This is a genomic window from Henriciella sp. AS95 (genome assembly GCF_038900055.1).
Taxonomy (GTDB): Bacteria; Pseudomonadota; Alphaproteobacteria; order Caulobacterales; family Hyphomonadaceae; genus Henriciella.
The window spans coordinates 3,676,928-3,732,891 of record NZ_JBBMQM010000001.1 but is presented as its reverse complement, the minus strand read 5'-3'; the positions used below and the strand labels follow the sequence as shown (position 1 = coordinate 3,732,891).

Genomic DNA, 55,964 nt, shown 5'->3' with positions numbered 1-55,964 from the left:
CGATCACGGCGTCCAGCAATCTGCCACAGTCAACCGGCGAAGGGGCTGGCAATTCGAGCACGATGAAGAACTCGACCGAAAGTGTCGCCTATGAGTTCAACGAGAAGCGCACCGAAGTCGAAATGCTGCCGGGCGAAATCCAGCGCATTTCCGTGGCGGTCCTGCTGAACCGCGACGCGCTTGGCATCACCGACGGCACCGGCGACATCGAAGCGGCCTCTCAGCAGGTCATCTCGAACTTTGAAAACCTCATCCTGACGGGCGCAGGCCTGGACGAAACGCGCGGCGATTCCCTCACCGTTGAACTGATGCCGTTCCAGCTTGCCCCGGCGCAGGAACTGGTGACCGCGCCGAGCATGATGGAAAACCTCATCTCGAACTATTTCTGGTCCGGGCTTCAGGCGGTTCTGCTCGGCATCGTCATTATCGTGCTGGCGCTTGGCGTTGTGCGCCCGATGCTGAACCCCAAACCCGCCCAGCCTGTCGCCATGCAGGCTGGCGCAGGAAACGAGACGCTTGCCATTGGCGGACCGGCCCAGGCCGACCCGTTCAACTACCTCTCCGACTATACGCGAGAGCGTCAGGATGACACCGCCGCGCTTCTCCAGTCATGGCTGGAAGAAGATATGAAGGGGGCGGTGAATGAGTGACACCATCTTTGCCAACCTGCCGAGCTTTGATGGCCTCGCCGAAGGCCAGCCATCCGGTCGGCTGCTGACCCGCAATGCGCGGGAGGCTGAAACCCTCGCGCAGGAATTGCAGGCCAAGGAAGCAAGTTTCGAGCGTCAGGTAACGGCGGTCGAGGCCACGCTGAACTCGCTTGCCGACAAGATTACCGCCGTCGAGGCGGAGGCCCGTCGCCAGACAAACGAGACCATCGTGGCCATGGCGTCTCGCCTGTTCCCGGAGTTGTCCAAACGTTTCCTGGCCGATGAGATCGCGCTGCATCTGGAGAAGTTCATTCCGCCAAGCGCGGTGGAAGTCGTGATCACCGCCGAGCCAGACCTCGCCGAGCGGCTTCAGGCTGTCGTCAAGAAATCCGAGCGCCTCGCCAGTGTCTGCTCACTAAAATCCGAGCCGTCGCCGAAGGGTGACCGGGTCGACGTCTCCTGGAAATCGGGCGGCCTGAGCTTTGATTTCGACAGCCTGCTTGAATCCTGCCTCGAACACATCGACACAACGCATGCAGCAATGGGAGCTACATCCTGATGGCTAATCCGGAACCCGCACAAGCCAGTCCTGACGCGGTTGAACGCCGCGACCCGTCGGCGGAGAACAAGTTCCGCCGCGCCATTTATGGTGTGCCGGTGACGCTGACCGTTTCGATCGGTGAGCGCCGCATGAGCGTAACGGAAGTGCTTCAGCTCGCGCCTGAATCGATCGTGGCGCTGAACACCAAGATTGAAGATCCGGTCAGCCTGATGGTTGACGACAGGCTCATCGCCAAGGGCGAACTGATCGAAACGGAAGACGGCGGTATCGGTGTCAAAATCACCGAAATCGCGGAAGATGCCGATGACGCGACTGGCTCATAGCCATGCGAACTACCTGCGCTGGGCCTGCCTGCTTGTCCTTGCCCTTGTGCTCGGTCTCGCAGCGTCCGCGCAGGATGCGCCAGCTGATGCAGCCGGCAACGCTCTAAATGGACTGCTAGGCCAGCAGGGCGAAGGCGGCGGCCTCAGCGGCTCCGTCATTATCCTTTTCCTGACGGTGACGGTGCTGAGCCTGGTGCCAGGCCTTGCCATGATGGTCACCTGTCTGCCCTTCATGGTGATCGTCTTTTCCTTTGTGCGCCAGGCGCTTGGCGTTCAGCAGGCGCCGCCAAACATGATGATCATGGCGCTCGCCATGTTCCTCACCTTCTTCATCATGGAGCCCACTTTCACGGAGGCCTGGGCCAATGGTCTTGGGCCTTACACGCAAGGCACGATCGATGAACAGGCCGCGTGGACGGGCACAACCGAGCCGTTCCGCGAATTCATGAGCCTGCGGGTCGACCCTGAAACCGTTCCGGTCCTCGGTGATGCGCTGAACCGCCCAGTCCTCGACGGTGAAGAGCCATCCTTTTCCCTGCTGTCGACCGCCTTCATGCTGTCGGAGATCAAACAGGCCTTCCAGATCGGCTTTGTGATCTTCCTGCCATTCCTCGTGATCGACCTCGTCGTCGCCTCCGTCCTTATGGCGGTCGGCATGATGATGGTGCCGCCCACAGTCGTCTCACTGCCATTCAAGGTCGGCTTCTTCGTGCTGGCTGATGGATGGCTGAAAATCACAGAAGCCCTCATCAGAGGATATGCCGGATGAGTAGTAGCGTTTCCAAACAACCCGCCTCCAACAATGTCGCGCGGCTCAAGCCACGCGCGGCCAGCCAGTCGGCGGTGGTCAACTCCATTTCACCGTCGCAGCGCGCTGCGGTAATCATCGCCGTGCTTGGCGAGGCGGCCGCCAAGCCAATTGTCGAAAAGCTCGATGACACCGCCATGGCCCGCATCGCGGCGGGGCTGGAAACGGTTCAGTATCTTGAGCGCGATGAGCTTGCAGAGATCGTCATGGATTTCCTGCAGCACCTGCGCCAATCGAGCGGCGCCTTTCGGGGCGGCAAGGCACGCGCCCGTGAGATCGTTGAGACCCTGCTGGACGAAAACCGTCTGGACCAGGTGTTCGGTGGCGGCTCGTCTTTGGCCTACGAAGAAGCGCCAGTCGTCGATGACAGCGATGTTTGGGGGCGGCTCGAGCAGAAGGACCCGGTCGCCATTGCCGGATATCTCGACGGCCTGACGCCAAACATTGCCGCGCTTATCCTGCGCAAGCTCGACGTTTCCATCGCTTCAGAGGTCGTCAGCAACCTGTCAGACGAGACACTCGATCCGACCATCGGTTTCCTCGTCGATGTCGAGCGGCCTGATCCTGAAATCGATGCCGTCATCGCACGGATGATCGAGCTTGAATTCCTCAACACCGATGAGGGTAATGAGGAAGAGGGCACCGATAGCAATTTGGAGGCGGTCGGCGAAATCCTGAGCCTCATCCCCGGCGCCAAGCGTGAGCGCCTGCTGGCCTTTCTGAAAAGCCAGCATGAAGGCAAACTTGAGAGCATTGAGAAAGTGCTGTTCACGATTGAAGGCCTGCCGGACATGCTGCCTCGAAATTCGGTGCCGGTCGTGTTTCGCGAGCTTGGCGAGGATGGCGTTGTGCCGGTCCTGTCGACATTGACCGGCCCGCTGCAGCCTGTCGCGGACTATCTCCTCAGCAATATTTCCTCGCGCCTGGCCGACCAGTTCCGTGACGCTGTCGCAGACCCGAACCGCAAACCGGTTGAAGACGCAGAGACATGCCAGCGCGAATTCCTGACAGCGCTCATGTCCCTGAAGCGCCGCGGCGCCATCACCATGGAAAAATCCGCCGCCAAGGCCTGATAAGCCAAGGCGTAACAAGAAAGCGGCGAGGTTTTACCCTCGCCGCAATCATGATTTCCGAAAGATGTTTGCGGTCCTACCGCACGATCAGGTCGGCGTGGATCGCGCCGGCTGTTTTCATCGTGCGGATGATGTCGGCCATTTCCTGAGGGCTCACCCCGAGCGCGTTGAGCCCTGCAATCAGCTGCGACAGTGTCACATTCGAGTTGAGCGTCGCGATATTGTTGCTGCCTGTCTGGCCAATTGAGATCTGTGAGCGCGGCAGGACAATCGACTCGCCGTCGGAGAAGGGATTGGGCTGCGACACGACGGGCGTCTCAACCACCTTGATAGAGATATTGCCCTGCGCGATCGCGACTTTCGAAATGGTCACATCCTCGCCAAGCACGATCGTTCCCGATTGCTCATCGATGACGATGCGGGCCGGAACGGCCACCGCGATGGGGAGGTTCTCGATATTGGCCAGCACCCGCGCCGGTGAGCTGTCGAAGGCCCGCAGGTCGAGGTCCACCGTGCCCGGGTCGCGCATATAAGCGACAGGCGCGCCGAAGGCCTCATTGATGGTGTCTTCGATGCGGGCCGCCGTCGTGAAATCCGGGTCACGAAGGGCAAGCGTCAGGGACTGGCGCTGATTGAAGTCATAGCCAATCTCGCGCTCGACGCGCGCACCATTCGGGATAGCGCCCGTTGTCGGCGTCCCGCGCCGTTCGCGGGCACCCTGGGCCTGAACATCGATGCCGGAGACGACAATGCTGCCCTGCGCCACGGCATACACTTCATTGTCTGCGCCCTTCAGGGGCGTGAGGATCAGCGTACCCCCTTCGAGGCTCTCGGCATCACCAATCGATGCCACAGAGACGTCCAGCGATGAGCCGTTGCGCGCAAATGCCGGCAGCGTTGCTGTCACGAGAACGGCGGCCACATTGTCCGGTTTGATATCCTCGCCCTGTACGTTCACACCGAGACGTTCGAGCATGTACGTCAGGGAATCCTCGGTAAATGGCGAATTGCGAACCGTATCGCCGGTGCCATTGAGGCCGACCACAATACCGTATCCGATAAGGTCATTCTGGCGCACGCCTTCCACGTCCACGACATCACGAATCCGGGTCTGCGCGTCTGCGGCAGGGGCCGGAAGCGTCGTGATGACGAGACTTGCGAGGGCGATCAGCCATGCGAACGTTTTCATCGGACTACCTCAGGAAATTCATGAGCGAGAGATTGGAGAGCCGGGCGGTCAGCGCATACGAGGTCTCAAGATTGGCCTCGAGCACTTTCAGCTCGGCCGCAGCGTCATACTGGTCCCGCGCGGTCATCTGGTTGAAGGTTTCTGTAAGAATGGTCTTTTCGCGGTCGAGGTCGCTCAGCCGGTCGCTCAGGCGCCGCTGATCGATACCGACGTCGGCACGCATATTGGTAAGCGCCGTCTGACCCGCTGCCAGCGTGTTTGCCGCAGTCATGCGAGCTGTGTCGGCATCGGGGATCGCGTCAATCGCGCCGCCCGGCCCGCTGATCGCCATCACGGCAAGTCCTCGGGCAAGTTCGGTAATCGCCGGGTCGATCGCGGTTTTTGCCTCGCTGTCCGAAGCCGTTGCCGTTCCCCGGTAAATCGTCTGCTGCCAGCCGCCGGCCGGATCGGTGAAATAGGCGTCGAGCTGTGCTTCGAAGTCTGCCGCATCGGTGGCGGCGCCTGCGAGGGCTTCAATATCTGCGATCAGCTGGTCGGCGCCAGCAAAGGGCGGGGTAGAAGTTGCGTCGCCAGCAAAGAGATAACGCTCGCCATGGCGCGCATTCAGCCGCGACAGCATATTGCCAAGTTCCAGTTCTGCATCCCTCGTGACATTCACCAGGTCGACTTCGCTGGAAAAACCGACCGCATCGAGCATCCGGGCTGACAGGCCATCCATGCCCGACTGGATCTTTTCCAGGCTGTTCTGCACGACGTCCAGCCGGCTGGCGCGCAGATGCAACTGGCTCTTCTCGGTGGCCAGGTCATCAAGGGCTTTCTGGCCCAGCATGGCGCTGCCAATCCGCCCGTTCAGATGCTTTGTCACATCGCTCACGCGGCCGGTGACCGCTTCGGTCGAGACGCTCTGCATGCGCGCCTTCAAATCGGTGACATTCTGTTGGAGATTGCCGATCATCAGGCTCATCGGAAGGGTGTTACGGATCATATCAGAGCTCCATCAGTCGCTGGATCATCTGGTTGGCGGCTTCGATCACCCGGGCGTTTGCGGCATAGGCCTGCTCGATCAACAAAAGCTGCTGCATCTGATCATCGATATCGACGCCCGTTTTCGACATTTCAGCGTTCATCATGATCGTGTGCTGGGCAGATGTGGACGTCAGGATGGTTTCCTTGCTGATCCGCGACCGGCCCGTCTGGGAGGCAAGGTCGGCGGCAAGGTCTGCCACCGAAAACATGCCCTGAAGACCGTTGGCGTTGATCGCGTTCGTGGCCGTCGTCGCCTCATACAGCGCTGACAGGATCGTGTTGTCGCCGGTCGGGCCTGTCGTGACCGCTCCGAGACCATCTCGCAGTCGGGAAATCTCGCCGCCCTGCGACGGATCAACAAGCGGGTTGACCCGGATGCGCCCGGCAATGCCCGCGCCGCCGGCAGGGTTCGCGTCAACGAAGAGGCCGAATTCGCCGGGTGTCTTGGTCGGATCAATGGCATCGTCGGACAGCCGCGTGATGAGATCGTTCGCCACCGTATCGAGTTGCGCCGAGACTTTCGGCAGGTCGTTGTCGCGCAGGGTGAAAAGCGCGCTGAACAAGCCGCTGGAGACAGCAGAATAGGTCGAGGCACCAGGCGTCAGCTCAACGCCGTCCACGGTCATTCCCGACAATTGTCCGCCGGTGATCGTCTGGTTGGCCCCAAACGCGCTGGATGGTGAGAATTCGATCTCACGCGGTGTCCCGGCGAGCAGGTAAACGCCTTCCCGGGTCACAAGATCAACCGCGCCGTTCGGGCGATCGGCGGCTTCGACGGGCAAATATTCCGCAATCGTGTCGATGGCGCGCTGGCGTTCATCCATCAGCGCTGCTGCTTCGGACGAGCTGCGGTCAACCGAGCCAAGTTTCACATTGAGGGTATGGACCCGGTTGATCGCCTCATTCACCGTCTGAACGCCGTTGGCGATTTCAAGATCGGCCTCGGCGCGCTGGTTCTGGACGTAAAAGGAAAGATCGTTGAATTCCCGCGAAATGGCGTTTGCCGCGTCAATGACGGCCGCTGCACTGGCGGGGGACTCAGGCGATGTGGCGGCTGTCGAAAGCGCCGATTCAAAGTCTGAGAGGAGGCTGAACAGACCAATACCATCCGTGGAATCGCCGAGGCGCGCCGACAGGGCGCCCCAGGTCGATGACATGACGCTGGCTTGTGCGAGATCGCTTGAAAGCGACATGCGCTGATTGGTCAGCGCGGAATCTGCGGAGCGGGCGATACCGCTGACATGAGCGCCGGCGGTGGACCCGCCAGCCAGGGTTTCGCCCAGAAGGACAGAACGCCGGACATAGCCCGGCGTTGATGCGTTGGCGACATTCGTAGCCGCGATATCGGCCCTCAGACTGGTTGTCTGAAGGCCGGTTCGCGCTGAATTGATGGCGTGAGATAGGCTCAAGGAATTGAGGCCCTTTCAGCTGGCCGCTTATTACCGTTTGAGGTTCGTGGTTTCCTGAAGCATCTCGTCCACGGTCTGGACGATTTTTGCGTTCGAGGAATAAGCACGCTGGGTCTCAATGAGATCGGTGAGCTCGGATGCGATGTCCGTGGTGGACTCCATCAGCGAGTAGCCTGAAACCGATCCAACCGGCCCCGTACCAGCATCCCAGAGATAGAGATTGCCGCTATCGGCGGAGACCGAGTAAGCTTGGCTGTCGAGCGCCTTGAGGCCGTTGACGTTCGGGACGTCACCAACCGGGATCTGATACAGCGTCCGGCGGAATCCCGTATTGTAAATCGCCTGCAGGAAGCCGGATTCGTCAATCTCAACCGACTGAAGATCGCCGATTGGAGCACCGTCCTTGGTCACAGCGGTCGGCGAGAAGGGTGCCGAAAGCTGCGTGATGCCTGCGCTGTCGCCAGGGCGGCCGATGAACACGTCCACGTTTCCATGCGGCAGGTTCAGTGTGACCTGGCCAGTGGTTTCGCTATAGGTGGCACCGTTTGTGGCCGAGACCGTATCAATCCGTCCGCCATTCGTCGTGCTGTCATCGAAGTTGATGTTCAGGTCGCCGATCGACGTTGCAGGATTGCCCGCGCTATCAAAGATTTCGACGGTCCAGTTATTGGAGTAGCCGGATCCAGGGACCACAGGAGAGAACTCCAGTGTCAGCGTGTGGGCGCGGCCAAGATTGTCGAAATATTCGATTGGCAGCGGGTACACATCGCCGGGCGCATCGAACTCGGTGGCATCAACAGGCAGGTTGATACCGAGATCGATCTGTTCGGTGGGCGATGCTGTGTATTGCGACGCGGAGATGTTTACCGGCTCGAGGCTGATGCCGCTATTGCGGCTGACATTGCCGACCTGGCCATCGCCATCCGCCGGGAAGCCGAGGAGGAAGAGACCGCTCTGTGTGCGGAGGTTGCCGTTTGAGTCGGCGTAGAAGGAGCCGGTTGGGGTCAGCATCAGCTCGCGCTCGGAGGAGAGCTCATTGATGCCGGAACCGTCAGTGACCGGAAGCAGGCCGCGGCCTCCCACGGCCATGTCCGTGGCGTTGCCAGTGGAGATCAGCGATCCCGTTGCCGAAATATCCTTGAAGGTGCTGACGCGAACGCCGCCAGCGGAATAGGCAGCCGTCTTCTGCTCGAGGACCATGCTGGCAAACTCCACCTGGCTACGTTTGTAGCCGTAGGTCGATGAGTTCGCGATATTGTCGGAAATGGTAGACAGGCGGGTGGCGTTGGAATTCAACCCCATCACACCTGCATTCAGGGATGATGATATAGTCACTGGACAACTCCTTTGTCAGATTTCTCTGAAAGTGGAGTCGATTCCTTAATAAGCGGATAACCCTTAGCTGGCCGGGGAATCCTCATTCGTGACGATGGTGATTGAGATGCGCCGGTTCTGTGCTGCGCCCGGGTCTTCCTTCACCAGAGGATCGGTGTCGGCGCGGCCGGAAACCTCCCGCAGACGGCCGGCAACAAGTCCGTCGCCGATCAGCAGCTGGCGAGCTGTGTTCGCGCGGTCCGCTGACAGGTTCCAGTTATCGTAAGCGCCATTGCCGCGATACGGTCGATTGTCTGTATGGCCCACAATCTTGACGTCATTGTCGAAGGAATTGAGGGATCCGGAAATACGGTCCAGCAGATTGATCAGCAACGGCGTTGGCTCGCTCTGGCCGACTTCAAAGAGCGGCCGGCTGTCTGAATCGATGATTTCGAGCACAATGCCATCCGTCGTCATCTTCACGAGGAGGTGCTCCGACAGCTGCATCGGATCCTTGCTCAGTTCCTCGCGTAGATTTTTGAGATCGGACGCGATTTCATCGTCATCCTTCTTTTTCTTTTGTTGGTTCGCATCGACCGATTTTTCTCGCGTCGCGCCGGTTCCCATCTGGGCATAGGTCTCTTCCGTGAAGATAGAGCTGCCATTGAGACCATCAGAGCCACCCCCGGATATCCGGCTGACCGGAATTGTCGGGTTGAAGTAGTCAGCGATGCCCTTGCGCTGTTCTTCCGTCGTGGCGTTGAGCAGCCACATCAGAAGGAAGAAGGCCATCATGGCAGTCACAAAGTCCGCATAGGCCACTTTCCAGGCACCGCCATGGTGCCCGTCAGCCTTTACGACCTTCTTTCGTTTAATGATGGTGACGTGCGTCACCCCTGCTGGCTGTTCTGCCATGACCTGCTCGCAATTCGATTTCAGCGGTCGGTATAACAGAAGCTTCCCAAGCAAGACTGTAGATCGGTCAAGCGATTGTCTTGGTTCCAATAACGCTTCGTTTACCAAATCTATCCAGAAGTTAACCGGAGAATTGGTTAATGTATCTGCAGGTTTCGTTTGTCTTCTGTCCTCCTCCAGAAAATCCGGTCGGCCGGTGGGATTTCCCCGGTACTGCAGCAGTGCGCGCCGCTCTGGTCTGCGCTGGAGACGGCTGGAGAGAGATGGGCAAAAGCCATTTTCGATCATGAACTCTCCGCCGAGGTCGTCCAGAAGACCCCATTGAGCGGTAAGGACGCTGAACAGCGGATTTCTGAACGTTTCGGCTATATCTGTTTACCATACTCCACGACCGGCCTGAGGGCGGTCGCGCTCGATAGCACGACGGCGAAACGGTATGCGGCCATCAAGCTGAAACAGGGCAGCGATGCTCTCGGGCAATCGCCGCGCCTGTTCCTGCGCCTGATGTGTGACCAGCCCGCCCGGGCCCTCTGGAAGGAGCTCACAAAGGCTATTCCGGTTGGTCCAGAGCTGCCTTCTGACTTTTCAGTCGTCGATCCGGCCGGTCTTCCAGACAGTTTCGACCCGGAAGAAAAACTTCTCAGAGTGGTCGTGACCCTGTCTGAGGCAGGCGGCGGTGAAGACGGATGGCTGCTGGAGGGCGGCGAGGAAAGCCCTGAGCTTCACCTGTATTACGAAACCGCGTCGCTGATGCGTTACGCCGCCAATCTGCAATCCAAAGCGTCGAAAATGAAATCGACGGCAGGGGCAGCAGGGCAGGAAAACCTGCGCAAGCAGATGCGCACATCGTCCATCAAGCTGGATGCCGTGCTTGAGCGCTTGCAGCTGTCGCTGGCGGACTGTTCGCGATTTGAAGTCGGTCAGGTCCTGGCGCTTCCGGACGTAGAGCCGGGCATTCTCTCGCTATGCGCTGAGACGATGCATGGCAGCGTCGCAATCAGTCAGGCGGAGTTAGGCACTTGGAAAGGCAAGCGTGCTCTAAAGCTGACCTCACCAATACTAGAGAGTTTCGCCCAGGAGATAGCCGAGATCTGATCTGGCTTGACGGGGTCTGCGCTGAGGGGCGCGAAGGAGGTAGTAAGTGAACGCAATACTTGGTCTGGTCGTCACCGTCGTCATGGTGTTCGGTGGCTACATGCTGGCCGGCGGCCACCTGGAAATCATCATGCACGCCTTGCCGTTTGAGGGGATGATGATTGGTGGCGCCGCCCTCGGTGCGCTTCTGGCCGCCAATGATTTCACCACGATCAAGCACACGATGGGGGACGTGGTTGCGGCCTTCACCGGTGCCAAATGGAAGAAGTCCGACTATCAGGACCTGCTCTGCCTCATGTCAGAGCTGCTCAGCGTGCTTCGCCAGAATCCGGTCGACATCGAAGCCCACATCGAAGACCCACAACAGTCTTCCATCTTCCAGCGCTACCCGAAGATCCTCAAGGATCACGATGCGGTCGAGATGATCTGCGACACGATCCGCTCCATGCTGATGAACTTCGACAATGTCCACCAGGTCGAAGAGCTTCTCGAAAAGCATCTGGAAAGCCTGCAGGAAGAAAAGCTGCACGGCTCGCATGCCCTCCAGAACATGGCTGATGCGCTACCGGCCCTCGGCATCGTTGCGGCCGTCCTCGGTGTGATCAAGACGATGGCCTCGATCGACAAGCCGCCGGAAATTCTCGGCGGCATGATCGGCGGCGCGCTCGTCGGGACCTTCCTCGGCGTGTTCCTCGCCTATGGCGTGGTCGGCCCTTTCGCCTCCCGCGTGAAAGCCATCCGGCTGGAAGAGCATTTCTTCTATGGAATGATCGGCGAAGTGCTGGTCTCAAATCTTCACAAGAACCCCGTCAATATCTGCGTTGAAGTGGCTCGTCGTCATGCGCCTGCGCGCGTGCGCCCGTCATTCAATGAGATGGAGAGTGCCCTGAAAGGATTGAAGCAGGCCGCGTGACGCATCGTCTGTCCATATGTCTCTTCGCGCTTGCCTTTCCTCTGGCGCAGACGGCTGTTTCCCAACAGCCGTCTGAAGGCGTTGTGGGGACAGGCGGTGATGAAATGGACAGGCTGCCCGCCGAGCTCGATACTTTCGTTCAGGAAGCGATCGATCAGGGCCTGCTGAAACGCTCAGCCCCCGTTGGCACCGGGCCCAGTGACACGTCCGGACCGCGTGTGTTGACGCCGAGCCCTGCGCAGGCTGCGCCTGCCGAAACACCCGTGCCAGAGCACGTTTCCCTCCGCCCGCGCCAGGACACTGAAGTCCAGACAGGGTGCGCGATCACCTCCGCCTACGATTTCTCCGATTTCGAACACTTCGAGACATATGCCGACCTGATGAGCTGGCGCGGCGTCATCGAAGCCGAAGAGACAGCGACGTCGAAAACGCTGCTTGCCAAGGCCTATCTCGTTCTCGGCATGAATGAAGAAGCGCGCATGCAGCTGGTCGGCAAGACCGACAAGACGGCAACGGCCCTGCGGGAACTTGCCTGGCTTATGGAAGGCCGCGCCTTTCCCAACATTTCCTATTTTACCGAAATGACGGACTGTGATGAGCAGGCCCGGATCTGGCTCGCCCTGGCGAAACTTCGCGCCGGTGACCCGGCCGGCGCTGACATCCTGTCGACGCAGATCAATGCCTATCGTCACATGCCTCTTCGGCTTCGCGTCAACTATACAGCGCTGGCGATGCCGGCCCTGGATCGCATGAAAGAGCGCACACTCAACGAGAAGCTGCTCGCCACCTTCACGAACGACGAGATCGAGTACTATTCGCGTCTCAAATTCACCAAGGCGATGTTTGATTTCTCGCGCCGCGCTCCCGGTTCTGAACAGACAATGCGTGACTATTTCAACCATTTGGAATACCGCGATGAGGCGGGCGCGGCCCTGCGGCGGGCCGGCCTCGACGTCGATTCAGACTATGAGACGGAATTCGTCTCGCGCCTCGTCGACGATTACGGAAAGCTACCTGAGGACATTCCGGTTGAAGCCAGCCTCGATGTCTTGCTGCGGGATCTCAACCAGGCTGCCGACTACAAGATGACCTTGCAGCTGGCGTCGGTGCCAGCGGCCCAGTCACCGGAAGCGCGCGCCCGTCTTGCCGATCACTATTCCGGCCTTGTCGCAGCAGACCTCGCCAGCGCAAAGACGCTCTGGAATATCCGCGGCATGGACGCGCTGCTCAACAGCGAAGGCTTGCTTGAAGGTCGCGAAGACCTTGATGCCAAGCTCGGACAAGCCGCAGCGCTTGCCGCCCATCTCGGCTTGCGGACCATGTCCGAGAAACTCTCTGCGCGCCTTGAGTCTGATGAAGCGCTTGCCGTCGCCCAGGCTGACCTTGCTTACCGTCTGGCCGACAGCGACCAGCTGATGAAGCTGGTCGAGCGCAATGCTGGAAACCAGCATATTATTGAGCTGGCCGCCCTCGACGCCGTGCGCACCGGAAATGCGCGCCGCTTTGCCGTGCTGAGCGGGAAACTGCCGGACGATGCGGCCTTCGCATTGCGGCTTGTCGAGACGGATGCTGCCAGCGGCCACCAGATCGTTCCAGACAGGTTTTATCAGCGGGCCCGCAATATTGAAGACGAGGCCGATGCCCGCACGCTTGAGCAGATCATGACGGCGCGCAAGGCGCTCGCCGATGCCAGCAAGCAACCAACATCAATTGCGCTTGCCGATGTGCCGACCAGCCTTACCCGTGTCGGGGCATCGCTTCAGGCCAGCCAGACGGAGATGCGCTAATGTCAAACGCCGTCTATGCCGCCCTCGCCAGACAGACTGGCCTGATGAACGAGATGCAGGTCGTTGCCAACAATCTCGCGAATGCCAGCACGACCGGGTACAAATCGGACCGCGCCATTTTTGCCGAGTTCGTGTCCCGCGCCGGCCAGAACATGCCAGAGCTGTCCATGGGCGGTCTCGCCGGTCACGCCTTTGATCTTGAGCAGGGTGGATTGCGCTTCACGGGTGGCAAGTTCGACCTGGCCATTCAGGGCGACGGCTATTTTCTCGTCGAAACGCCCAAAGGACAGATGCTGAGCCGCGCCGGTCACTTCCAGCTCAATGAGCAAGCCGAACTGATCGATAGCGCCGGCAACAAGGTTCTGAATGCAGGCGGCGGTGCGATCACGGTTCCTGAGGATGCGCGGATCATTTCCATCGCGGGTGACGGCACGATTTCCGCCGACGGGCTGATCGTCGATCAGGTCGGCGTCGTTGTCCCGAATGGTGAGCTGATGCGTGAGAGCAATACGATGTTCAGCGCCGCGGGCGGGTTCGCGCAAGCTGAGGAGCCGATCGTCGTTCAGGGCGCGCTAGAGCAGTCGAATGTCGAGCCCGTGCTTGAGGTTGCGCGCATGATCGAAGTGCAACGCGCCTATGAGGCAGGCCAGGCTTTGATTGAACGGGAAGACGAAAGAATAGCGAAGTTTATCAGTACGTTACGCCAACTTTAACACTGGACGTGAATTTAGGGAGGACCCTATGAAGTCACTGCAGATTGCAGCCACCGGCATGGCCGCGCAACAATTGCGCGTCGATGTCATCTCGAACAATATTGCCAATATGAGCACCAATGCGTACCGGCCCCGAACGGCCGAGTTCGCAGACCTCATGTACCAGCAATACATGACTCCCGGCACCATCACCTCGCAGACCGGTACGATCGTGCCAGCTGGCGTGCAGATGGGGACGGGGGTGAAACCCGCCTCTGTGTCCATGGAAATCACGCAGGGCGCGCTTCGGCCGACGGGGGCGGAACTCGACCTCGCCATCGACGGGGCTGGTTTCCTCGAAATCACGCTACCCTCTGGCGAGTCCGCCTATACGCGTGACGGTAACCTGAACCGCAGCGCGGACGGCCAGCTTGTCACCAAGGACGGCTTTGAGCTGACAGACGGGATCGTCATTCCTGAAGATGCCCGCAGCGTCTCGATCAGTCCGGACGGCGAAGTCGTTGCCTATTTCGACAGCGAGGCAGCCGGACAGCCGATCGGCAATATCTCTCTCGTTCGCTTCGTGAATGAGAAGGGCCTCGAAGCGATGGGCGACAATTTGTTCCGCGAAACCGAAGCCTCCGGCGCCCCAAACCGGCTTGTCCCGGCGACCGAAGGCGTTGGCCAGCTTCGCCAGGGCCATCTTGAAGAGTCCGGCGTCGACGTGGTTCAGGAAATTTCCGAACTCATCGAAGCCCAGCGCGGCTATGAGCTCAATTCCAAGGTCATCACGGCAGCAGACGAAATGCTCGCCGCGACGACAAGGCTGCGTTGATCATGGCGATGTTCACATCCCTTGTTTCGGGCGCTGTGCTGGCCTTTGCCGGCGCACAGTCCGTGGTCGCAACCGATGTCATCCGGGCCGGCGATGTCGTCATGCCGGAAATGGTGTCCACCGAGGATGGCGGCATGGTTGCCGACAGTCCGGTTATCGGACGCGAAGTCCGCCGCACGGTCTATGCCGGTCAGGAAATTCGCCTCGACAATACGCAGGCGCCGCGCCTTGTGACGCGCAATCAGCTCGTCACCGTAAAGTATATCCGCGGCGGGCTCGAAATCACCACGACAGGCCGCGCCATGAGTGAAGGCGCCCAGAATGACGCTGTGACCGTGCTCAACCTGCAATCACGCAAAATGGTCAATGGGGTCGTCCAGGCCGAAGGATGGGTGCTCGCACAATGAAACCCTTAATCTCAACCTCAATCGCCGCGCTCGGCCTGGCGGCCTGCGCGTCCTCTCCCGGCCAGCAGCAGGCGGCCCAGATGCCGCCGCCGCCGCAACTGGTCTCTGTCGCCAGCGAAGTGCGAACCACTGCGCCGGCCACTGAGACCAACTCGCTGTGGACGACCAATTCGGACTCCCTGCTCAGCATGCGCCGCGCCAAGGCCGTTGGTGACCTGTTGACCGTCATCGTTGAAATGGACGACCGCGCCAGCATGCAGAACTCCCTGCAGCGCAATCGCGGCACCAATGCTGACTTCAACGTAAACGCCCTGTTTGGCCTGCCTGAGTGGGCCAATGGCGTGCTTCCTGGCGGCGCCTCTGTCTCGCCGGGCATTGACTACGCGCGCAACCAGGCGCTGACCGGCAATGGCGCGATCAACCGGGCCGAAAAAGTCACGTTCACGCTCGCCGCCCGCGTCATCGGCCTGGAGCCGAACGGAAACCTGATCATCCAGGGCTATCAGCAGACCCGCGTCAGCAATGAAGTCCGTGTGCTGACGGTTCAGGGCGTGATCCGCTCGCAGGACATCACGCGCACCAACACCGTCACTTACGACAAGATCGCCGATGCGCAGCTGGCTTATGTCAGCTCTGGCGAAGCGACTGCCGCCATCGAGAGCGGCGCCGTCCCGAAGCTTCTTGAAACGATTGTGCCTTTCTAGGAAACGCCATGAACAAGATCATCCCGGCCATCATCGCTGCCCTCTTCATTGTCATTGGAGGGGCTGCAGGATTTTTTCTGAAGAGTTCCGGCTCGGCAGACGCCTCGGCGTCTGCGGCATCGGGCCATGAGGAAAAATCCTCTGGCCACGGAGAGAAAAAGGATGACGGCCACGGCGCCGAAAAGAAGGAAAAGGGCGGTCATGGCGAAGAGGCCAAGGGCGGATCAGGAGACGTCACATATTACCGGTTCACACGCGAATTCGTCGTCCCGATCATCTCCGATGAGCGAGTGGACAGCCTCGTCATCCTGAACCTGAACCTTGAAGTCGATAGTGCGGTTTCGGACAAGCTGTTCTCAATGGAGCCAAAGCTGCGCGACAACATCATGACGACGCTGATCAAGCTGTCCAATGATGGCCATACGCTGCATTCACTGACAGATGTCGAGAATTATGAATCAATCCGTTCACTGATCCTCGCCAACCTTCAGGACGTCATCTCGGACGGCATCAGGAACGTGCTTATTCTGGATATGGCAAAGCAGGATCTTTAGGCCGGTCCAGGCAGCGCGAAGGCGCTATTCGTCGCCCACCTTCTGAACCTTGTCGACGCTTGCCGACAGGTTGGAGGAGGTGCCAACGCGCATCGTTCCGTTCTCATTACCGACATTCGTGACCGTGGTTTTCACCTGCGGCGCAGCGGTGCCGACAAAGTTGGTGCCGGAATAGAGATCGATTCCGAATTCGAAGATCTGGTCTCGTTCGACATCGATGCCGCTCAGCGTTTCGCCGTCCCAGCTATGGGTCTCATCGGACAGGTCGAGTGCTTTGGTCCAGATCGTCTCGCCCGCGGAGTCCTTGATGTTCAGGATGGCGCTGTCGACCCCATCAGGGGGGCTGACCTTGAAATCTACAGGCTCGCCGGAATAGGGCACCCAGGAGGATTCCACGGTGACGGTCTGGCCAATCCACTCGCTCGCAAACATCGCATGGATGTCGCCGATCATGGTCGCCATGCTCTCAAGGCTCTCATTGCCGCGCACTTGCTGTTCGAGTGCGGAGAAGGTCGCAAGCTGTTCCACGAACTGGGTCGAGTCGAGCGGTGATAGCGGGTCCTGATTGCGAAGCTGGGCGGTGAGCAGTTTGAGGAAGTTGTCAAACTCCTCGCCCATTTGCGGCTGCGTGGACGCGGCCGTCTGCTGCTGTGAGGCGGCGTTCGTCTGCGTATTGGTCGCTGGATTGACAGTGCTCATGATTGAGCCTCTCAGAGTTTGAGGTTGATGCCGGACGTTGTGATCACATTGGACCGTCCGCGTTGTTCTACAATTTGCTGCACAACCACGTCGCTTTCAGTCCCTGATGAGCTGGAAAAGGCATGCTGGAAGCCGTCCGGCCAATGCGGATTGCGCTGTGGTGTATTCTGATTGAACGACATGTTGCCGCTGGAGAGGCCATGCTGCTCAAGCGATTGGACGAGTTGCGAATGCATCTGACGGAGCTTCGTCATCGCTTCTGGCGTATCGCCCGTCACCACGACCTGTTGCAGGCCCTGGGAGTCAAACTTGAACTCGATCGACACGCGGCCAAGCTCCGGTGGATCAAGCTGGATCGCTATCTTTTCGGGTCTGTCACTGCCGGTAAGGCGCGAGGTGACGATGTCGGTAATCTCTTCCGGTGCCGCGACCAGCGCGGCGTTGGCCGGTGCCTGGGCAGGATTGGAAAGGGCCGCCGATGTCAGGATTGGCGCGGGCGTATTCGGGGCCGGGGCTGTCTGGATCAGGCTCTGGAATGGAGCGGGCGCGCTTTGAGCATTGCCTGTCGCGGTGTGCGCGGTCTTTTCGAGGCCGGCCAGGGGTTCGCCGTCCCGGGCAACCGCCGCGAACTGGGCCGCATCTGCACCCTTCGCATCCGCGACCTTGCCATCTGCGACCTTGCCATCTGCCACCTTCGCATCTGCGACCTTCGGAGCAGGGCCTTTCGGCGTTTCGACGGCGTCCATGGACTGCGGGGCAGCGGCTTTTATGTCAGTCGCCTCGGCCGTTGCCGCGGCTGTCATGGTGGTGCCCGTGCTCTTTGACTTTGTGTCATCCGCCTGCGCGGCTTTCACGTGCTGCGCGGGGGCGCTCTCAGCAACCACTTTCGCTTCCACGTCAGCGGGCACTTTCGTGTCGGTCTCGGCGACTTCAATAATCTGACGGCCCGGCTTTGCAGGCTCGGTCTGCGCATCGCCAGGCTCGCCAGCCTTGGGCGCCGTGACAAGCGCCGGATCGTTGTCGTCAGAGGCGGTCTTCGGTGTTGCAGCCTCCAGGGCGGAGTCTTCAACTTCGGCTTCGATTGCGGCGATCTCTTCGCTAACAGGAAGAGGCTGGCGCGGCGTTTCATCCGCTGGGGGCGGCGTTTCTGGCGACGCTTCGACCGTCTCTGTTTCAGTGCCCGGTACCGTCTGCCAGTCTACGGTCAGATTGTAAGGCGCGGCAGCCTGGGCGGTGCCCGTCTCTTCCGTTTTGACGTCGTCACTTGAATGTTTCGCGAACGCCCTTGCGCCATCCAGAGCGGTGGCAAACTCGCTGCCATTCTCGGTGCTGATTGCGTCAGGCCGCCCGCGGGGTGTGGGGCGTCCGGCGTCTGCAAGGGTCAGCAAATCGCTGGGAAATGGGGCGGGCATCCTGCCTCCCTATTAGGGCTCTCTTAACCAAACCTGCACCAACACTGGTTAAATGTGATTTAACGGCCACCCGGAAATTCAAGGTGGCGAGCAAACCAAACGATAGGAATCGCGTCGCCATGGGCCCTGTCGATCTGACACTTTCGAATGCCAGCGCGAAGACGCCGGCAACCGGGCCGAGCGCGCCGGCGAAAGAGGACGCGCACGCCGACATCTCAAAGCGGTTCGAGCAGATGCTGTGGGCCGAGATGCTGAGGCACACCGGCCTTGAAGACGCCCTGACCAAATCGGGAGGGCAGGGCACTGAGGCGTTCACACAGTTTGTCATCGAGGCCATCGCCGAGGATATGGCCGAACAGCACCCGCTTGGCCTCAATCCGATTCCCGAAGCGGCCGAGGCCTATGCGCGGCTGGATGCACAAGGAAAGAAATGATGAGCACGCCGGAAACTGCAGGAAACATTCTGAATCATCTCCAGGGCATTCTCGAAGCTGAACATCAGGCCCTGCTCGCCGGACAAGCCGGAACAGCTGCCAGTTTGCTTGAGCAGAAGATGACGGCGATGGGAGAGTTTGAGCAACTGCTTCAGCAACCCGAACTCATACGCGCGCTGCCCAATTATAATGTCCGCATGGAGCGGATCGTTTCACTGGCCAGTGAGAATGCCAGTCACTTCAATGCAGTCCGCAATGGCGTGAACAGCGCCATCTCTCGTTTAGACACCTCGAGCGGCAATTCCTATGTCGGTGCCTATCAGGCAAACGGCGCGAAAACAGCGTTTGCGAATGCGGTCGGGGCCTACGAGAAAAAAGCCTGACACGGTTAACGGATTGTCCATTTGTGTCGGTTAACACTCACCCTCAAGACCAAGATTGGTTCGGGAGTTTTCCCGCTGTCAGGAAGACAAGAAAATTTTGGAAACGTGGGGTCGTCGAGGGGCGATCACCTGACATTAGAGGGGCTGACACATGTCAAGCATTCTTACCAATACAAGTTCAATGGTTGCGCTCGAAACGCTGCGCAACATCAACCGCAATCTCGAAACCGTCCAGTCGGAAATCTCGACCGGTAAAAAGGTTTCTTCCGCCAAGGATAACTCGTCGATCTGGGCCATCTCCACGGTCATGTCGACTGACGTCCAGAGCTTCAAGCAAATCACCGACACGCTGAACAAAGGGTCTTCGGTCGTTGGCGTTGCACGGACTGCTTCCGAGCAGGTCACCGGTCTCCTGCAGGAGATGAAAGAGCTGATCGTTTCGGCTCAGGAAGACCTGAACACCGATGACCGCGCCAAGATCCAGACCGATATCGATGCCAAGCGCACAGCGATCGGCAACATCGTCAGCGCGGCCCAGTTCGGCGGTCAGAACCTGCTGAAGGGTACAGACAGCATCAACGTGCTGGCTTCGCTCGACCGCGCTTCTGATGGTACCGTTTCGGCGACCAACATCTCGGTGTCCCGCAACGACCTTCAGACCAACGCTGCTGCTGACGCGGCTGCCAAGACTGACGGTGAAGCCGGTTACATCTCGACTGACGACACGCCGACCGAAAACGATGTCACCATCGGTTCGGGCGAAGCAGGCTATGTCGCTGTAACAGGCCTTACCTCTGATGTAACGGCCACGGACGGTTCGGCAGTACTGACATTTACGGACGGTGAACTGTCCGTTGGCGATGTCTTTACGCTAGATGTCTCCGGCACGACCTTCAGCGTCGAAGTTACGGATGCGGATACCACGGTCGCCGAGGTTGTCGCCAAGTTGGCCGATGACATCACTGCTTCGCACGGAACCACGCCGCTTACGAACTTCGACAGCGCCGTAGCTGGCACGTCCGGTAGCGACTCCACGCTGACTTTGGCAGCTTCGTCAGGTAATGCCCTTACGGTTGAGAATATCGATACCACGCGTGTCGACTCTGTCATCGAGGACACCGACTCGGTTGAAATTACAGTTGACGGCGGCTCGATCTCGACCGGCGACACCTTCTCGATCACGGTCGGCGGCTCTACCGTTAATTACACCGCGCTTGAAGGCGACACTGCCAACGAAGTTGCAAAAGGCCTGGCAGATGCCATCGGCCTGCTGAACTCTGGCTCAGGCATCACGAACCTGGACGTCGATTACACGGAAGCTTCCGATCCGACGTCTGAAGCTGCCACGATCACCTTCACGGCAGACGGCGGTGACGTCGATTTCGCAACCGCTGGTCTCGTGTCGAACAACGTCGCAGTCGCCGCTGGTGGCCTTGGTGCCCTGGCAGACCTCAGCGTCTCGACCTCGACAGAGGCCACAACGGCTCTGAACACGATCGAAGACCTGCTCTCGACGGCTATCGACGCAGCGACCTCTTTCGGTTCTGCCCAGAAGCAGATCGAAGGCCAGTCCGCATTCGTCCAGTCGCTCATCGACTCGATGACGTCCGGTATCGGCACGATGGTCGACGCCGACATCGAAGCGGCGTCTGCAAAACTGCAAGCACTTCAGGTTCAGCAACAGCTCGGCATCCAGGCGCTCTCGATCGCCAATGGTCAGCCGCAGACACTCCTGGCGCTGTTCCGCTAAGAATGACACCAATCGAGCCGGGCGCTTCGCGCGCCCGGTTCACCTAATTACACTATGTGAGGGTACATGCATAATCTGGCGCGCAAGGCGTATGGCGATGTCACCAGCCGCACGGCAACCGACAAGCAAATCGAATATGCCCTGTTTAGTGAGATCACGAATGCTCTTAAGGATGTGGCGGCACAGGACATGCCGCCTCCGGCTATTTGGGCAGAAGCAATTGATCGCAATCTCCAGCTATGGCTTGCCCTTTCCATCGACCTCCTGAACCCTTCGAACCAGTTCGATCCGCAATTGCGCATCGGACTGATCAATCTCGGCGAGACGGTCCGGCGGATCAGTCACCGCGTGCTCGCAGGCGAAGCTGAGCTCGATGAGCTTATCGACATAAACGAAGCCATCATGGCTGGCCTGTCCGGTGATCCGGGCTCTGGTCTGGCAGGAGTGGCAGCCTGATGTCCGGTCTTATCCTCAAACTCGCCGCTGGCGAACGCGTCGTCGTAAACGGCGCCGTTCTGGAGAATGGCGACAAGCCAGCCAGCCTTCGTGTCGCCGATGCCGACGCACGCGTTCTGCGCTGCCGCGATGCGCTGCGCCCTGAAGATATCGATACGCCCGTCAAGCAGGTCTATTACGCGATCCAGCTTCTGATCACGGGCGACCTGAACGAAGACACCGTCCTTCCGGCGATCTTCAAGGAAATCGACCGGCTGGAAGACGCATTTTCCAGCATCGACACCACCTTGATGGGCCAGCTGCGCGAGATGATGAGCCGCGGCAACCATTACTCCGCGCTCTGCCACCTGAAACACGTTCTTGAGCTGGAAAAAGAGCTTCTGAACCATGCCGGCCTGCGCCATAGCATGCCGCAAGAGGCAAAGGTCGCCTGATCCGATGTTCCAGCCGGCCATACCCCTGCCCGGTTATGGAGGATGGAAACTCCTCCAGTCGACATATGATCGCCAGCTGGAAGGCTTTGCCGATTCCGCGAGCGTAAAGAACGACCGGACCTATCTTACCGAAAAGCTGTCCAAACCGATCAGCCTCGACGATTTCATGTCTGACAAGCGCCTCCTGCGCGTGTCCATGACCGCGTTTGACCTGGGCGGCGAGGAATGGAAAGGCGGGTTCATCCGCAAGGTGCTGACCGAGGCTGTGACGCCGGAGAGCACCTTCCTGAAACGTCTCAACAATGCCGACTACACGCGCTTTTCCGAGACGTTCAAATTCGAAGACGGCACGCTCAGCCTCTCGGCCGACCAGATCGAATCCATCGGCGACAATTACGAAACGGCAGCGTTTCGGGCGGCTGTGGGTGAAGTCGACGACAATATGCGGCTCAGCCTGAACTATCAGTCAAAGATCGTTGATATTGCCGGCTCCGGGGCGAGCGAGAACACAATCCTCTATCGTATCCTCGGCAGTCCGCCGGTCCGACAGGTGATTGAAACCGCCCTCAACCTGCCTTCAGAGATGGGCAAGCTCGACATCGACCGTCAGGCCGAGATCCTGAAGGACAAGTTCCAGAGCGTGCTTGGCATTTCAAGGGCGTCCGATCTCGTCAATATCGACAATGTCGACAAGATGCTGCAGCGCTTTCACGTGATGAACACCGTCAATAGCGGCCCGTCCACGACGACGCCCGGCTATGCGGCGCTGACGCTGCTAGGGGGCGGCTCGGGCCTTGGCGCGATTGGCAGCCAGAACCTCTTCCTCAGCCTGCTCTAGAGCGACAGCTCAGCCCTTCGGCTCGTCCTTGCCGGCTTCCAACAGCCCCGAGAGATGCGAGAACGCATCTTCGATGCCGCCGGCATTCTGCTCCGAGACAAAGCGGTCCAGACGCGGATAGAGCTCAATCGCCCGGTCGCTTTCGAGGTCATGGCCTTTTTCATATAAATTCGCCCGGATCATCGGCGCGACTTCCTCATAGATCGCGACGTTGCGGCGATACTCCGACAGCAGACGGTTTTCTGGTTCGCTGGCGGCGCGGGGAAGTGCGCGTGAGACGCTCTTCAACACGTCGATTGCGGGGTACCGATAACGCTCGGCAATCTCGCGCGAGAGCACGATATGGCCGTCGAGTATGCCGCGGATCATGTCCGCAACCGGCTCTTCCATGTCAGACCCGGCGACCAGCACAGAGAAGATCGCGGTAATATCACCCTGGCTCGTTGCGCCCGGGCCAGACCGCTCGGCGAGCTCTGCGATCGTGCGGACGGTAGAGGGCGGGAAGGCGTGCAGGGCAGGGGTCTCGCCCCCGATCAGGGCGACTTCGCGGTGCGCCTCGGCAAAGCGGGTAATCGAATCAAATAGCAGCAAGACATGGTGGCCCTGATCGCGGAAGTGCTCAGCCGCCGCCATGGCACAATAGGCGGCCCGCTTCTTTGCGCCCGGCGGTTCGCTCGCGGTCGCAGTGACGATGACCGATTTCGCACGCGCGCTTTCGGGCAGGGTATGGGTTGCAAACTCATTCAGTTCGCGAGACCGCTCCCCGATCAGCGCAATCACGATCCGGTCAGCCTCAACACCATTGGCCAGCGCACCGAGAAGGGTCGACTTGCCAACGCCAGAACCGGCAAACAGGCCAAGCCGCTGGCCGTGGCAGATCGGAATCAGCGTGTCGGTCACCATCAGGCCGGTCTTCAGGCGCGGGCCGAGCCCGTTGCGCAGATGGCTGGGCGGCGCCTTGGCGAGCAGCTTTCGCGGGCTCGCGCCGCTGGGCGGGGTCGGTTGTTCGGCGCCGACTATCTCACCGCGATAATTGATAATCTGGCCGATCCAGTGGTCGCCAGGCGTAACGGTGGCTTCTTCATCGATATAAGCGCGGTCCCCGATCCGGATGGCGTCTGAATTGCCAAACAGGAAAGCGGTTACGCGCTCGCCGGAGATGTTCAGGATCTCCCCGCGAACGCCGCCTTCGGGGGTATCGATCAGCACCTCATTGCCGACCCCGGCATGCGAGCTGACGCCGGCGATCGAGACGACGCCCGGGCTCACGTCGGTGACGGTGCCCCAGAGGTGACACAGCCTGTCCGGCAGGGAAGAAGCCAATTGCAACATGTAAACAGAACCCGCGAATCCATTAACCTTTTATTCAACGTACAGGTCCAGTTTTGCCAAAGAGTTAACCAAGGCAGACTGCGTCATGTTCTCGAATATGGATGTCTTCAAGATCTATAGCGCGATGGCCCGCCATGCTGCGGACAATCAGAGTGTGTCGGCCAGAAACCTCGCTCATTCCGATGATCCAGGGTTCAAGGCCAGCGAGCTTGAATCCTTCCAGGACTATCTGGCCCGCATGGCCACAAATCCTTCAGGTAGCGAGGACTTCAAGATCCGCCGCGCCGACACGCCCGCCTCTCCAAATGGCAACACTGTCAGCATCGAGCAGGAGCTTTACCGCTCTGCCGAAGCGATGAGCCAGCATGAGATGGCGCTGACCGTCTACACCAAGTCTCTCGACCTGCTGCGCACAGCGATGGGCAAGAAATAGAAAGGGTGAAGATCCATGAATTCGATTAAGGATACGATGGCGCAGGCGATGCAGGGAATGCGCGTCCAGTCGGAACGCATCGACATCACCTCGCAGAACATCTCCAACGTCGACACGCCGGGCTATCGCCGGAAGATGCTCGTTGTCGATGGCAATAATGAAGCCTTCAAGGCAATGCGCGTGCAGCTCGACCAGACCGAGGGCCAGCGCGAATTCAACCCGTCTCACCCGATGGCAGACGGCGATGGCTATGTGACCATGTCCAATGTCTCCCTGGTCACCGAAATGGCCGACATGCGCGAGGCCAACCGGACCTATGAGGCAAACCTCAATTCATTTCAGCAGGCGCGTACGATGTACAAATCCCTGCTCGACATTCTGCGGCGATAGGGGGCCTGCATGACCAATGTGAACTTCTCGGCCTACTCGGCCCTCAACTCTGTCAAACCGGCCGACCAGGCCAAACAGGCGGCCAAGCCGGATGAGGCTGGCGGCGCTGTCGCCGAAGGCTTCTCGGCTTTCAAGCAGACGCTGCAACAAGCCGAACAGACGGCTATCCAGACGGCCGTCAGCGGCGCGGACCCGCACGCCATGGTCGAGGCGCTCGCCAATGCTGAGCTGGCCCTCGATGCAGCCGTGACGATCCGCGACAAGGTGGTCGAAGCCTATCAGGAACTCCTGCGGATGCCGGTCTAGGGCCGCCGCTCGATGACGGAACTTGCGATCTTCGAAATCCTCCGGGGAGCCTTCTGGACAGCCGTCCTGATGAGCTTGCCTATTCTCGGGGTGACGCTGGTCATCGGCTTCGTCATCGGTCTCCTGCAGGCGCTTACCTCGATCCAGGAACTGACGTTGACCTTCGTGCCCAAGATCATGGCCGTCGTCATCGTTTTCTTTCTCACGCTCGGCTACATGACCTCGGTCGCGCTCAACTTCTTCAACAATTCAGTGATCCCGCTGATATCCGGATAGACGCAGAATGCCGACTTCCAGCCTCTTGAATCTCGCCAAGCCGACGACGCTGCTGGCGATCGGCCTGATGCTGATCATTCTGGTCATGGTGCTGCCGGTTCCGGCCTGGATCATGGACATTGGCCTGACCCTGTCCTTTGCCTTCGCGATCCTGATCTTCACCACCTCGATCTTCATCGAGAAGCCGCTGGATTTCTCATCCTTCCCGAGCGTGCTCCTCGCCTCGCTGATCCTGCGTCTCGCGCTCAACGTCTCATCGACCAAGCTGATCATCTCTGAAGGCCATACCGGCACCCATGCGGCCGGCGGCGTGATCGAGGGCTTCGCCATGTTCATCATGGGCGGAAACCTGTTTGTCGGTCTCGTGGTCTTTGCCGTCCTGGTCATCGTGAACTTCATGGTCATCACCAAGGGCGCGGGCCGCATGGCGGAAGTCGGTGCGCGCTTCGCCCTCGACGCCATGCCCGGCAAGCAGCTAGCCATCGACAGTGACCTCGCCGTCGGCGCGATCAGCCATGAAGAGGCAAAGAAACGTCGCCAGATGGAACAGGAAGAAGCGTCCTTCCTCGGCTCCCTCGATGGTGCATCCAAATTCGTGAAAGGCGATGCGATTGCGGGCCTTCTGATCACGGCGCTGAACCTCATCGCCGGTATCGGTTTCGGCATCGTCGTGCATGGCCTCAGCATCACTGATGCGCTCGCCAACTATTCCATCCTGACTGTCGGCGACGGCCTCGTCTCGCAGATCCCCGCTGTCATCGTATCGGTCTCTGCCGCGCTGCTCCTGGCCAAAGGCAAGGAAGATGGCGCGATCGATGTTACCCTGCTGAAACAGCTTGGTGCCAACGCGTCTGCCCTTGCCATCGTCGCGGGCATCCTTGGCACGTTCGCGCTTTTTCCGGGCCTGCCCTTCATCCCGTTCATGGCGGCCGCTGCCGGTTTCGGTGCCGCGGCCTATTTCATCCGGCAGGCCGACAAGGCCAAGGAAGCCGCAGAAGCCGAGGCGAACGCCTTCGAAGCCCCCGAACCGGTGGTCATTGGCGATTCCATCCATTCCGACGAGATCCACCTTGAAGTTGCGCCAGACCTTGTCGCGCTCGTGCTGCAGGGGTCTGACGGCTTTGAAAGCCGGATCGACAAGATCCGCCGTTACATCGCTGAGGAGTATGGCTTCGTCCTGCCGTCGATCCGCATGACGGACAATCCGACCCTCGCCAAGAATGCCTACCGTATCCGCATCCAGGGCGTGAAGGTGGATGGCGGGACGCTGCGCCCAGGCAATGTGCTGGCGCTGATGGAGGACAAGCAGCTGCCTCACCTCACCGGTGAGCGCGTGAAGGAGCCCGTCTACAAGGCTTCGGCCCGCTGGCTTCCGACAACCAGCAAGCAGGAACTCGCCGCCGCCGGTGTTCCCGCCATCGAAGCGACCGAAGTGCTCGCCACGCATATGCTGGAAGTCATCCAGTCGAATTTCTCGCTAGTCTTCACCCGCCTTGTCATGATGGACACGCTCGACGCGCTGACCCGGATCAGCGACGCTGAGCGGGCCGCCGCAAACAAGCGTTTCCTCGACGAGTACATTCCCGGCAAGGTGACGCCGGAACAGCTCCTCGCCGTGCTGCGTCTGCTGCTGGAAGAGCGCGTCTCGATCCGCAATCTTTTCCTCATCGTCGAGACCATTGGCGAAGCCAAGGCCCAGTCGTCCAACCCGTCCCGCATTGTTGAACTTGTGCGCCAGCGCCTCGGCTTCCAGATCGTGGACCGCCTGCAGGATCAGGAGGGCCGCCTGCCACTGCTCCAGATCTCACCTGTCTGGGAAGAGAAGTTCAGCGCGCATGAAGTCACAAAGGAAGATGGTGGCTCCGACGTCGCGCTTCCGCCCGAAATGTTCGGGGACCTCACCAATTCGGTTCAGACCAAGCTCAATGAATTTGCCCAGAAGGGTGTCACGGCTGCCATCGCGACCTCATCGCGCCGCCGCCGCTTCCTGCAAACCGTCCTCTCCAGCAAGGGCATCCGCAATTCTGTCCTCGCCTATGAGGAAATTGGCTCCAGAAGCAAGCCGTACATCGTCGGCGTGGTGTGATGCCCGCACAGGTCGCCCTGACAGCGGAGCTGACAGGCTGGATCGCGCTGATCATGATCATCATGGCGCGGCTGTCCTTTGTCGTCTTTCTCATGCCGGGGATTGGCGAACAGACCGTTCCCGCGCGCGCCCGGATCGGACTTCTCATCGCCTTTGCGACAGCCCTCGCAGCGGCCGGTGTCATCACGACGCCTGTCATCGAAGGCTTGCCCGGCTTCTTCGTTATCCTCGGCGTAGAGGCGACGATTGGCCTCTTCCTCGGCGTGCTCCTGCGCCTCTCGATCTGGATCCTGTCCATCACGGGAACGCTCATCGCCCAGGTCGTCGGCTTCTCTCAGATGCTGGGCATTGCGCTGGAAACCGAAGCCCAGGCCATCACCGCGAACATCATGGCCATGGCAGGGGCGGCCCTGCTGCTGACCATGGACTATCATATCAGCGTCTTTGTCCGCTTCACCGAGCTCTACAGTGAGATACCGGTCGGACTGATGTCGGGCATCGATCCGATGTTCCTGGTGCGCAGCGCGTTTGGCGGTTTTGCCTTCGGGGTTCTGCTCGCCTGGCCCTTCGTCGCGGTGAACCTGCTCTACAATATCTGCCTCGGCTTCATAAACCGCGCGCTGCCGTCTCTTATGGTGGCGTTTGTCGGTGCCCCCTTCATCGTGGGGGCGGGCATGTTGCTTCTTGCCGTTTCTGTCTCCACAATCCTCATGGTCTGGATGGACCGAATCCCATCCCTGATCGGCTGGCTCTAGCGAAGAGGACGAGACGGCGTGGCTGAAGACCAGAATGGTGGCGGTGAAAAGGAATTCGAGGCCACTGAGCAGCGAAAACGCGAAGCGCGCCGCGAAGGCAATGTCGCCCAGTCAAAAGAGGCCAATTCCTTCGCCCTGATGGCGGGCCTGGTGATCTCCGCCGGCCTGTTCGGAATGATCATCGGCGGCGGTATCTTCAACCAGTTCCAGTCGCTCTTCTACCACGCAGACGGTTACGCCGCTGACATTTTCGAGGGCCAGGCTGACGCGTCCTGGAACTGGCTCGCGGGCGTCCTGGTGTGGACCCTGCCCATCTTTATCGTCCTGTTTGTCATCGTACTCGGGTCGCTGATCCTGCAGGGGGCGATCGCTTTCTCGGCCAAGAAAATCAAGCCGGACATGAAGAAGCTGAATCCGGCCGAGAACCTGAAGAAGAAGTATGGTCCCAAAGGGCTGCTCGACTTCGCTAAGGATACCGCGAAGATGATGTTCGTCGGCTTTCTTGCCGCGGTCTTCCTGCTCTTCTTTGTCGAGCATTATTACGCCAGTAGCGCCGTCCAGCTCTCGCAATTCTTCCAGTACACATTCTCTCAGGTGATGTTGCTCATCCTGATCGTCAGCGCCTTCCAGTTCGTCCTGGCGGCGATTGACCTGCCCATCCAGCGTCAGATGCACGCCAACCAGCTCAAGATGACGCGCGAGGAGGTCAAGAAAGAGGTCAAGCAGTCCGAGGGCGACCCTCACATGAAGCAGTCCCGCCGAGAGAAGGCCTCCAAGATTACCAAAGGCCAGATGATGCAGAATGTGCCCGACGCCACTGTCGTCATGGTCAACCCCGAGCACTATGCGGTTGCCCTCAAATGGGACCCGGATTCCAGCAAGGCACCTGTTTGCGTCGCCAAGGGCGTGGACCATATGGCGGCGCGTATACGCGAGGTCGCGATGGCCAATGACGTGCCGATCTACCGCGATCCGCCATCCACACGATCAATCTACCGCCTGGTGGATATCGATGAAGAAATCCACCCTGAGCACTTTGCCGCCGTCGCCGCTGCCATCAGCTTCGTCGACCGGCTAAAAGAGCACTTGTAAGGGGGGTGGCGATGAAACCGAAAACGGCCCGGACGCTTACCAAACTCGTCGCGCTACGCCGCCAGAATGCCGAGCAGGCGATGGGGCAGGCCAAGATGAGCCTCGATGAAGCGAAGGCGAAACTGGCCGCGCTCGAAGCTGAGCTTCGCGCCGCGCCGGGCGGTACAGAGCAGGACTACGCGGCCCTCAGCCTGTCAGACCGTTTCGGAAACTCTCAACGGATACTGGGGCAGATCGAGGCCCAGAAGTCCGTCGTCGCGACATGCGAGGAAACGCTGGCGATCCGCCGAAACCTGCTGAAGCAGGCCTTCGGGTCGGAGCAAAGCCTGAAAGAGATTGTCGCTACTCGGAAATAGTCTCGTCAGAGATTTCAGACACGCAGACCTTGTTGCGGCCAGTGCGCTTGGCGCGATAGAGCTGGACGTCGGCTTTCTCGATGAATTCAGCGGCGTTCAGTCCGGTTTCGAAGGCGGCGATCCCGAAGGAGGCTGTCATCTGGCCGAGTTTCTCGCGAGACTGGCGCAAGAGCAGGCGTTTCTGGCTGAACTGCTCCCGAATGCCGTCGATCAGCTTCAAGGCGGCCTGCGCCTGCGTCTTCGGCAGGATGATCGCAAACTCCTCTCCGCCATAGCGGGCGACGAGGTCGCGGCCTTTGACGTTCTTGCGCACCAGATGCGCGAACACCTTCAGCACATCGTCTCCGACCGGATGACCAAACGTGTCGTTGACCGTTTTGAAATGGTCGATATCGGCCATGACAAGGCAGAGGCTCTCGCCGGTTTTGGTTGCAGCCTCGATCGATTGTTCGAGATGGTCATCAAATGAGCGGCGATTGGCAATGCCGGTCAGCGAGTCTCGCGTGCTCTGCTTGCGAACATCGTCGAGTTCGGTGCTCAACTGGGCAATCTGTTCCTGGGACTTCGTCAGTCCGTCATGCAGCGCGCGGCTGCGCTCAGCCATCTGCTGGTTCTCTTCTAGCAGCCGGCCGAGAATCTGCTTCAGGCCATCCTGGGTGATCTGATGAGGCAGGTCTGCTCTGATGCTGTTCAGTTTCTTCTCAAAGTCGTCATTGGCGTTCGCGCCGCCAGCAACCAGGTCGACGACATTCGACATTTGGTCGCTGAATTTCTTGCCGATGCGTTCATTGGCGCGCGAGACCGAGTCGTCTTTCAGGTGCGCATTATACAGCTCATCAATCTCATACTTGCTGATGTCGGCATGTCCGCCAATCATTCTGTCGACGGCGTTGACAAGATTTTCGCTGGTGCGGGAAACGTAGGAGTACCAGAACGCATACGTTTCCGGAAAGGGCGGTGTGTTGTGTTCCTCAATCAGGGCAAGCGCCTGCTGTGATATGCGGAATGATTCCTGCGCAGCGTCCGCGCCGCGCCCCGGAATCTCTAGTGGTATCGATTGCTTCACCGCTGCTGACGTCATCGTTGCCAGGCCCCCAAACTTCCAATCGCGCCAAGATGACGGGTGAAGCTGGCTATTTGGTTAAGAATGACGAGAAATCGGGTCCAAAACCGGAATTTTTTGTTACACGTGCATTAAAAAACCTCCGAAGGGTATGACAGCCCTGTTCTGGATGTACGTCACACCATTCGCCGCATGGACAATTGCCCGTAAGCATGGTGAAACCCGCAACCAGAATCAGTGACCTTCAATTCAAGGGATCACCACGACATGGCCAAAGGTCTCGTAACTCTATTTGGTGGCTCAGGCTTCATTGGCCGCTACGCTGCCCGCACACTGGTCGAAGCCGGATGGCGCGTTCGCGTCGCCGTGCGCCGCCCGCACCTTGCCGGTGATGTCCGGCTTGCCGGGCCTCCGGGATGGGTCGATCTTGTCCAGGCCAATATCCGCAACCGCATGTCCGTAGAGCGGGCCATCGATGGCGCAGACGCGGTCGTGAACCTCGTCGGTATTCTCTACGAAAAAGGCAAGCAGAACTTCGAAGCGGCCCAGCGCGAAGGCGCGATCAACGTTGCCGAGGCCGCCGCCGCAGCCGGCGTGAAACGCCTCGTCCAGATTTCGGCCATCGGCGCAGACACTGACTCGCCATCTGACTATGCGCGCACCAAGGCTGAAGCCGAAGACGGTGTTCGCGAGGCATTTCCGGCCGCGGTCATCCTGCGCCCATCCATTGTGTTTGGCCCGGAAGATGACTTCTTCAACAAGTTTGCCAGTATGGCGTCGCATCCGATCTCGACCGTTGCGCCTTTCCTGCCTGCCATTGGCGGCGGCAAGACGAAACTTCAGCCGGTCTATGCGGGTGACGTCGCTGACGCGATCGCAGCGGCCGTGACGCGCGACGATGTCGAAGGCAAGACCTTCGAACTTGGCGGGCCGCGGGTCTACACCTTCAACGAGATCTACAAGATCATCGGCGAAATCACCGATCGCAAGCGCTATGCGCTGCCGCTGCCTTTCTTCATCGCCAAGCCGATGGGCCTCGCCTTCGGTGCCCTCTGGCGCATTCCGTTCCTGCCGCTTCACACGGTTCTCGGCCCGCCGCCGATTACGGGCGATCAGGTCGATATGCTGAAGAGCGACAATGTCGTCGCCGATGACGCTCTGACCCTGAAGGATCTTGGCGTCACGGACAATGAGAGCGTTGAATCCATCGCGCCCTCCTATCTCTGGCGCTATCGCCCCTATGGTGAGTTCCACCAGAAAAGCGAAGCCTGAGGCCGCCCTGCCCACAAATCATCACAATCTGAACCGCTTCCCGCTGGAATTCCTGTCTTAAAGTTCATGAAACAGAGCTTTCCGCAGGCGTAGGGACGCATGAAGCGGAAGGAGCGGCGTGCGGAGGGGGTTGTTTGCCTGCTGCGCGCGTCGTCTTGAGCGCTATGAAAAAAAGCCCGCCGGTGAAGGCGGGCTTTCTCTTCTTGGGGTAAGACAGATCAGATCGTCTCGTCGATCTGCTCGAGGCGCGAGATTTCGGCCTCAGCGTCTGTGCGCAGGCTGGCGAGCAGCTGCTTGGTCTCTGGCGTTACCGTATTCGGCATGGCCTTGTTCAGCTCGTCGAGGATGTAACGCTCGCCGCGCAGGACTTCTTCCATGGCGACTTCGGTGTCATTGTCGATGATCGTGCGCAGGCTGGTGAAACCGCGATGGACCGTGCCGAGGGCCTCGCCATGCTCAGCCGGTTTGCCGCCCATTTCGAGCACGCGGTCCTGAAGCAGGTCACGCTGCATGTTCTTTTCCTTGGCGAGCTCCAGCAGCGCCGGCTTCAGCGATTTCGTATCGTCGGGGATGTCGGCGGCCTGCTTATAAAGCGCAGCTGCGTCGATATAGATGCTGGTCAGCTTGTTGAGCTCGGCAACTTCCTTCTGCACCGTCTCGGACATCTCGACATTGGCTTCAGCAACGGCTTGCTCGGATGGCGTGAGGCCGGCTGACGAGCAGGCAGCGAAGCTGAGCGGGAGGGCGAGGGCAACGCCCGCAAGAAGTGTCTTTTTCATTGTATTATCCTTCCATTCTGGAGTGGTTCCAAAACGGACAGGCGCGCGGGCTTGTTCCGGCGTGAAAATTAAGTTGTGGCCATGTAGGGCATCATCGCGAACAGCAGGATGCCGAGGGCGACGCGGTAGATCACGAAGGGCAGGAAGCTCATCTTCTTCAGCAGCGCCATAAGCCCCCAGATCGAGGCAAGACCCGTGATGAACGCAACGGCCGCCACGACCATCCCATCGGAGAAAGAGAGCAGCGCACCGGAGTCGGGATCGGCCGTCGCAAGGCCATAGGCCCCGTAGAGGCCTGCCGCGGCCAGGATGGGCGCGCCGATCAACATGGAGAACCGCGCCGCTTCGGTGCGCTCATAGCCGAGTGCACGGGCAGCCGTCATGGTGATACCGGAGCGGCTGGTTCCCGGAATAATCGCAGCCACAGCCTGCGTCGCGCCAATCATCAGCGCATGCAGGAAGGTCATGTCTTCTTCCTTGCGCGTGCGCGGCCCCTTCACGTCTGCCCACCAGAGCAGCAGGCCGAAAACAATGGTCGCGCCGGCCACGGTTGGAATACTGCGCAGGGCATTTTGCGCGCTCTCGGGTAGGAAGCCCTCATAGAGCAGCGCTGCGACAAGCGCGATCGGTGTCGCGATGATCACGCAGGCGGCAAGCCGCGCTCCGGGCGAGAGCCGCTGTTTCGTCACCGGCGCGGCCGCCAGTTCAAACCCGCCCACAATCGCGCTCGCCACATCCTTGCGGAAATAGACCAGCATTGCCGCGAGCGTGCCGAGATTGGATACGGCGTTCAGCAGCAGCTCGTCGCGGCCATCCGCGCCAAACGTATCTGACAGGAGCAGCACGTGAGCAGATGATGAAATCGGAAGCCACTCGGTAATGCCCTGGATGGCGGCGATGAGCAGAAGCTGTATAAGGGACATAGGCTGAGTGGGCCTTTAACGAGATTGCTTTTTTCTCTCTGGCATGGATTCTTTAACAATACATCCAGCACAATATGTATTGAAATGATATTCAAGTGGCTTGATTTGGCCGCGGCGTTAAGCTAAAAAGCAAAAATCTGCTAAAAATATATATCATTTCGATATTCAGGGGAGCAATTTTGCTTGCGCCCTTCTGATCAGCGGATAAAACGACACAAAATTGCTCCCTGAGGACCCCTATGGCCAGTCGCATGTTGAAATTTACAGAGCTGGATCGCTCCATGCCGGACAAGCGCGATGCAAAAAAGCGCGCCAAGGATTTTGACGAGATTTATGCCGACTATGCCACCGAGGCTGCTGAAGCGCAGGCCTCTCGCTGCTCACAGTGCGGTGTTCCGTTCTGCCAGCAGGGCTGTCCGCTGACCAACAATATTCCCGACTGGCTGAAGCTTGTGTCGGAGAACCGGCTCGAAGAGGCGTATCAGGTCAGCTCCGCAACCAATAACATGCCCGAAATCTGCGGTCGCATCTGCCCGCAGGATCGCCTCTGCGAAGGCATCTGCACGATCGAACAGTCCGGCCACGGCACGGTGACGATCGGGTCGATTGAACGTTTCATCACCGACAATGCCTGGGAAGAAGGCTGGGTCACGCCAATCAAGCCGCCGAAAGAACGCAAGCAGTCTGCTGGCATCATCGGCGCCGGCCCGGGCGGTCTCGCCGCTGCCGAACAGCTTCGCCGCAAGGGCTACAAGGTCACCGTCTATGATCGCTATGATCGCGGCGGCGGCCTGCTCATCTACGGCATTCCCGGCTTCAAGCTTGAAAAATACATCGTCGAGCGGCGCATCAAGCGCCTGGAAGACAGCGGCGTGAAGTTCAAGTTCAACACCTCGATCGGTGACAAGCTGAAACTGTCAGACCTGCGCGACAAGCATGACACCCTGCTTATCGCTACCGGTGTTTACAAGGCGCGCGATCTGATGGTGCCAGGCTCTGGCCATGAAAGCGTTCACGCCGCCCTGGATTTCCTCACCACGTCGAACCGCAAGGGCCTGGGTGACGAAGTGCCGAGCTTTGATGACGGCACGCACGATGCCAGCGGCAAGAATGTCGTGGTTATCGGCGGCGGGGATACCGCGATGGACTGTGTTCGCACGGCCGTCCGCCAGGGCGCAAAATCGGTGCGCTGCCTTTATCGCCGCGACCGCGCCAACATGCCGGGCTCACAGCGCGAAGTTGCCAATGCGGAGGAAGAAGGCGTGATCTTCGAATGGCTCGCCGCGCCGGAAGCCATTCTCGACACCAAGGCCGGCAAGCTGAAAGCCGTCCGCGCCGCCCGCATGAAACTCGGCGCGCCCGACCCGTCAGGCCGTCAATCGCCGGAAAAGACAGGCGAGACCTTCGACATCAAGGCCGACATGGTGATCAAGGCGCTTGGCTTTGACCCTGAGGACCTGCCGGAACTGTTTGATGAGCGCGCGCTGACCGTCAATCGCTGGGGCGCCATCAAGGTCGATTTCGCGACGCTCGAAACGAGCATTCCGAATGTTTACGCGGCGGGCGACATCGTGCGCGGTGCATCGCTCGTTGTCTGGGCGATCAAGGATGGCCGCGATGCTGCCGAACAGATGCACAAGCGCATGCGCCAGATGGACCGCGACATGGCTGCGGCCAAAGTCGCCGCTGAATAAGTTTTCTCCCGAAGGGATGAGTTAGATGACCGACACGATCGAAAAATACCTCCTCGAGCGCCAGAAGCTGATCGACGCGCATGCCTATGACCCTGAGCATGAGAAGGACGCTTGCGGCGTCGGTCTCGTTGCTGCGCTGGATGGCAAGCCGCGCCGCGAGATCGTCGAGATGGGCATCAAGGCGCTGAAGAATGTCTGGCACCGCGGCGCTGTGGATGCCGACGGCAAGACGGGTGACGGCGCCGGTATCCGCATCGAAGTCCCGCAGGACTTCTTCCGCGAACAGGCCCAGCGCACCGGTCACAATCCGACCGATGACCCGATCTGCGTCGGCCAGATCTTCCTGCCGCGCACCGACCTTGGCGCGCAGGAAGCTGCCCGTGCCATCGTCGAGACCGAAATCCTTCACTTCGGCTTTTATATCTATGGCTGGCGCCAGCCGCCCGTCGACATTTCGGTGATCGGCCAGAAGGCTGCTGATACGCGGCCCGAGATCGAACAGGTCATGTTCCGCGATGCGCGCGAACGCACCGTCGATGAGCTGGAGCGCGCGCTTTACCTCTGCCGCCGCCGCATTGAGCGCAAGGCACGCGAAGCCGGAATCCCAAGCTTCTATATCTGCTCGCTCAGCCACAAATCGCTGATCTACAAGGGCATGTTCCTCGCGCAGGACATCGACAATTTCTATCTCGACCTGAAGGATGAGCGTTTCGTCTCGCCGATCGCGATCTATCACCAGCGCTATTCGACCAACACTTTCCCGCGCTGGGAGCTGGCGCAACCCTTCCGCATGCTTGCCCATAATGGTGAGATCAACACGCTGCGCGGCAACCTCAACTGGATGAAGAGCCACGAGATCAAGATGGTCTCAGGCGCATTTGGCGATGATGTCGAAGACGTCAAACCCGTCGTGCCGAAGGGCCTGTCGGACTCAGGCGCGCTTGATGCTGTCTTCGAAATTCTCTGCAAGGCCGGCCGCACCGCGCCGATGACCAAGGCGCTGCTCATCCCGGAAGCCTGGTCCAAGCGGGCGTCCATCATCCCTGATGAGCATGCAGCCCTCTACGCCTATTGTAACTCCGTGATGGAGCCGTGGGACGGCCCCGCCGCGATCTGTGCCTATGACGGGCGCTGGGCTGTTGCCGGTCTTGACCGCAATGGCCTTCGCCCGCTGCGCTATGCCCTGACCAGTGACGGCGTCCTCGCTGTCGGCTCCGAAACGGGCATGTGCCCGCTCACCGGCCATGATGTTGTCCGCCGCGGCCATGTTCGCGCAGGCGGCATGATTGCAGCCAATCTCGAAGAAGGCCGCTTCTACGAGCATGACGAGATCATCGGCGAGCTCGCCAGCGAGCATCCCTATGACAAGTGGCTGAAAAACGTCAAAGAGCTCGAAACCGACATCATCAAGGGCGAAGAACCGCGCCTGTTCGACAAGGAAAAGCTGCTGCGCCGTCAGACCGTGGCCGGCTTCACGCTGGAGACGACCGAGCTCATCCTCGCGCCAATGGCCGAGGACGGTAAAGAAGCGATCGGCTCCATGGGCGACGACACACCTGTTGCCGTTCTCTCGCGCGAATGCCGCCCGCTGTCGCATTTCTTCCGCCAGAATTTCAGCCAGGTGACCAACCCGCCCGTCGACCCGCTGCGCGAAGACCGCGTGATGTCGCTGAAGACGCGCTTCAAGAACCTCGGCAACATCCTGACGACAGACGAGACCCAGCAGAACGTGTTCGTGCTGGAAAGCCCGTTCCTGTCCACCGGCATGTATCAGCGTCTCATGAAGACGCTCGGGGCTGGCGTCGAACAGATCGATTGTACGTTCAAACTCGACGCCGTGCAGCGTGACGGCTCTGCCCTGAAGGACGCGCTCGCTCGCATCCAGTCTGAAGCTGAAGAGGCCGTTCGCGCCGGGCGTGAACACATCGTCCTGACCGATGAAAACCAGGATCCTGACACCGTCGCGATCCCGATGATCCTCGCCACGGGCGCGGTGCACTCGCACCTCGTCGCGCAAGGGCTGCGCACCTTCTGCTCGCTTACGGTGCGTTCAGCAGAATGCCTCGACACGCACTATTTCGCTGTACTGGTCGGTGTCGGCGCGACCTGCGTCAATGCCTATCTCGCGCAGGAAGCCATTGCCGACCGCCATGATCGCGGCCTGCTCGGCGACCAGCCGCTCAGCCATTATGTCCAGAACTACAAGAAGGCGATCGAGGCGGGGCTGCTCAAGATCATGTCCAAGATGGGCATCTCGGTTATCTCCTCCTATCGCGGCGGCTATAATTTCGAGGCGCTGGGTCTGTCGCGCGCGCTCGTCGCTGACTATTTCCCCGGCATGACAAGCCGCATCTCCGGCATCGGCCTCGCCGGTCTGGAAGACAATGCGGTCGAGCGCCATGAGGCGGCTTTCGATGAGGATGTCATCTCGCTTCCTGTCGGCGGTTTCTATCGCCTGCGCGCGTCGGGTGAGCCGCATGCCCTTGATGGCAACCTCATCCATATGCTGCAGTCGGCCTGCGACCGCGGCGATTATTCGCTCTATGCGAAATACGTCGAGGCGGTAAATTCGCGCCCGCCCATCCAGCTGCGTGACCTCATCGACTTCAAAAGCCAGAAGCAGACACCCATCCCGCTGGAGCAGGTCCAGTCGGTCAATGAAATCCGCAAGCGTTTCGTCACGCCCGGCATGTCGCTCGGCGCGCTCAGCCCCGAAGCCCATGGCACGCTGAACGTCGCCATGAACCGCATCGGCGCAAAGTCGGTGTCCGGCGAGGGCGGCGAAATTCGTGAGCGCTATCGGCCTCTGCCGAATGGCGACAATATGAACTCTGCGGTCAAGCAGGTGGCTTCCGGCCGCTTCGGCGTGACGGCGGAATACCTCAATGAGTGCCGCGAGGTCGAAATCAAGATCGCCCAGGGCGCAAAGCCCGGCGAGGGTGGTCAGCTGCCCGGCTTCAAGGTCACAGAGCTGATCGCCAAGAACCGGCATGCAACGCCCGGCGTGACGCTGATCTCACCGCCGCCGCACCATGACATCTATTCCATCGAAGACCTTGCCCAGCTCATCTATGACCTGAAGCAGATCAACCCTGACTGCCGCGTCTGCGTGAAGCTCGTCGCCCAGTCCGGCGTCGGTACGGTCGCCGCCGGGGTCGCCAAGGCCAAGGCCGACGTGATCCTCATCGCTGGCGGCGTCGGCGGCACGGGTGCAAGCCCTCAGACCTCGATCAAATATGCGGGTCTGCCCTGGGAAATGGGTCTCGCCGAAGCCCATCAGGTCCTCTCGCTCAACAATCTGCGCGACAAGGTCACCCTGCGCACCGATGGGGGCCTGCGCACAGGCCGCGACATCGTTATCGCGGCCATGCTCGGCGCCGAAGAATACGGCATCGGCACGGCCTCGCTCGTGGCCATGGGCTGCATCATGGTGCGCCAGTGCCATTCCAACACCTGCCCGGTCGGCGTCTGTGTGCAGGACGAGGCGCTGCGCAAGAAGTTCACCGGCTCGCCGGAGAAGGTCGTGAACCTCATGTCCTTCCTGGCTGAAGACGTGCGCCACATCCTGGCCAGCCTCGGCCTCTCATCGCTCGATGAGGCGGTCGGCCGCACGGATCTGCTCAGCCAGGTCAGCCGCGGTGCCTCGCATCTCGATGACCTTGACCTCAACCCGCTTCTGGTCCGCGTCGAGACGATGAAGCCTGTCGTCTACCGGCCCACCCATCGCACCGAAGTCGTCGACACGCTCGACGCACAGATCCTGCGCGATGGCGAACCGTTCTTCACGCGCGGCGAGAAGATGCAGCTCGAATATGACGTCCAGAATGTCCAGCGCTCCATCGGGGCGCGGTCGTCCTCTGCCATCGTTCGCAAATTCGGTGAGCGGGCCCTGCCGGAAGGCCGTCTGAATATTCGCCTCACCGGCAGCGCAGGGCAGTCGCTGGGGGCCTTCTCGGTCCAGGGGCTGTTGCTCGACGTGCATGGCGACGCCAATGACTATGTCGGCAAGGGCCTGTCTGGCGCGACGATCCAGCTGCGCCCGAAACGCAATTCGCAGCTTGAGGCGTCCGAGAACACCATTATCGGCAATACCTGCCTCTATGGCGCGACCAGCGGTCGGCTCTATGCGGCGGGCCAGGCGGGCGTGCGTTTCGCGGTCAGAAACTCCGGCGCCGAAGCCGTGGTTGAAGGCTGCGGCGCGAATGGCTGCGAGTACATGACCGGGGGCCGCGTCGCGATCCTCGGGGCGGTTGGCGACAATTTCGGCGCTGGCATGACCGGCGGCATGGCCTGGATCTGGGATCCGGACAAGAAATTCGACCGCGTTGCAAACCCGGACTCGATCGACTGGTACCCACTCACCGACATGCCGGAAGAGCATGTGGAGTCCTATCGCGTGATCCTCGAAATGCATGCCGAACGCACCGGCTCCAAGCGCGCGACGAAGCTGCTCGACAATTGGGACCAGACCCTGTCTGAAACCTGGTTGGTGGTGCCCAAGGAAGTGGCAAGCAGCATTCTCGGCAAGTCACCTGTTGCAAAGGCCGGATAAACCCTAAGCGGATGTAGCCCCGCCCTTGCATAGAGGCGCGGGGCCCCCCAATTTCACGTCTGAATGCCAAACAGCGGGAACTTCAGACCACTGCCATGAGCAAAATTTGTTATTACGAGCAATTGGGCGTCGCGAAAGACGCAGACGGCAAGACGCTGAAAAGCGCCTATCGCAAACTCGCCCTTAAATACCACCCCGACCAGAACCCGGGCGATGAAGAGGCCGAAGCCAAGTTCAAGGAAGTCGGCGAGGCGTATGCCATCCTGTCCGACCCTGAAAAGCGCGCGGCCTATGACCGGTTTGGCCATGCGGCCTTTGAAGGCGGCGCAGGCGGCCCTGGCGGCGGCAATCCGTTCGGCAATATGGATCCGGGCGACATCTTCGAGAACATTTTCAGCCAGGTCTTTGGCGGCGGTGGCGGCTTTGGCGGTGGACGCCGTCGCAATGGCCCTGCGCGCGGAAATGACCTTCGCTATGACCTCGAGATCAGCCTCGAAGATGCGTTCACCGGCAAGGATACTGAAATCAGCCTGCCGGCAGCGGTCGAATGTGAGGCCTGTGACGGCTCTGGAGCAGAGCCCGGCACAAGCCCTGAAACCTGTCCCACCTGTTCAGGCGCTGGCCGCGTGCGCGCCACTCAGGGCTTCTTCACGATGGAGCGCACCTGCGCGCGCTGCTCTGGCCGCGGCAAGGTCATCTCCAAACCCTGCAAGACCTGCCATGGCGCCGGTCAGGTCCGCGAAGACCGCAAGCTGCAGGTGAAAATCCCGGCCGGTGTCGAAAGTGGCATGCGCATCCGCCTCTCCGGTGAAGGCGAACCCGGCCTGCATGGCGGCCCCAAGGGCGACCTCTATATCTTCGTCGATGTCGCCGAGCATGATATTTTTGAACGCGACGGCCCGAACCTCTATTGCCCCGCACCCGTCCCAATGGTGACCGCAGCGCTTGGCGGCGAGATCGAAATCCCGACCATAGACGGCGGCCGCGCCAAGGTGACCGTGCCTGAAGGCGCTCAGACGGGCCGCAAGCTCCGCCTGCGCGGCAAAGGCATGCCGAGCCTTCGCGGTTCAGGCCAGGGCGGTGACCTGTTTGTCGAGATGATCGTCGAAACCCCGCGCAACCTTTCTGCCCGCCAGAAAGAGCTGCTTCAGGAATTCTGCGAGCTCTCCTGCGCCGACTGCAACCCGGAAAGCGAAGGCTTCCTCGGCCGCGTCAAGAAGTTCTGGGACGGCGTCACCGGCGAAGACCAGCAGCGCCCGAACTAGGCGACAGCGCCCGCAATCTCCGCACACACTGTCTTCAGCCGCTCGATATCCTGCGGGCGTGACAGCCTGTGATCGCCATCCTTGATCAGCGTGAAGACGAGATCACTCGTCGTCATTGTCTCGACAAGCCGCTCGGCATGTTTCCACGGCACATCCGGGTCTTCCATGCCCTGCAGGATGCGGACAGGCCCTTCAAATTCGATCGGCCCATCCAGCAGCGACCAGGTCTTGCCGTCTTCGATCAGCGCCCTGGTGATCGGGTAGGGCTCACCATAGTCTGACGGCCGCAAATGCAGGCCGTTCTCCATAATTTCGGCCTGAGCCTCGGCAGAAAACTCCGGCCACATCAGCTTCTCGGTGAAATCGGGCGCGGGCGCGATCAGGACGAGGCCTTTCACCCGCTCGGGCATGGCCAGCGCAGACAGCAACGCCATCCAGCCGCCCATGCTGGAGCCGACTAGCACCAGATCGCCGCTGGTATGCTCTGCAATCGCGGCCAGCGCATCCTCGCGCCATGAACTGATCGTTCCATCCTCGAATTTGCCACCGGACTCGCCATGGCCCGAATAGTCGAAGGCCAGAAAGCCGTGTCCGCTCGATTTTGCCCAGGTTTCGAGTTCAATGACTTTTGTGCCTTGCATGTCGGACTTGAACCCTGACAGCCAGACGAAGGTCAGCCCGGATGGGCCGTCAGACTTGCGATAGGCGAGGCGCCGACCATCCGGGCCAGCAAACTGAAGTGTGCTCATGATGCAATGGCCTCCAACGCTCTGCATGTGAAGTCAAGCAGCAGGCTTTGCCTTTGCGTCGGATAGGCTTACAGCCAACCCAGCGGCGGGGAGGCCGAATAAGCTGGAGTCCACCAGTGGCTGTTGCGTTGAAGTATAAAGAGATAGCGCGCATGAGTGCGATCAAGCTGCCCGATATGAGCGGCAAAACCATCCTCCAGGTCATACCCGACCTCCATGCCGGCGGCGCCGAGCGAACCACGATCGAAGTCGCTGAAGCGATCATCGAAGCCGGGGGCCGCGCGATCGTCGTCAGCGAGGGGGGACGCCTCGTACCGCAGCTGGAGCGTCTTGGCGGGCTGAATATCGAGCTCAATGTCAGCTCGAAGAACCCGCTGACCGTGAAGCTGAACGCCGGCAAACTCGCCCGTCTGATCACGGCCCAGTCCATTGATCTCATCCATGCCCGCTCCCGAGCCCCGGCCTGGAGTGCCTATTGGGCCGCCAGGCAGGCTGGCATTCCCTTCGTCACCACCTATCACGGCGCCTATTCCGGCGTGTCCGGCATGAAGCGCAAATACAATTCCATCATGGCGCGCGGCGACCTCGTTATCGCCAATTCCGAATGGACCGCCGCCCATGTCCGCAGCGTCCATGAAACGCCGCGCGAGAAGATGGTGACCATTCCGCGTGGGGTCGATTTCGAGGAATTCGATGCCGGCGCCGTCAGCGATGAGCGCAAGCAGGCCATCCGTGAGCAATGGGAAATTGGCGCGGACGAAAAACGCCTGATCCTGTTGCTGCCAGGCCGCCTCACAGAGTGGAAAGGCCAGAAGGTCGCCATTGATGCCATGAAGAGCCTGTCAGGCGCCGAGCGGGTCAAGCTGCTTCTCGTGCTGGCTGGCGATGCTCAGGGCCGGTCCTCCTATGTCGACGCGCTGGAAGACCGGATCATCGCGGCCGAACTGGGTGGCTCAGTGAAGATTGTCGGCCATTGCGAAGATATGGCCGCCGCCTATGCCGTCAGCGATATCGTTCTTGCCCCCTCCACGCGGCCCGAAGCGTTCGGCCGCGTCGCCGCTGAAGCATCCGCCATGGGCAAGCCGGTTATTGTTGCCGACCATGGCGGGCAGAAGGAAATCGTCATTGAGGGTACGACCGGTTCACGGGCAGAACCCGGCAACGCCGCCGATCTGGCAGCCTCGATCCGGGCGATCCTGCAGCTGGGCCCGCAGGGCAGGGCCGGCATGGGGGAAGCGGGCCGTCAGCACGTGCAGGAACGGTTTTCCAAACGGGGGCTTCAAGCCGCCACACTTGACGTCTATAAGCGCCTGTCGGAGACGCACGAGGTCAAATAGGTTTGGGATCGACCAAGAACCCCGGCGCGGACGCAAAGCGCGTCCTCGTCATAAAGCTTAGCGCGCTGGGAGATTTCGTCCTGGCGCTTGGCGCTATGCGTGCCATACGCGGTCATCACCCGAAGGCCGTGATGACGCTGTTGACGACGCCGCCCTTTGCCGAACTCGCCAAGGCAACCGGCTTCTTCCAGCACATCGAGACAGATGGGCGACCCAAGGGCGTGAAAGCGACGCGCGATCTGCTGAAGCGTATGAAGAACGCCAAGTACGATGTCGTCTATGACCTGCAGACCTCCGGGCGGACCGGCAATTACTTCAAGGCGCTGAGCCTCGGTTTCTCGAAAGGTCCACTCTGGTCAGGCAATGTCGAAGGGGCTTCCTATTATCACGATACGCCCCATCGCGGTGACTTGCATTCCATCGACCGGCTAGGCGAGCAGCTGGAAATTGCCGGTCTCGGCAAAAGCGACTCCAAAGACGGCTGGCCGCCCATGCCGGACATGAGCTTTGTGCAGCGATCGCAAGGCAACAAGCCGTCGCTCACGCCGCAATATTTTGGCATCAATGGTCCATACGCGCTGCTTATTCCAGGCGCATCAGAGCACAGGAGCGCCAAGCGCTGGCCGGTGGAGAATTATGGCGGGCTTGCCAAACACATTGCCGATGCGGGGGTCACCCCGGTCATTCTGGGCGGCAAATCGGAGTCTGAACTGGCTGTCGAAATCAACCGAATCGAGCCGCGCTGCCGCAATATCGTGACCCGGACCAACCTGTTTCAGATTGTGGCACTTGCAGAAAATGCACGATTCGCGGTTGGCAATGACACCGGGCCGATGCATATGGCGGCACTTTCCGGATGTCCGGGCGTTGCACTTTTTGCCACAAGTGAGAGCGACCCGGCCAAGGCCGCACCTCGCGGCAGCCAGATCATTATTTGCGAAGCTGAAACCCTCGATCAGCTCAGCGTTCGCGATGTCTGGCAGGCTGTCAGGATGCTGGACCGTATTCCAGCATCCGCAGAAGACAGCCAATCTTGAAAATTGTGCCGAAAATCGGCATATAGAAGCGTCATTTAGGCTAACAAAGGAGAAGAGCCATAGCACGTAGACCTCATGCGGCCCCGCCGTCCAAAAGAGACACAGGACCGCGCGTTAACAGGGATATCCGGGCAGACAAGGTGCTGCTCATCGATGAGAGTGGTGAAAAACAAGGTGTGATGCCGCTGTCGGCCGCGCTTGATGCTGCCCAGGAAGCAGGCCTCGATCTTGTCGAAGTTTCACCCAACCAGGAGACCCCGGTCTGCAAGATTGTCGACTATGGCAAGCTTCGCTACGAAGAGCAGAAGAAGAAAGCGGCTGCCAAGAAAAAGCAGAAGTCCGCTGAGCTCAAAGAAATCAAGATGCGCCCGAACATCGACACCCATGACTATGAGGTGAAGACCCGTTCGATGACGCGCTTCTTCGAAGAGGGCGACAAGGTGAAAGTCACGCTCCGCTTCCGCGGCCGCGAAATGGCTCACCAGCATCTCGGCATGGAATTGCTCCAGCGCGTCAAGGAAGAGTTTGACGAGGTCGCCAAGGTCGAACTCGAGCCAAAGCTCGAAGGCCGCCAGATGACCATGGTGATGGCACCTCGTTAAGGTCTCGCGACCTTACGAGCGTCGTATGTCTGGTGAAAGCCTCACCATTCGGCACGACCTCTTGGTACGATCACATGCGCAGTCCGCACAGATCGATAGCAGCAGCCATAAAGGCCTGCATCTGCTGTTGCTGTGCGGGCGTCATGCTCGCTGCCGTTTCGCGAGCCTCGCGCATCTCTTCGCTGTCGTCGTCCGGGGCGTGGGTGCCCATGGTGACGAACATGTCAAACACCTCCGGGTCGAGGCGTTGATTTGCGGCGCTGGCCATACAGTTGCACATCTTCCGTGTGCCCATCTGGTCCATGAAGCAGGCCTCGGCGAGCGTTTCTGTTTTTGTCAGGGGCTCGCTGCAGGCCGCTAAGAGAAGACTGGCGAGCAGGACGGGGCGCAAGTAAAAACGCATGGGTAAAACCTCCCGATTAGCGAAGCGATTTAGAGCAGCATTCGCAGGCCTGTTGAAGAGGCGTGTTTCGGTGCGCCAATGATAGGCCTGTTTACGGCATCCTGACTCACTTCGCGGTCTTGATTTCACCCCGCCTTTCCGTCATAAGCGCCAACTTCCGAGCACTACGGGCCGAAAACGGCATGCCTGCAGGCTCATGAACGACAAGACAGCGGGTCCTTTGAGGCCCCTACAGGAGATCGAAATGCCGAAGATGAAGACCAAGAAGGCCGCTGCGAAGCGGTTCAAGTTCACGGCGACTGGCAAGATCAAGCACGGCGTCGCTGGCAAGCGTCACCGCCTGATCAGCCACAATGCGAAATACATCCGCCAGAACCGCGGCACCAAGCCGGTTGCCAAGGCAGATGAAGCCCGCGTCAAGAAGTATCTGCCCTACGGCCTTTAAGCGCCAGGCATTTTCAAGAACTCGAACCGAACACGACTAGCAGGAGGCTTTCATGCCCCGTTCACGTAACAAAGTGCCGGCACACGCCCGCCACAAGAAGATCATCAAGGCCGCCAAAGGCTATTATGGCCGCCGCAAGAATACGTTCCGCACGGCCCACGCCGCTGTCTGGAAAGCCGGTCAGTATGCCTATATCGGCCGCAAGCAGAAGAAACGCACCTTCCGTTCGCTCTGGATCCAGCGCATCAACGCCGCTGTCCGCGAGATTGACGAAAACCTGACCTATTCGCGCTTCATCGACGGCCTCAACAAGGCTGGCATTGAGGTGGACCGCAAGGTGATGGCTGACCTCGCCGTGCGCGAACCGGAAGCTTTTGGTGCCCTGGTGGAGAAGGCCAAGGGCGCACTGGCGTAAGCCAAGACAGTTTCGCTTTTAGCATTTCTCCGCTAATTCCGACCGCAATGCGGGGCGGAAGAGCCCCGTATGGACTAACCCAACGGGGCTTTTTCATATGTCCGACATTGAAACGATCGAGAAAGAGGCGCTTGGCGCTGTCGCTGCTGCAGGCGATCTTGCAGCGCTTGACGCCGTACGCGTCGCCGAACTCGGCAAGAAGGGCCGCATCTCCGGCCTGATGAAGACCCTGGGCGGCATGAGCCCTGAGGAACGCCAGACCATGGGCCCCGCGCTCAACGGCCTCAGAAACCGCGTCCAGCAGGCCGTCGAGGCGCGCAAGGCAGAGCTTGAAGAAGCCGAGCTGGAGAAAAAACTCCAGACCGAGCGCATCGACATGACGCTGCCGCCGCGCGTTGCGCCATCGGGCCGCCTTCACCCGGTCATGCAGGTCTTTGAGGAAGTCGCCTCCATCTTCGGCGACATGGGCTTCACCGTCGCTGAAGGCCCGGACATCGAGGATGACTGGCACAATTTCACCGCGCTGAACTTCCCTGAAGGCCACCCCGCGCGCGAGACCCACGACACCTTCTTCTTCCATCCGCAACAGGGCGCGGCACCGAAAGTCCTGCGCACCCATACCAGCCCCGTGCAGGTGCGCGTGATGGAAAGCACCAAGCCGCCGATCCGCATCCTCGTGCCTGGCCGCGTCTACCGCAATGACTGGGACGCGACCCACACGCCAATGTTCCATCAGGTCGAAGGCCTGGTGATCGAGAAGAATATCCATATGGGCCACCTCAAGGGCTGCCTGATCGACTTCGTGCGCGAATTCTTCGAGGTCGCCGATGTCGAGGCCCGATTCCGCCCACACTTCTTCCCGTTCACCGAGCCATCGGCCGAGATGGACGTGAAATACACCAAGGTCGGCGAAAGCATCGAGATCGGCGCCGGCGACAGCTGGATGGAGATCCTCGGCTCCGGCATGGTTCATCCGAACGTGCTGGAAAATTGCGGCATCGATCCGACCGAGTATCAGGGCTTTGCCTTCGGCATGGGTATCGACCGTCTCGCCATGCTGAAATACGGCATGCCGGACCTTCGCCCATACTTCGAAGCCGATGCCGGCTGGACCCGTCACTATGGCTTCCGGCCATGGCTGTCGCCCAGCGTCTCCGGCGGCCTGAGTTAGGGAGCCAGAGAGATGGGAAACGGCAACAAAGCTGAGATGTTGATTGCGGTCTGCGCGGTGCTCACCAGCGCGATCGCGGTCTTCATTGCCTGGGACCAGGGCCGCGTCATGCGCGCCCAGCAGCATGGTGCGGTCTTTCCGGTCGTCCAGATCGAAGGCTTTGTTTCCGCGACCGCAGAGACGTCTTCAATGGGCATCAGGCTCACCAATAGCGGCGTCGGGCCGGCATTGATCGAGCGGGTCGACATGCTCAAGGACGGAGAGCCGGTTGAAACGCTTGCGCCATATGCGGCGGCGTTCCCACCCGGCTATCAGCAATCCTGGTCAAGCCTTATCGGACGAGCCGTTGCGCCAGGCGATACCATCACCCCGCTGCGTGTCGACTGGCCGCGTGGGGAAGTGACGCTTGAGCAGCGCAATGTCGCCGCCGCAGCCTGGAGCGAGCTGGATGTCGAGATCTGCTACTGCTCTGTCTTCAACCGGTGCTGGACGGCCCGCGGGCTTGGTATGGGCGTCAGCATGAGCCGTGCTGAACCGGTCAAACGCTGCGAACGAAGCAACAAAGATATCTTTGAGGACCTCGCAAACGATGTGCGCGCGCCTCAAACCGAACCGACCCCTGAAGTGGAATAGACGATGAAATTCACTCTTTCATGGCTGCAGGATTACCTCGCCACCAAGGCGCCGCTGGAAGACATTCTGGCCGTGATGCTGAAGGCGGGCCTTGAGGTCGAACACGTTGAAGACCCGGCAGAGAAGCTCGCCGACTTCACCATCGCCAAGGTGAAATCCGCTGAGCCGCACCCGGATGCAGACCGCCTGCGCGTCTGCACGGTCGACACCAAGGACGGCGAGAAGCAGATCGTCTGCGGCGCCCCGAACGCCCGCGCCGGCATGACGGCGATCTACGCCCCGCTCGGCACCTGGATTCCCGGCCTTGAGTTCGCGCTCGACAAGAAACCGCGCAAGATCCGCGGCATCGAAAGCCATGGCATGCTGTGCTCGACCAAGGAGCTGGAAGCCGGCGAAGACAGTGACGGCATTGCCGATCTCGACGGCGACTGGAAAGTCGGCACACCGGCGGCAGAAGCGCTGGGCCTGACCGATCCCGTCATCGATTTCGAAGTCACCCCGAACCGGCCTGACTGGCTCGGCGTGCAGGGCATCGCGCGGGACCTCGCCGCCGCTGGCGGTGGCCGCTTCGTGGAGCACCCGATCAAGAAGGTCGACGGCTCATATCCGTGCCCGGTCGACATTCAGCTCGACGCCCCTGAGGCCTGCCCGGTTTTCGCTGGCGCGCTCGTGCGCGGGGTGAAGAATGGACCGTCACCCGACTGGCTGCAGGATCGTCTGAAGGCGGTCGGCATCACGCCGAAATCCCTGCTCGTCGACATCACCAATTACATCTCATTCGACCGCGCCCGCCCGCTTCACGTCTATGACGCGAAAAAGCTGAAAGGCGCTGTCGTTGCGCGTCTTGGCAAAGTTGGCGAAACGCTCGAAGCGCTCGACGGCAAGACCTATGACATCACCGAGGACATGTGCGTCATCGCCGACGATAGCGGGGCCATCGGCCTTGGCGGCGTGATGGGTGGCCAGTCCACCGGGGTAACGGCAGAGACCACGGACGTCTTCATCGAGAGCGCCTGGTTCGACCCGCTCCGCACGGCTCGTACAGGCCGCACAACCGGGATCATCTCAGACGCGCGCTACCGTTTCGAGCGCGGCGTTGACCCGGCAAGCTGCACCGACGGGCTCAATTTCGCCCTCGCGCTGATCCGCGAATATGGTGGCGGCGAAATTTCGACCGCGACCATTGCCGGCACGCCGCCGGTCGGCCAGAAGCGTATTTCCTTCGACCGCCGCGACATTGCCCGCCTCACCGGCCTCGACGTCAAACCGGCTGAGATGAAGCGCATGATCAAGGAGCTTGGTTTCGGCCTCGAGGATGCCGGTGAAGCCTGGTATCTCACCGTGCCGACCTGGCGTTTCGACATCGAACAGTCAGCTGACATCGTCGAGGAAATTGCCCGCCTTGTCGGCTATGACGCCCTTCCCACCACGTCACTTCCGGTGCCGGAAGGCGGCCGCAAGGTCGTTGTCACACCGACGCAGGCCCGTCTGCGCACAGCGCGCCGTGTCATGGCGTCTCGCGGCTTCCTTGAGGCCGTGACCTGGTCCTTCATGCTGAAAGAGCATGCCGTCCTGTTTGGCGGCGGCAGCGATGCGCTGACCATTGCCAACCCGGTCGCCAGTGAGCTGAACCAGATGCGCCCGAGCATTCTCGGCAATCTCGCCGTCGCGGCCCAGAAGGGCTTCGACCGCGGCGAGCGCGAAATGCGCCTGTTTGAGGCTGGCCCGGTCTATCTCGGCGACGGTCCCAAGGATCAGCGCAATGTTGTCACTGCCATCGTCCGCCCGGTGGCCGAGCGCCATTGGAGCGGCGCCGTTGCGCCTTATGATGCGCTTGCCGCCAAGGCTGACCTGTTCGCCCTGCTCGCAGAGCTCGATCAGCCGCCCGAGCGTTTCCAGGTCGACGCGCCCCGCCAGAGCCATTGGCATCCGGGGCAGGCGGCCTGTCTGAAGCTTGGCCCGAAAGTCACCGTTGCCCATTTCGGCGCGCTCCATCCGCGCGTGCTGAAAGCGCTCGACGTTGATGGCCCGGTCTACGGGTTCGAGGTCAATCTCAACGCCCTTCCGATGATGAAAGCGCGCGCCACCAAGACGAAATCGGTGCTTCAGCGTTCGGACCTGACGCCGATCCGCCGTGACTTCGCCTTCGTCGTCGATGATGGTGTGCCGGCCGGCGATCTCGTTCGCCATGCAGGCTCTGCCGACAAGAAGCTCATCTCCGGCGTCAGCGTGTTCGACGTCTATCAGGGCACGGGTATCGAGCCCGGCAAGAAATCCGTCGCCATCGAGGTCACCATCCAGCCTGAGGGCGAAACGCTCACCGACAAGGATATTGACGCGATTGCAGACAAGATCGTCGCGTCCGTCTCCAAAGGCACGGGCGGTGTGTTGCGAGGCTAGTGTCTGCGCGATAAGGCTATCAGCGCCAGAGGAGGAGGGGCGCGATGGTGGTTCAGCAGGTGATGACGCAAATGGGGCTTCGCCATAAGCTCTATATGCAGATGGAGCCGAATGCGCGCGACAAGCACGGCTTGTCGGCATTCAATACATTCATCGTTGTGCTCGTCCTGCTCAGCTTTCTCGCGCTCGCGCTCGAAACCGAATCGACCATGAGCGAAGGCTGGATGCGGGCGATCGCGATCTTCAATGTCATCATCATCATCGTCTTCGCGATCGAATATATCATGCGGCTCTGGGCAGCCGGCGAGAATCCTGAATACCGGGGATTTGTGGGCCGGCTGAAATATATCGTCACGCCTTATGCGGTCGCAGACCTGATCGCCTTCCTGCCGGAACTGCTCTGGATCCTGTTTGCTCCGGAAGACTCCAGCCAGCAGATCGTCATGGCCCTGCGCGTTCTGCGTCTTGCCCGCCTCGTCAAGATTGCCCGCTTCGTTCCAGCCTTCGATGTGCTCGGTGCGACGGTGCGCCGGTCGGGAACACAGCTTCTGACGACGCTCGCCATGGCATTGGCGCTGGTCTACGTCTCGGCGGTCGCGCTCTACTTCATTGAGGGCGTCGGCGGGGAAAAGCAGGAGAGCTTTGCGTCCATCCCGCGGGCCATCTGGTGGGCGATCGCGACGCTGACCACGGTCGGCTATGGCGATGTCTATCCGGTGACCCCGCTTGGCCGGTTCTTTGCCTCGGTCATTGCGATTGCCGGCATCGGTGTTGTCGCGCTTCCGGCCGGTGTGTTCGCCAGCGCGTTCTCCGATGAGCTACGTGAGCGCGAGAATGCCAAGCTTGAGCGGCGCAATCAGGAGCTCGAAGCCGAAGTCGAAGAATATGAAGCGATGGAAGAGTCCGCGCCTGAGAACCAGGCCTGATTCTTAGTCCGGCGCGTCCATCACCATGACGATCTGCGCATAGCTGCGCGCCAGACGCCCCATATTCTCGACGCTGAGGCGCTCATTCGTGCCGTGAAAACCGGCCAGGTCGGCAGGCCCCACCACAGACGGCGCGAACCGATAGACGTCTTTGGTGATGTCGCTCGCATAGCGGGCATCGGTTGCGCCAATGACCAGGGCAGGGGTCGCAGGTGCGCCATCGCTGATCTCGCTCGCGACCGCCGCCAGCACGCCATAGGCCCGGTTCTCGGTTGAGCTGACAGGCGATGGCTCGCTTGAAATCCCGTCTCCACCCACTTCGATCTCGATGCCCTCAATGTCAGACGTCACGTCGCGCACATGCTCGAGCACGTCTTCGACCGTATTGTTCGGATGAATACGGAAGTTGACCATGGCCGTGGCGCGCTGCGCCAGCACATTTTCCTTGGCTGAGCCGATGAGCATGGTCGGCGCGGTGGTTGTGCGGATCATCGCATTGCCCTGCGGACTGGCGGCAAAACCACCCTCGACCAGGCCGCCCAGCAGCCACTGATTGGCAATGGCCATCCGGTTCACGAAACCCATTTCCTGTGAGACGACCTTGATCATGTCGGATGTCGGCGCCTTGGAGAGGTCGGCCTCCATCTGGTTGTCATCGAGCGCGACAAGCGCACGCGACAGCCGCACCGTCGCGCTGTCTTTTGGCGGCGCCGATGAGTGCCCGCCCTCGGCCAGCGCCGTCAGGCGAACCGTCACATAGCCCTTCTCTGCGACACCGATGAGGCCCAGCGTGCCGCCCGTCACGGGGTTGTCCTCAACGACCATGAAGCCTTCATCAAGGGCCATGATCGGCGTGATCCCGCGCGATTTCAGCAATGCGATCCCGGCCTTGGCGCCAGAGCCTGAGACTTCCTCATCATGGCCGAGCTGCAGCAGGATCGTGCGGCGCGGCGCAAAGCCATCTTCGGCCAGTGCGTCGAGCGCTTCCATCAGGGCGACGAGCGAACCCTTATCGTCCATCGCGCCGCGGCCATAGACGTAACCGTCAACGATTTCGCCCGCGAAAGGCGCGCCCGTCCAGTCACCCTCAGTCCCGATATTCACCGGCACGACATCCTGGTGTGCCATCAGCAGGATCGGGTCGAGCGACGCGTCGGAGCCTTCCCACGTATAGAGTAGCGTATAGCCGCCGGGCACGGTCTCCTTGGTGGCAGCCGCATGAAACGCGGGATAGGTCTCTTCCAGCCAGGCCTGCAGCTCCAGCCATGGGCCTTCCTGTCCGGGACGCGGATCGCCGCTGCTTAGCGTAATGGTGCGGAACTGGATGGCGCGCGACAGGTTTTGGGCCGCTTCTTCTGCAGAGATCGCCGGCGGTTCAGGCAAATCGACCTGCTGAACATTCGCCGGTGCGCCGCCAAAGGTGAAGGTGCGCACAAGCAGGACGATGACGAGAATGGCAAACAGGGCGCCGAGCCCAATCAAAACCTGTTTCAAACCGGACCTCCCAGAAACAGTTCAGGCGGCCACATTGGGCCGCCTGAAACAAGAGAGCAAGTCTGCCGGTGCGTTAGGCCTGTCCGGACACCGCCAGCACGTCTTCAACCGTGCGAAGGCCGGGCTTCGGCGAGGTGACGAGCACGGCCATATTGCCGGGAAGGTGCTTGTTATCGAGCATCTTCTCGTGCGCGGCCGGGATATCTTCCCAGGAGAAGACTTCCGACATGCACGGATCAATCCGGCGGTCGATGACGAGCTGGTTTGCCGCTGATGCCTGAGCGAGGTTGGCAAAGTGGGACCCCTGAACCCGCTTCTGGCGCATCCAGAGGAAGCGCGCATCCATGGTCAGGTTAAAGCCTGTCGTGCCGGCGCAGATCACGACCATGCCGCCGCGCTTCACGACGAAGACAGACACTGGAAACGTGCTTTCGCCCGGGTGTTCAAAGACGATGTCGACGTCTTTCTTGCCGGTGATTTCCCAGATGGCCTTACCGAATTTCCGGCTTTCGCGCATATAGTTGGTGAATTCCGGCCCGTTCACGGTCGGCAGTTGCCCCCAGCAATCGAAATCTTTCCGGTTGATGACGCCTTTGGCGCCCATCGAGTAGACGAAATCAAACTTGTCGGGATCAGACACCACGCCGAGCGCGTGCGCCCCGGTCACCGCGCAAAGCTGGACACCGAACGAGCCAAGCCCGCCGGATGCGCCCCAGACGAGGACGTTATTGCCCGGCTTCACAATGTGTGGGCGATGGCCGAACAGCATGCGGTAAGCGGTGGCGAGCGTCAGCGTATAGCAGGCGCTTTCTTCCCAGGTCAGATGCTTTGGACGCGGCATGCACTGGCGCGCCTGCACGCGGCAGAACTGCGCGAAGGAGCCATCCGGCGTCTCATAGCCCCAGATGCGCTGGGACGGCGAGAACATCGGGTCGCCGCCATTACATTCCTCATCGTCGCCATCATCCTGGTTACAGTGGATGACAACCTCGTCGCCCGGCTTCACGCGGGTGACCTTGCGGCCAACCGCCCAGACGATGCCGGAGGCGTCGGAGCCTGCAATGTGGAAGTCTGCCTTGTGGACGTCGAACGGCGAGATTGGCTCACCAAGCCCGGCCCAGATGCCATTATAGTTGACGCCAGCGGCCATCACGAGCACCAGAACCTCATCGGAATCGATTTCCGGAACAGGGACCTGTTCGATCTGCATCGCAGTGGATGGGCGCCCATGACGTTCGCGCCGGATCGCCCAGGCGTACATCAGTTTCGGGACGTGGAACTCCGGCGGAATCTCGCCGAGTTCGTAAATATCTTTCTTTTCACGAGCAATTGTCGCGGTAGTCATGCTCAAGGGCCTCCGATTTTCATGTATGTGCGCAAGATTATTTCTCCTGCTTCACATTCCTCCTGAATGGCTAGACACTGATCAAATCCTTGCCGCAAAGGCAAGTGGAAATTGTGCGCCGCAACATAGTTAAAGAGGAATATCGCCATGGGGCCGGCTAAATGGGTTTATCTGAACGGCGAGTTCTGTCCCGCGTCCGAAGCAATGGTTTCGCCTTTCGACAGGGGATTCCTGTTTGCGCACGCCGCCTATGAAGTCACAGCTGTGTTTAATCGCACGCTCATCGATTTTTCCGGCCATGTGGCGCGCCTGCAACGCACGCTGGATGGAATTGACGTGCCGGTCGCCTGGTCTGCCGGTGAGCTTGAAGCCATCCATGAGGCGCTGATCGACCGAAATGCGCTTGTTGAGGGCTTTGTCTACCTGCATGTCTCGGCAGGGGCCTATGGCGCCCGCGACTTTGCCGGTCCGGAAACGTTGCAGCCTTCGCTTTTCCTGTTCTGTGAAGCCCGCCAGCTGATCGGCGAAAAGGCGCGCGATGGCGTCAAATCCACCCTGGTCGAGGACCAGCGCTGGAAGCGGCGCGATTACAAGACCACACAGCTCCTCTCGCAGGCGCTTGCCTATCGCCAGGCGGCAAAGCTCGGCCGTTTCTCGGCCATCCTGCATGAAGACGGCTTCGTCACAGAGGCGGCCTCGGCCAATCTCTGGGTCGTGCTGCCCGGAGATCGGCTCGTGACACGCAATCTGGGGCACCAGATCCTGCCCGGCGTCACGCGCCAGTCAGTCCTCGACAAACTCGAAGCGGGCGGCCTTGCCGTCGAACAGCGCGCCGTCACCGTGGAAGAGCTGTCAGGCGCAAGCGAGGTCTTCACCACCTCTGCCACCGGCCTTGTCCTGCCCATTATCGACATTGATGGCACGCCGGTCGGGACAGGCCGTCCGGGCCCTGTGACGCGGCGGGTGCAGTCGCTCTACTACAAGGCCATGGGCGCCGACATTGCTGCCCGCGCCCCCTGGCTGATCGAAGCGACGGCGCGCTAGGCTTTAGTCAGCCGCGCAGGTCAGTGGCGGTATAATATAGTCTTCAAGCAGGTCGTCGGTCTGCTGGTGCATGCCGCGCGTATTGTAAGCCTGCCGGGTCAGGACGACGACGGCGTCGAGTGACTTGAGCGACAGGACGCGATTGCCGCCATTGCCGGACATGAACCAGGCATCCACCGGTCCGCACGATGTCTCATGCTCTTGCTGCCAGATCAGATAGCCATAGCCCTTGCCGTCAGATCTGCGGCGGTGGACGGTCATCATCTCATCGACCCACTCGGCCGGCAGAACCTGCTCGCCTTTCCAGACGCCGCCATCGGTCAGCAGCTTGCCGAGTTTGGCAAGATCGCGCGCCGTCAGCTCCAGCCCGCCGCCCGTCTGAACCTCGCCGCCGGGCGAGTAAAACCACTCATAGTCTTCGATGTTCAGCGGCTCGAAAATCTTCTGCCGAACATACTCATCCACCTTCACGCCAGATGCGGCTTCGATCGCCTGGCCCACCAGGAACGACCCCACGGTGCAATAGCGCCAGGGCCCAAGCCCGCTTTCGTCTCGTGACCAGCCGGGGGAAGACGGCAGGCTGAGCGCCCAGGGCAGCCAGACCTCCTGCTCGTGCATATAGTTCTCGTTTCCGGGCGTATCCTCACTGTCATTGCAATGCAGCGCCGACGACATCGTCATCAGGTCGCGCAGTGTCATCTCGTGGGTCAGCGCATCGCCTGCGCCT

General features: G+C 60.3%; 57 protein-coding genes (2 of these 57 running past the window's edge). 41 read left to right on the top strand and 16 right to left on the bottom strand.

Annotation, left to right across the window (positions count from 1 at the left end; translation table 11 throughout):
• The 5 genes in view from fliF to WNY37_RS18060 are tightly spaced (each overlapping or abutting the next) and all read left to right on the top strand, a layout consistent with a single transcriptional unit that may run on beyond the window.
• Positions 1-650, top strand: the final stretch of a protein-coding gene (fliF, locus tag WNY37_RS18080) for a flagellar basal-body MS-ring/collar protein FliF (protein WP_342974804.1). The gene continues 874 nt to the left of window position 1, outside the view; the window shows 650 of its 1,524 coding nt (coding positions 875-1,524); the start codon falls outside the window, past its left edge; its stop codon occupies positions 648-650.
• Positions 643-1,209, top strand: a complete 567-nt coding sequence (locus WNY37_RS18075; RefSeq protein WP_342974803.1) for a hypothetical protein — start codon at positions 643-645, stop codon at positions 1,207-1,209. The genes fliF and WNY37_RS18075 overlap by 8 nt, the downstream gene beginning before the upstream one ends.
• A complete protein-coding gene (locus tag WNY37_RS18070; protein WP_342974802.1) occupies positions 1,209-1,535 on the top strand; it encodes a FliM/FliN family flagellar motor switch protein in 327 nt (108 codons plus the stop codon). The genes WNY37_RS18075 and WNY37_RS18070 overlap by 1 nt, the downstream gene beginning before the upstream one ends.
• Complete coding sequence (fliP, locus tag WNY37_RS18065; protein ID WP_342974801.1) at positions 1,516-2,304, top strand: flagellar type III secretion system pore protein FliP; 789 nt, start codon at positions 1,516-1,518, stop codon at positions 2,302-2,304. The genes WNY37_RS18070 and fliP overlap by 20 nt, the downstream gene beginning before the upstream one ends.
• Positions 2,301-3,416: a FliG C-terminal domain-containing protein gene (locus WNY37_RS18060; protein WP_342974800.1), complete on the top strand. Its 1,116-nt coding sequence runs from the start codon at positions 2,301-2,303 to the stop codon at positions 3,414-3,416. Before fliP ends, WNY37_RS18060 begins: the two co-directional genes overlap by 4 nt.
• A 76-nt stretch (positions 3,417-3,492) precedes the next feature.
• On the opposite strand, the gene WNY37_RS18055 is transcribed toward WNY37_RS18060, so the two are convergent.
• The 5 genes from WNY37_RS18055 to WNY37_RS18035 form a co-directional block, all read right to left on the bottom strand.
• The gene (locus tag WNY37_RS18055) at positions 3,493-4,605 is read right to left on the bottom strand and encodes a flagellar basal body P-ring protein FlgI (protein ID WP_342974799.1); all 1,113 of its coding nucleotides are present in this window, start codon (positions 4,603-4,605) and stop codon (positions 3,493-3,495) included.
• A 4-nt stretch (positions 4,606-4,609) separates the two neighbouring features.
• Positions 4,610-5,590 carry a flagellin gene (locus tag WNY37_RS18050; protein ID WP_342974798.1) on the bottom strand — a complete coding sequence of 327 codons (981 nt, stop codon included), beginning with the start codon at positions 5,588-5,590 and terminating at the stop codon, positions 4,610-4,612.
• 1 nt (position 5,591) lies between these two features.
• Positions 5,592-7,040 carry a flagellar hook-associated protein FlgK gene (gene flgK, locus WNY37_RS18045; RefSeq protein ID WP_342974797.1) on the bottom strand — a complete coding sequence of 483 codons (1,449 nt, stop codon included), beginning with the start codon at positions 7,038-7,040 and terminating at the stop codon, positions 5,592-5,594.
• Between the two features lie 30 nt (positions 7,041-7,070).
• Positions 7,071-8,375, bottom strand: a complete 1,305-nt coding sequence (locus tag WNY37_RS18040; RefSeq protein WP_342974796.1) for a flagellar hook-basal body complex protein — start codon at positions 8,373-8,375, stop codon at positions 7,071-7,073.
• 63 nt (positions 8,376-8,438) lie between these two features.
• On the bottom strand, positions 8,439-9,269 hold the full coding sequence (locus tag WNY37_RS18035; RefSeq protein WP_342974795.1) for a flagellar motor protein MotB: 831 nt from the start codon (positions 9,267-9,269) through the stop codon (positions 8,439-8,441).
• Positions 9,270-9,428: 159 nt separating this feature from the next.
• Here WNY37_RS18035 and WNY37_RS18030 point away from each other — a divergent pair, with 159 nt between their 5' ends.
• Genes WNY37_RS18030 through WNY37_RS17995 form a run of 8 tightly spaced genes read left to right on the top strand, consistent with a single transcriptional unit; the run spans position 9,429 to position 16,256 of the window.
• Entirely contained in the window at positions 9,429-10,364 is a 936-nt protein-coding gene (locus WNY37_RS18030) for a FliM/FliN family flagellar motor C-terminal domain-containing protein (protein ID WP_342974794.1), read from the top strand.
• 46 nt (positions 10,365-10,410) lie between these two features.
• On the top strand, positions 10,411-11,277 hold the full coding sequence (motA, locus tag WNY37_RS18025) for a flagellar motor stator protein MotA (RefSeq protein ID WP_342974793.1): 867 nt from the start codon (positions 10,411-10,413) through the stop codon (positions 11,275-11,277).
• Positions 11,274-13,064 carry a hypothetical protein gene (locus tag WNY37_RS18020; RefSeq protein WP_342974792.1) on the top strand — a complete coding sequence of 597 codons (1,791 nt, stop codon included), beginning with the start codon at positions 11,274-11,276 and terminating at the stop codon, positions 13,062-13,064. The genes motA and WNY37_RS18020 overlap by 4 nt, the downstream gene beginning before the upstream one ends.
• Positions 13,064-13,777, top strand: a complete 714-nt coding sequence (locus WNY37_RS18015; RefSeq protein ID WP_342974791.1) for a flagellar hook-basal body complex protein — start codon at positions 13,064-13,066, stop codon at positions 13,775-13,777. The genes WNY37_RS18020 and WNY37_RS18015 overlap by 1 nt, the downstream gene beginning before the upstream one ends.
• Positions 13,778-13,805: 28 nt before the next feature.
• Positions 13,806-14,591 (top strand): flagellar basal-body rod protein FlgG, encoded by a 786-nt coding sequence (flgG, locus tag WNY37_RS18010; RefSeq protein ID WP_342974790.1) that lies wholly within the window; start codon positions 13,806-13,808, stop codon positions 14,589-14,591.
• A gap of 2 nt (positions 14,592-14,593) precedes the next feature.
• Positions 14,594-14,998: a flagellar basal body P-ring formation chaperone FlgA gene (gene flgA / locus WNY37_RS18005; protein WP_342974789.1), complete on the top strand. Its 405-nt coding sequence runs from the start codon at positions 14,594-14,596 to the stop codon at positions 14,996-14,998.
• Positions 14,995-15,702: a flagellar basal body L-ring protein FlgH gene (locus tag WNY37_RS18000; protein ID WP_342974788.1), complete on the top strand. Its 708-nt coding sequence runs from the start codon at positions 14,995-14,997 to the stop codon at positions 15,700-15,702. The genes flgA and WNY37_RS18000 overlap by 4 nt, the downstream gene beginning before the upstream one ends.
• 8 nt (positions 15,703-15,710) lie before the next feature.
• Positions 15,711-16,256, top strand: a complete 546-nt coding sequence (locus WNY37_RS17995; protein ID WP_342974787.1) for a flagellar basal body-associated FliL family protein — start codon at positions 15,711-15,713, stop codon at positions 16,254-16,256.
• A gap of 24 nt (positions 16,257-16,280) precedes the next feature.
• On the opposite strand, the gene WNY37_RS17990 is transcribed toward WNY37_RS17995, so the two are convergent.
• Positions 16,281-16,955, bottom strand: coding sequence for a flagellar hook capping FlgD N-terminal domain-containing protein (locus WNY37_RS17990; RefSeq protein ID WP_342974786.1), 675 nt, complete (start codon positions 16,953-16,955; stop codon positions 16,281-16,283).
• Positions 16,956-16,966: 11 nt separating this feature from the next.
• A complete protein-coding gene (locus WNY37_RS17985; RefSeq protein WP_342974785.1) occupies positions 16,967-18,367 on the bottom strand; it encodes a flagellar hook-length control protein FliK in 1,401 nt (466 codons plus the stop codon).
• A 119-nt stretch (positions 18,368-18,486) separates the two neighbouring features.
• Here WNY37_RS17985 and WNY37_RS17980 point away from each other — a divergent pair, with 119 nt between their 5' ends.
• From WNY37_RS17980 to WNY37_RS17955, 6 genes are all read left to right on the top strand, one after another.
• On the top strand, positions 18,487-18,801 hold the full coding sequence (locus WNY37_RS17980) for a hypothetical protein (protein WP_342974784.1): 315 nt from the start codon (positions 18,487-18,489) through the stop codon (positions 18,799-18,801).
• Positions 18,801-19,184 (top strand): hypothetical protein, encoded by a 384-nt coding sequence (locus tag WNY37_RS17975; RefSeq protein WP_342974783.1) that lies wholly within the window; start codon positions 18,801-18,803, stop codon positions 19,182-19,184. Before WNY37_RS17980 ends, WNY37_RS17975 begins: the two co-directional genes overlap by 1 nt.
• A gap of 151 nt (positions 19,185-19,335) precedes the next feature.
• Entirely contained in the window at positions 19,336-20,934 is a 1,599-nt protein-coding gene (locus tag WNY37_RS17970; protein ID WP_342974782.1) for a flagellin, read from the top strand.
• Between the two features lie 66 nt (positions 20,935-21,000).
• Entirely contained in the window at positions 21,001-21,390 is a 390-nt protein-coding gene (flaF, locus tag WNY37_RS17965; RefSeq protein WP_342974781.1) for a flagellar biosynthesis regulator FlaF, read from the top strand.
• A complete protein-coding gene (locus WNY37_RS17960; protein WP_342974780.1) occupies positions 21,390-21,824 on the top strand; it encodes a flagellar biosynthesis repressor FlbT in 435 nt (144 codons plus the stop codon). Before flaF ends, WNY37_RS17960 begins: the two co-directional genes overlap by 1 nt.
• 4 nt (positions 21,825-21,828) lie before the next feature.
• On the top strand, positions 21,829-22,662 hold the full coding sequence (locus WNY37_RS17955) for a DUF1217 domain-containing protein (protein ID WP_342974779.1): 834 nt from the start codon (positions 21,829-21,831) through the stop codon (positions 22,660-22,662).
• A 9-nt stretch (positions 22,663-22,671) separates the two neighbouring features.
• Here WNY37_RS17955 and WNY37_RS17950 read toward each other — a convergent pair whose 3' ends face one another.
• On the bottom strand, positions 22,672-23,994 hold the full coding sequence (locus tag WNY37_RS17950; RefSeq protein ID WP_342974778.1) for a FliI/YscN family ATPase: 1,323 nt from the start codon (positions 23,992-23,994) through the stop codon (positions 22,672-22,674).
• A gap of 85 nt (positions 23,995-24,079) precedes the next feature.
• Between WNY37_RS17950 and WNY37_RS17945 the strand changes: the two genes are divergently transcribed.
• From WNY37_RS17945 to WNY37_RS17910, 8 genes are read left to right on the top strand one after another with little or no spacing between them, the layout of a single operon-like run.
• Entirely contained in the window at positions 24,080-24,427 is a 348-nt protein-coding gene (locus WNY37_RS17945) for a flagellar biosynthesis protein FlgB (RefSeq protein WP_342974777.1), read from the top strand.
• A 15-nt stretch (positions 24,428-24,442) separates the two neighbouring features.
• Positions 24,443-24,817, top strand: coding sequence for a flagellar basal body rod C-terminal domain-containing protein (locus WNY37_RS17940; protein ID WP_342974776.1), 375 nt, complete (start codon positions 24,443-24,445; stop codon positions 24,815-24,817).
• 9 nt (positions 24,818-24,826) lie between these two features.
• Positions 24,827-25,123, top strand: coding sequence for a flagellar hook-basal body complex protein FliE (locus tag WNY37_RS17935; protein ID WP_342974775.1), 297 nt, complete (start codon positions 24,827-24,829; stop codon positions 25,121-25,123).
• Between the two features lie 12 nt (positions 25,124-25,135).
• Positions 25,136-25,399 (top strand): flagellar biosynthetic protein FliQ, encoded by a 264-nt coding sequence (locus tag WNY37_RS17930; protein ID WP_342974774.1) that lies wholly within the window; start codon positions 25,136-25,138, stop codon positions 25,397-25,399.
• A gap of 7 nt (positions 25,400-25,406) precedes the next feature.
• Entirely contained in the window at positions 25,407-27,485 is a 2,079-nt protein-coding gene (locus WNY37_RS17925; RefSeq protein WP_342974773.1) for a flagellar biosynthesis protein FlhA, read from the top strand.
• Positions 27,485-28,240 (top strand): flagellar biosynthetic protein FliR, encoded by a 756-nt coding sequence (locus WNY37_RS17920; RefSeq protein ID WP_342974772.1) that lies wholly within the window; start codon positions 27,485-27,487, stop codon positions 28,238-28,240. The genes WNY37_RS17925 and WNY37_RS17920 overlap by 1 nt, the downstream gene beginning before the upstream one ends.
• An 18-nt stretch (positions 28,241-28,258) precedes the next feature.
• Positions 28,259-29,332 (top strand): flagellar type III secretion system protein FlhB, encoded by a 1,074-nt coding sequence (locus WNY37_RS17915; protein ID WP_342974771.1) that lies wholly within the window; start codon positions 28,259-28,261, stop codon positions 29,330-29,332.
• An 11-nt stretch (positions 29,333-29,343) separates the two neighbouring features.
• Positions 29,344-29,688: a hypothetical protein gene (locus WNY37_RS17910; RefSeq protein ID WP_342974770.1), complete on the top strand. Its 345-nt coding sequence runs from the start codon at positions 29,344-29,346 to the stop codon at positions 29,686-29,688.
• On the opposite strand, the gene WNY37_RS17905 is transcribed toward WNY37_RS17910, so the two are convergent.
• A complete protein-coding gene (locus WNY37_RS17905; protein WP_342974769.1) occupies positions 29,675-30,769 on the bottom strand; it encodes a GGDEF domain-containing protein in 1,095 nt (364 codons plus the stop codon). The two genes, WNY37_RS17910 and WNY37_RS17905, sit on opposite strands and share 14 nt — an antisense overlap.
• A 249-nt stretch (positions 30,770-31,018) precedes the next feature.
• Between WNY37_RS17905 and WNY37_RS17900 the strand changes: the two genes are divergently transcribed.
• Positions 31,019-32,023, top strand: coding sequence for a complex I NDUFA9 subunit family protein (locus WNY37_RS17900; RefSeq protein ID WP_342974768.1), 1,005 nt, complete (start codon positions 31,019-31,021; stop codon positions 32,021-32,023).
• Positions 32,024-32,241: 218 nt separating this feature from the next.
• Here the strand turns inward: WNY37_RS17900 and WNY37_RS17895 are convergent, their stop codons facing one another.
• Both WNY37_RS17895 and WNY37_RS17890 read right to left on the bottom strand, forming a co-directional pair.
• Positions 32,242-32,802: a PA2169 family four-helix-bundle protein gene (locus tag WNY37_RS17895; protein WP_342974767.1), complete on the bottom strand. Its 561-nt coding sequence runs from the start codon at positions 32,800-32,802 to the stop codon at positions 32,242-32,244.
• Positions 32,803-32,870: 68 nt separating this feature from the next.
• Complete coding sequence (locus WNY37_RS17890; protein WP_342974766.1) at positions 32,871-33,725, bottom strand: undecaprenyl-diphosphate phosphatase; 855 nt, start codon at positions 33,723-33,725, stop codon at positions 32,871-32,873.
• Positions 33,726-33,964: 239 nt separating this feature from the next.
• On the opposite strand from WNY37_RS17890, the gene WNY37_RS17885 reads away from it, so the two are divergent.
• The 3 genes from WNY37_RS17885 to dnaJ all read left to right on the top strand — a co-directional run bounded on the left by WNY37_RS17885 (position 33,965) and on the right by dnaJ (position 41,236).
• The gene (locus WNY37_RS17885) at positions 33,965-35,419 is read left to right on the top strand and encodes an NAD(P)-dependent oxidoreductase (RefSeq protein WP_342974765.1); all 1,455 of its coding nucleotides are present in this window, start codon (positions 33,965-33,967) and stop codon (positions 35,417-35,419) included.
• A 25-nt stretch (positions 35,420-35,444) separates the two neighbouring features.
• Positions 35,445-39,971 carry a glutamate synthase large subunit gene (gltB, locus tag WNY37_RS17880; RefSeq protein WP_342974764.1) on the top strand — a complete coding sequence of 1,509 codons (4,527 nt, stop codon included), beginning with the start codon at positions 35,445-35,447 and terminating at the stop codon, positions 39,969-39,971.
• Positions 39,972-40,066: 95 nt separating this feature from the next.
• The gene (gene dnaJ, locus WNY37_RS17875; protein ID WP_342974763.1) at positions 40,067-41,236 is read left to right on the top strand and encodes a molecular chaperone DnaJ; all 1,170 of its coding nucleotides are present in this window, start codon (positions 40,067-40,069) and stop codon (positions 41,234-41,236) included.
• Here dnaJ and WNY37_RS17870 read toward each other — a convergent pair.
• Entirely contained in the window at positions 41,233-41,985 is a 753-nt protein-coding gene (locus WNY37_RS17870) for an alpha/beta hydrolase (RefSeq protein ID WP_342974762.1), read from the bottom strand. The two genes, dnaJ and WNY37_RS17870, sit on opposite strands and share 4 nt — an antisense overlap.
• Before the next feature lie 152 nt (positions 41,986-42,137).
• On the opposite strand from WNY37_RS17870, the gene WNY37_RS17865 reads away from it, so the two are divergent.
• The 3 genes from WNY37_RS17865 to infC are packed head-to-tail and all read left to right on the top strand — an operon-like array spanning position 42,138 to position 44,961.
• Positions 42,138-43,322: a glycosyltransferase family 4 protein gene (locus tag WNY37_RS17865; RefSeq protein ID WP_342974761.1), complete on the top strand. Its 1,185-nt coding sequence runs from the start codon at positions 42,138-42,140 to the stop codon at positions 43,320-43,322.
• 2 nt (positions 43,323-43,324) lie between these two features.
• Complete coding sequence (locus tag WNY37_RS17860) at positions 43,325-44,359, top strand: glycosyltransferase family 9 protein (protein WP_342974760.1); 1,035 nt, start codon at positions 43,325-43,327, stop codon at positions 44,357-44,359.
• Positions 44,360-44,418: 59 nt separating this feature from the next.
• Positions 44,419-44,961, top strand: coding sequence for a translation initiation factor IF-3 (infC, locus tag WNY37_RS17855; RefSeq protein ID WP_342974914.1), 543 nt, complete (start codon positions 44,419-44,421; stop codon positions 44,959-44,961).
• 70 nt (positions 44,962-45,031) lie between these two features.
• Here infC and WNY37_RS17850 read toward each other — a convergent pair whose 3' ends face one another.
• The gene (locus WNY37_RS17850; RefSeq protein ID WP_342974759.1) at positions 45,032-45,364 is read right to left on the bottom strand and encodes a hypothetical protein; all 333 of its coding nucleotides are present in this window, start codon (positions 45,362-45,364) and stop codon (positions 45,032-45,034) included.
• A gap of 244 nt (positions 45,365-45,608) precedes the next feature.
• Between WNY37_RS17850 and rpmI the strand changes: the two genes are divergently transcribed.
• The 6 genes from rpmI (at position 45,609) to WNY37_RS17820 (ending at position 51,354) form a co-directional block, all read left to right on the top strand.
• Complete coding sequence (gene rpmI, locus WNY37_RS17845) at positions 45,609-45,809, top strand: 50S ribosomal protein L35 (RefSeq protein WP_342974758.1); 201 nt, start codon at positions 45,609-45,611, stop codon at positions 45,807-45,809.
• Positions 45,810-45,861: 52 nt separating this feature from the next.
• Positions 45,862-46,224 carry a 50S ribosomal protein L20 gene (gene rplT, locus WNY37_RS17840; RefSeq protein WP_342974757.1) on the top strand — a complete coding sequence of 121 codons (363 nt, stop codon included), beginning with the start codon at positions 45,862-45,864 and terminating at the stop codon, positions 46,222-46,224.
• Positions 46,225-46,321: 97 nt separating this feature from the next.
• Positions 46,322-47,395, top strand: coding sequence for a phenylalanine--tRNA ligase subunit alpha (gene pheS, locus WNY37_RS17835; protein ID WP_342974756.1), 1,074 nt, complete (start codon positions 46,322-46,324; stop codon positions 47,393-47,395).
• Positions 47,396-47,407: 12 nt separating this feature from the next.
• Entirely contained in the window at positions 47,408-48,028 is a 621-nt protein-coding gene (locus WNY37_RS17830) for a hypothetical protein (protein ID WP_342974755.1), read from the top strand.
• A 3-nt stretch (positions 48,029-48,031) separates the two neighbouring features.
• Entirely contained in the window at positions 48,032-50,428 is a 2,397-nt protein-coding gene (gene pheT, locus WNY37_RS17825; protein WP_342974754.1) for a phenylalanine--tRNA ligase subunit beta, read from the top strand.
• A gap of 44 nt (positions 50,429-50,472) precedes the next feature.
• Positions 50,473-51,354 (top strand): ion transporter, encoded by an 882-nt coding sequence (locus tag WNY37_RS17820; RefSeq protein WP_342974753.1) that lies wholly within the window; start codon positions 50,473-50,475, stop codon positions 51,352-51,354.
• Positions 51,355-51,357: 3 nt separating this feature from the next.
• Here the strand turns inward: WNY37_RS17820 and WNY37_RS17815 are convergent, their stop codons facing one another.
• Together WNY37_RS17815 and ccrA are read right to left on the bottom strand one after the other, a co-directional pair.
• A complete protein-coding gene (locus tag WNY37_RS17815) occupies positions 51,358-52,848 on the bottom strand; it encodes a M20 family peptidase (protein WP_342974752.1) in 1,491 nt (496 codons plus the stop codon).
• 73 nt (positions 52,849-52,921) lie between these two features.
• A complete protein-coding gene (gene ccrA, locus WNY37_RS17810; RefSeq protein ID WP_342974751.1) occupies positions 52,922-54,193 on the bottom strand; it encodes a crotonyl-CoA carboxylase/reductase in 1,272 nt (423 codons plus the stop codon).
• A gap of 147 nt (positions 54,194-54,340) precedes the next feature.
• Here ccrA and WNY37_RS17805 point away from each other — a divergent pair, with 147 nt between their 5' ends.
• On the top strand, positions 54,341-55,237 hold the full coding sequence (locus WNY37_RS17805) for an aminotransferase class IV (protein WP_342974750.1): 897 nt from the start codon (positions 54,341-54,343) through the stop codon (positions 55,235-55,237).
• 3 nt (positions 55,238-55,240) lie between these two features.
• Here the strand turns inward: WNY37_RS17805 and WNY37_RS17800 are convergent, their stop codons facing one another.
• Positions 55,241-55,964 carry the 3' portion of a serine hydrolase gene (locus tag WNY37_RS17800; protein WP_342974749.1) on the bottom strand. 362 nt of this gene lie beyond the right edge of the window, so the window shows 724 of its 1,086 coding nt (coding positions 363-1,086); the start codon falls outside the window, past its right edge; its stop codon occupies positions 55,241-55,243.

Coding starts and splice junctions, on each gene's coding strand:
- WNY37_RS18075 (WP_342974803.1), top strand. CDS start 643: ATGAGTGACACCATCTTTGCCAACCTGCCGAGCTTTGATGGCCTCGCC.
- WNY37_RS18070 (WP_342974802.1), top strand. CDS start 1,209: ATGGCTAATCCGGAACCCGCACAAGCCAGTCCTGACGCGGTTGAACGC.
- fliP (WP_342974801.1), top strand. CDS start 1,516: ATGACGCGACTGGCTCATAGCCATGCGAACTACCTGCGCTGGGCCTGC.
- WNY37_RS18060 (WP_342974800.1), top strand. CDS start 2,301: ATGAGTAGTAGCGTTTCCAAACAACCCGCCTCCAACAATGTCGCGCGG.
- WNY37_RS18055 (WP_342974799.1), bottom strand. CDS start 4,605: ATGAAAACGTTCGCATGGCTGATCGCCCTCGCAAGTCTCGTCATCACG.
- WNY37_RS18050 (WP_342974798.1), bottom strand. CDS start 5,590: ATGATCCGTAACACCCTTCCGATGAGCCTGATGATCGGCAATCTCCAA.
- WNY37_RS18035 (WP_342974795.1), bottom strand. CDS start 9,269: ATGGCAGAACAGCCAGCAGGGGTGACGCACGTCACCATCATTAAACGA.
- WNY37_RS18015 (WP_342974791.1), top strand. CDS start 13,064: ATGTCAAACGCCGTCTATGCCGCCCTCGCCAGACAGACTGGCCTGATG.
- flgG (WP_342974790.1), top strand. CDS start 13,806: ATGAAGTCACTGCAGATTGCAGCCACCGGCATGGCCGCGCAACAATTG.
- flgA (WP_342974789.1), top strand. CDS start 14,594: ATGGCGATGTTCACATCCCTTGTTTCGGGCGCTGTGCTGGCCTTTGCC.
- WNY37_RS18000 (WP_342974788.1), top strand. CDS start 14,995: ATGAAACCCTTAATCTCAACCTCAATCGCCGCGCTCGGCCTGGCGGCC.
- WNY37_RS17995 (WP_342974787.1), top strand. CDS start 15,711: ATGAACAAGATCATCCCGGCCATCATCGCTGCCCTCTTCATTGTCATT.
- WNY37_RS17990 (WP_342974786.1), bottom strand. CDS start 16,955: ATGAGCACTGTCAATCCAGCGACCAATACGCAGACGAACGCCGCCTCA.
- WNY37_RS17985 (WP_342974785.1), bottom strand. CDS start 18,367: ATGCCCGCCCCATTTCCCAGCGATTTGCTGACCCTTGCAGACGCCGGA.
- WNY37_RS17980 (WP_342974784.1), top strand. CDS start 18,487: ATGGGCCCTGTCGATCTGACACTTTCGAATGCCAGCGCGAAGACGCCG.
- WNY37_RS17975 (WP_342974783.1), top strand. CDS start 18,801: ATGAGCACGCCGGAAACTGCAGGAAACATTCTGAATCATCTCCAGGGC.
- WNY37_RS17970 (WP_342974782.1), top strand. CDS start 19,336: ATGTCAAGCATTCTTACCAATACAAGTTCAATGGTTGCGCTCGAAACG.
- flaF (WP_342974781.1), top strand. CDS start 21,001: ATGCATAATCTGGCGCGCAAGGCGTATGGCGATGTCACCAGCCGCACG.
- WNY37_RS17960 (WP_342974780.1), top strand. CDS start 21,390: ATGTCCGGTCTTATCCTCAAACTCGCCGCTGGCGAACGCGTCGTCGTA.
- WNY37_RS17955 (WP_342974779.1), top strand. CDS start 21,829: ATGTTCCAGCCGGCCATACCCCTGCCCGGTTATGGAGGATGGAAACTC.
- WNY37_RS17950 (WP_342974778.1), bottom strand. CDS start 23,994: ATGTTGCAATTGGCTTCTTCCCTGCCGGACAGGCTGTGTCACCTCTGG.
- WNY37_RS17945 (WP_342974777.1), top strand. CDS start 24,080: ATGTTCTCGAATATGGATGTCTTCAAGATCTATAGCGCGATGGCCCGC.
- WNY37_RS17940 (WP_342974776.1), top strand. CDS start 24,443: ATGAATTCGATTAAGGATACGATGGCGCAGGCGATGCAGGGAATGCGC.
- WNY37_RS17935 (WP_342974775.1), top strand. CDS start 24,827: ATGACCAATGTGAACTTCTCGGCCTACTCGGCCCTCAACTCTGTCAAA.
- WNY37_RS17930 (WP_342974774.1), top strand. CDS start 25,136: ATGACGGAACTTGCGATCTTCGAAATCCTCCGGGGAGCCTTCTGGACA.
- WNY37_RS17925 (WP_342974773.1), top strand. CDS start 25,407: ATGCCGACTTCCAGCCTCTTGAATCTCGCCAAGCCGACGACGCTGCTG.
- WNY37_RS17920 (WP_342974772.1), top strand. CDS start 27,485: ATGCCCGCACAGGTCGCCCTGACAGCGGAGCTGACAGGCTGGATCGCG.
- WNY37_RS17910 (WP_342974770.1), top strand. CDS start 29,344: ATGAAACCGAAAACGGCCCGGACGCTTACCAAACTCGTCGCGCTACGC.
- WNY37_RS17905 (WP_342974769.1), bottom strand. CDS start 30,769: ATGACGTCAGCAGCGGTGAAGCAATCGATACCACTAGAGATTCCGGGG.
- WNY37_RS17900 (WP_342974768.1), top strand. CDS start 31,019: ATGGCCAAAGGTCTCGTAACTCTATTTGGTGGCTCAGGCTTCATTGGC.
- WNY37_RS17895 (WP_342974767.1), bottom strand. CDS start 32,802: ATGAAAAAGACACTTCTTGCGGGCGTTGCCCTCGCCCTCCCGCTCAGC.
- WNY37_RS17890 (WP_342974766.1), bottom strand. CDS start 33,725: ATGTCCCTTATACAGCTTCTGCTCATCGCCGCCATCCAGGGCATTACC.
- WNY37_RS17885 (WP_342974765.1), top strand. CDS start 33,965: ATGGCCAGTCGCATGTTGAAATTTACAGAGCTGGATCGCTCCATGCCG.
- gltB (WP_342974764.1), top strand. CDS start 35,445: ATGACCGACACGATCGAAAAATACCTCCTCGAGCGCCAGAAGCTGATC.
- dnaJ (WP_342974763.1), top strand. CDS start 40,067: ATGAGCAAAATTTGTTATTACGAGCAATTGGGCGTCGCGAAAGACGCA.
- WNY37_RS17870 (WP_342974762.1), bottom strand. CDS start 41,985: ATGAGCACACTTCAGTTTGCTGGCCCGGATGGTCGGCGCCTCGCCTAT.
- WNY37_RS17865 (WP_342974761.1), top strand. CDS start 42,138: ATGAGTGCGATCAAGCTGCCCGATATGAGCGGCAAAACCATCCTCCAG.
- WNY37_RS17850 (WP_342974759.1), bottom strand. CDS start 45,364: ATGCGTTTTTACTTGCGCCCCGTCCTGCTCGCCAGTCTTCTCTTAGCG.
- rpmI (WP_342974758.1), top strand. CDS start 45,609: ATGCCGAAGATGAAGACCAAGAAGGCCGCTGCGAAGCGGTTCAAGTTC.
- rplT (WP_342974757.1), top strand. CDS start 45,862: ATGCCCCGTTCACGTAACAAAGTGCCGGCACACGCCCGCCACAAGAAG.
- pheS (WP_342974756.1), top strand. CDS start 46,322: ATGTCCGACATTGAAACGATCGAGAAAGAGGCGCTTGGCGCTGTCGCT.
- WNY37_RS17830 (WP_342974755.1), top strand. CDS start 47,408: ATGGGAAACGGCAACAAAGCTGAGATGTTGATTGCGGTCTGCGCGGTG.
- pheT (WP_342974754.1), top strand. CDS start 48,032: ATGAAATTCACTCTTTCATGGCTGCAGGATTACCTCGCCACCAAGGCG.
- WNY37_RS17820 (WP_342974753.1), top strand. CDS start 50,473: ATGGTGGTTCAGCAGGTGATGACGCAAATGGGGCTTCGCCATAAGCTC.
- ccrA (WP_342974751.1), bottom strand. CDS start 54,193: ATGACTACCGCGACAATTGCTCGTGAAAAGAAAGATATTTACGAACTC.
- WNY37_RS17805 (WP_342974750.1), top strand. CDS start 54,341: ATGGGGCCGGCTAAATGGGTTTATCTGAACGGCGAGTTCTGTCCCGCG.